The sequence below is a fragment of the Tistrella mobilis genome (genome assembly GCF_039634785.1).
GTDB classification, from domain to species: domain Bacteria; phylum Pseudomonadota; class Alphaproteobacteria; order Tistrellales; family Tistrellaceae; genus Tistrella; species Tistrella mobilis.
Genome location: NZ_JBBIAB010000007.1, coordinates 1 through 55639 on the forward strand (window position 1 = coordinate 1; position 55639 = coordinate 55639).

A 55639-nucleotide genomic window follows, 5' to 3' on the forward strand; every position below is an offset into this window, starting at 1 on the left:
GATAGGGACGATCCAGACCGGCTTCCTCCGCCAGCATCCATCCTGTCTTGCGTTCGGCTCCCGACAGCAGCCCGTCTATGAACGCACCGCCAGACGCACGCGTCTCTGCGCGACCCAGGGCAGGCGCGAGATGTGCCTTTAAGTCATCAAGCGCCGTTTGCCACTTGATCAGCGTTCCTGACCACTCGGAAACCGTCATTGGCCCTGCCTCCCCATGCTGGAAGGCAGAGAATCACGGCTTTCCTAAAAACGCAACTGTAGTACTAGTAGGCGCCGCTATTCGGCGAAAATACCACCCGCACGGTCTGGAACAACAGCTTGAGGTCGAGAAGCGGTGTCCAGCTTTCCAGGTAAGTACGATTGAAGGCGATGCGCGAACCGTACTCGCTGTCGGTCCGGCCGTTGATCTGCCAGAGACCAGTGATGCCCGGGCGCAGCGAGGTATACTCCACAAGGTTGGCCCCCCAGCGGGAGGTCTCGTGCAGCGCCATCGGGCGCGGGCCCACAAGGCTCATATCGCCGCAGAGCACATTCCACAGCTGAGGCAGCTCGTCCAAGCTGGTCTTGCGCAGGATGCGGCCGATGCCGGTGATGCGCGGATCCTTGCGTAGCTTTTCGAACTGCTCCCACTCGGCGCGCGCCTCGGCGTCGCGGGCGAGCAGATCCTTGAGCAGCTTATCAGCATTCGGGACCATCGAGCGAAATTTGTAGCACTTGAACCGGTTGCCGCGATAACCGAGCCGCTCGTGACCGTAGAAGATCGGCCCCTTCGTGGTCGCGACACACAGCCCGAGGATCAGGAAAATCGGCGACAGCAGCAGCAGCAGCGTCGTGGCGCCGACGATATCGAATGCACGCTTAAAGATACGAGCCCCGGTCGTGGTCGCCGGAACCACGCCGCGATCAAGGCTTGCCTCGAACACGTGGCTGGTGTTGACATCCGTCATGATGCTTGCCCGCTTGACGTTATTATGCCCATCCGACCGCCGGACCGTACAACGCCTTCCATCGACGTCGCCCTTGAAGCGAAGACAGTCCGTGATCCCAATCGGGGCGGCCGTTTCCGGGAGCCTCATCCATCGTCGGATGCACCGCCCGGCCCGCACTGCATTGATTGCTTAACTTATACCGCGCATGTCCCTCATAGCCAACCCGGATTCCGCAGCGCACAAATCCCCTGAACGGGGGATCCGCGGAAGCCTGATCGACGGCCAGCGCTATCACGGCGACGGTAGCAGATTGTTAACCATACGCCTAGCAGGCTGTTGAAGAAGTGACGTGTTCGGCTTTGAGTGTGGCCTCGTCGCCATGGTGGTAGGCGAACTCGATTTCGAGGGTGCCGTCGTCCTGGAGTTGGGCGCAGCCGGAGCCGCGCACCTCGTCCATCTCGTCGAAGCCCTCCCAGGTGAAGAACACCAGGGTGCGACTGTACTCAAGGCCGAGGCCTGCCTGCATGGCACCGAAGGCGATCTCGCCGTGTCCGTCGGTCCGGATGACCATCATGGCGGGCTCGACGAGGTCCAGGTAGTCGTGGTCCCAGATGTCGGCCTCGACGATCCGCCAGCGGCCGATCAGCTGGCAGTCCATCGGTGCGCTCACGACGGCGCCTCCGCCAGCAGCCTGGGCAGCGGCACCACGTTGTAGGCTGCCGCCGCGAAGGTGAACGCCAGGTCGACCCGGTCCCGGCCGCGGAACCGGGTCTGGCGGAGCCCTGCTACCGTCTTGATCCAGCCGAACGCCTCTTCGATCCGTTTGCGGATGCGCTGGCTCGTGGCATAGCCGGGATGATGGGTGGTGCGCCGGTCGATCGCCGAGCGACGGTTGCTGGTGTTCTGCGCCAGGTGCGGGCGCACGTTCAGATCACGCAGTTCCATCACGAAGTCGCGGGCGTCATAGCCCTTGTCGGCGCCGAGCGTGACCGCGCGCGAGCACTCTCCCCACGGCTCGATCATCTCCAGCGCCGCCAGCCGCTCGGCGTGGCCGGATACCTTCGTGAGCCTGGTGTCGACGATCAGGCCCGAACGGTTCTCCATCAGGCCGTGGCCGATGTAGCACAGCCGCGCCTCCATCCCCGGCCCCTTGCGGTACAGCAACGCATCGGGATCGGTCGTCGAGGCATGCGTCTCGTTCGAGCGCTTCTGGCCCTTGAAGTCGACTTCGGCATTGCGCCCGCCGCCGGCACCGCCATCATCGTCATCCGACGGTGGCTCAGCACCATCCTTCGCCTTGAAGCTCTTCAGACTGGCCCAGGCCTGGATCAGCGTGCCATCGACCGAGAAGTGGTCGCTGGACAGCAGACGCTTCACCCGTGGCTGCGCCAGCACCGCATCCAGGAACCGCCTGGCGATCTCTCCTGCCAGCAGCCGGTCCCGGTTCTTCGAGAACGTCGAGTGGTCCCATACCGCATCGTCAACCCCGAGGCGGACGAACCAGCGGAACAGCAGATCGTACTCCAGCCGCTCCATCAACTGGCGCTCCGAGCGGATCGAGTAGCACGCCTGCAACAGCATCGCCCGTAGCAGCCGCTCCGGCGCGATCGAGGGGCGGCCCATCCGCGAGTACAGCGCCGCAAAGTCCCCGCCCAGCGCCTCCAGCGTCGCGTTCGCGATCTCCCGGATCACCCGAAGCGGATGGTCCCGCCGGACCCGTGCCTCCAGGTCGATATAGCTGAACAACTCGCCAGACTGCCGATGCCCGCCGCGCATCGATCCACCTCGACCACCGCACCCATCGAGTGAATCACGTCGGCAGCGGACCCTCAACCGACTTCTTCAACAGCCCGATATATAACCTGTACGCGATTATTACGCGAAAAATGAACGACTTACGGCATGGCTGCCATGCATTCTCCCACCTTGATGGCGGATTTCCCGTTGGAGAGGACCGCCCCGGGTGTTAATCATTGGGCCGGTTCGACCATCCGCATTTTCAGGGCCTGGAGCAACGACTTCGCATGCGCATTCTCGTCTTCGGCGGCGGAAGCCTGCTTGCCCGCGCCTTCACCGGGACAGCCACACCCGGCGGATCGGTCCGGATCGCCCGGCATGACGACATCGATGCCCCCGACCTGATGGACGGGATCGACGTCGTGGTGAATTTCGCCCGCCATCCCGATGACATGCGTCTGGCCCACGACCCGGAACGGGACGTCGATCTCCGCTTGGCCCGGCGCGTGGCCGGGACGCAGGCGCGCTATGTGATGCTCAGTTCCCGCAAGGTCTATGCCGCCGACGCACAGCAGAATGCGACCGAAGACGCCCCGCTGTCCGGGCTCGACGTCTATGGTCGCAACAAGGTTGCAGCAGAAGCGGCCCTGCGGGACCTGCTTCCCGGGAATCGGCTCACGGTGTTGCGCATCGGCAACGTCATCGGCCCGGAGCGCATTCCCGGACGCCGCAGCTTCATGGGGTTCATGCTGAACACGCTTGCCGACACGGGTGAAATCGTGTTCGACATGAGCCCGTTCGTCTCGCGCGACTTCGTGACGGTGGAGCATTTCGCGGCCCAGCTCGGCAGGATCGTCGAACTGGGCCTGACCGGCACGTACAATCTGTCCTCGGGAACCGGCATCATGTGTGGCGAGCTTGCCCTTGCCGTGATCCGCGGACATGGCAGGGGGCAACTGCGGATCATCGATCCGCGTCATGCCGACGCCTTCCGCCTGGACGTCTCGCGCCTCGTTCGTGAAACCGGCCTCAGACAGACGGCCGACGAGATCATCAGCTACTGCTACAATCTGGGAAGGGCTCTTGGATAATGCCGAAGATCGTCATCACCGGCGGCGCAGGCTTCATCGGGTCGCATATCACCGACCACATCTGCGAGCAGTTCCCAGATCATGACGTGGTCGTCTTCGACAAGATGACCTATGCGGCAGATTTCCGGAACATCCAGGAGCTGGCGACCAGCGAGCGCATCGAGCTTGTGGTCGGCGACATCTGCGATTTCGATCTGGCCTGCCGGGTGGTCGACGGCGCGGATTACGTGATCCATGCCGCAGCCGAAAGCCATGTCGACAATTCCTTCGGCAACTCGCTGCTCTTCACCATGACCAACGTCTACGGCACCCATGCGATGATGGAAGCCTGCCGGCGGATGGGCGTGAAGCGCATCGTTCACGTCTCCACCGACGAGGTCTATGGCGAGGTGCTGGACGGGGCCGCCGACGAGAGCACCGTGCTGAACCCGACCAACCCCTATTCGGCATCGAAGGCCGGCGCCGAGATGATCATCTCGGGCTATCTGCATTCGTACAAAATGCCGATCGTCACCGTGCGCGGGAACAACATCTACGGCATCCGTCAGTACCCCGAGAAGATCATCCCGCGCTTCTCGCTGCTGCTGGAATGTGGCAAGAAGCTGACGATCCACGGCACGGGCAACAACCGCCGGCACTTCCTGGCCGCGCAGGATTTCGCCGCCGCCATCGCCCTGCTGATGCGCAAGGGCGAGATCGGCGAGATCTACAATATCGGCTCGGAAGACGAGTTCGAGAACATCGTCGTCGCGCGCATGATTGCCGAGACCTTCGGCTACAAGCTGGACGACGTGGTCGATTTCGTGCCGGACCGGCCGTTCAACGACCGGCGCTATGCGATCAACAGCACCAAGATCCGCGAACTCGGCTGGGCGCCCAGGCGCAACCTGCTCGACGATCTGCCCACGGTGGTGCGGTGGTATCGCGACAATGCCCCCCGCTTCCGCCGGCTGATGACCACCTTCGAAAGCCATAGCGCCGATATCGACATCGATCTGCGCGCCATCACCCACGGCGCCTGATCCGGTACCGATCCGGGCCGTATGACGCCCGCCGGCATCCGGCGGGCGTTCTTTCGCCACCTTAATTACATGTATATTTTGTTTAATAATTGTTTATTACATTTCTAACAAAAAGAATCATCTTGATTCCACAGTTGTGCTGCCGCTTCATAGCAGCTGCACGCCAGGTGCCCGTACCGCGGACGGGATCCGGCCGATCTCTCAGATCCCATCCAGGCCGGGATGATCCTCCCGGCTGCACCGGAGCCGAATCCATGTCCCGAGGCCATGACACCCGGCCTGTATCCCGCCTGATGCGGTTTGCCGGCCTGCCGCTGATTGCGGCCCTCATCGCGGCGGCATCGCCGGTCGACGCGGTGCGTGCCGCCGATATCGAGCTGCTCAACGTCTCCTACGACCCCACGCGGGAGCTGTACAAAGAGGTCAACCGGGCCTTTGCCGCAAAATGGCGGGCGGAAACCGGCGACACCCTCACCATCCGCCAGAGCCATGGCGGATCGGGCAAACAGGCGCGCAGCGTGATCGACGGGTTGGAAGCGGATGTCGTGACCCTGGCGCTGGCCTATGACATCGATGCCATCGCCGACAATGGCGGCGCCCTTCGCCAGGACTGGCAGAGGGCCCTGCCCGACAATTCATCCCCCTACACCTCGACCATCGTGCTCCTGGTCCGCAAGGGCAATCCCAAGGGGATCAAGGACTGGGACGATCTGGTAAAGCCCGGCATCAAGGTCATCACCCCCAACCCCAAGACCTCGGGCGGGGCGCGCTGGAACTATCTCGCGGCCTGGGGCTATGCGCTCGATCAGGGCCGGGACGCGGCCGGCGCCCGCGACTTCGTGAAGGCGCTGTTCGCCAATGTGCCGGTGCTGGACAGCGGTGCCCGCGGGGCCACCACCACCTTCGTTCAGCGCGGCATCGGCGACGTTCTGCTGGCCTGGGAGAACGAGGCCCTGCTGGCGGTGAACGAGCTGGGCCCCGATGCCTTCGACATCGTCGTGCCCTCGCTCTCGATCCTGGCGGAACCGCCGGTGGCGGTGGTCGATCGCGTCGTCGACGCCCATGGCACCCGCAAGGTCGCCGAGGCCTATCTCAACTTCCTGTACACGCCCGAAGGACAGGAGCTGGCGGCACGGCATTTCTACCGCCCGCGCGATCCCGAGGTGGCGGCCCGCCATGCCGCCACTTTCCCCGAGGTGAGGCTGTTCACCATCGACGAGGTCTTCGGCGGCTGGCGCAAGGCCCAGGCCGAACATTTCGCCGATGGCGGCATCTTCGACCAGATCGTGGCGAAGAACTAGGCGTCATGCGTGCCGTCGCTGGCCGCAGCGTCCGCGCCGGTGCCGGGCCCCTGCCGGGGTTCGGGCCGGCGCTTGGCCTGACGCTGACCTGGTTGTCGCTGATCGTGCTGATCCCGCTTGCCGCCGTATTCGTCCGCGCCTCGGGTCTGGGGGTGGACGAGATCCTGGCCAAGGCCTTCTCGGACCGTGCCCTCGCCGCCTATCGGCTGAGCTTCGGCGGCGCGCTGATCGCGGCCGCCCTTTCCAGCATCGCCGGGCTGCTGATCGCCTGGGTGCTGGTGCGTTACAGCTTTCCCGGGCGGCGGCTGGCCGATGCGATGGTCGACCTGCCCTTCGCCCTGCCGACGGCGGTTGCCGGCATCGCGCTGACCGCGCTGACGGCGCCCAACGGGCTGATCGGCGCGCCGCTTGCGGCCTTTGGGATCCGGATCGCCTTTACGCCCACAGGCGTGATCCTGGCCATGGTGTTCATCGGCCTGCCCTTCGTGGTCCGCACCGTGCAACCGGTGCTGGAGGATCTGGATCGCGAGGTCGAAGAGGCCGCCGCCTCGCTCGGCGCCGGCCGCCGCCAGATCCTGTGGCGGGTGATCCTGCCTGCCCTGGCACCCGGCCTCTCCGCCGGTTTCGCCCTCGCCTTCGCGCGGGCGGTGGGGGAATACGGCTCGGTCATCTTCATCGCCGGCAACATGCCCGGGGTCAGCGAAATCGCGCCGCTGCTGATCGTGACCAGTCTGGAGCAGTACGACTATGCCGGCGCCTCGGCGATCGCCGCCGTGATGCTGATCGCCTCGTTCATCCTGCTGCTGATCGTCAACGGCCTGGATGCCCGCCGCCGCCGGGCCATGGAGGGATGAGCCGATGACCGATCGCCCCACCCCTCTCCGCCCCGCGCCGCCGCTCCTCTCGCCGCCGCTCCCCTCCGTGCCGCTGACCGAAAGCCGCCCCGTCCGCATCCTGGCGGTGGCGGCAGCCCTCCTGATCCTCGCGGTCTTTCTGGTTCTGCCGCTCTGCAGCGTTTTCGCCCAGGCACTGGCCAAGGGTACGGACGCCTTCCTGGAGGCGATCCGGGAGCCCGATGCCCTGGCGGCGATCCGGCTGACCCTGCTGGTCGCGGCGATCGCCGTGCCCGCCAATCTGATCTTCGGCATCGCCGCGGCCTGGGCGATCACCCGCTTCGACTTCCGCGGCCGCAACCTGCTGATCTCGCTGATCGACCTGCCCTTTTCGGTCTCGCCGGTGATTTCGGGCCTGGTCTGGGTGCTGCTGTTCGGCGCCCATGGCTGGTTCGGGCCCTGGCTTGCGGCGCACGGGATCAAGATCGTGTTCGCAGTGCCGGGGCTGGTGCTGGCGACGATCTTCGTCACCTTCCCCTTCGTCGCCCGCGAACTGATCCCGCTGATGCTGGCCCAGGGGCGCGACGAGGAAGAGGCGGCGCTGACCCTGGGCGCCGGCTGGTTCACCATCATGCGCCGGGTGACCCTGCCCAATGTCCGCAACGGCCTGCTGGCCGGCATCCTGCTGTGCAATGCCCGGGCGATGGGTGAATTCGGCGCGGTCTCGGTGGTCTCGGGCCATATCCGCGGCCTGACCAACACCATGCCCCTGCATATCGAGATCCTCTACAACGAATACGACTATGTGGGCGCCTTCGCCGTGGCGTCGCTGCTGGCCCTGCTGGCGCTGGTCACGCTGGTGGTGAAGACCCTGCTGGAACGCGGCCATCGCCGGACCGGTGCCCACTGACCGCGGGGGCCCTGCCAACCCGATATTCCGTGCCCCCGCCGGCCCGTCCGGCGGGGGTTTTTCACGCCCGCCCGGGCTGTCGTTCCCCGGCGTATCCGCGACAATTTATGTTGCTAGATGATAATTAGCTTAATATCTTTCTCCGATCCGGTGCGCGGATAACCATCTGACGCGACGGCTTAAAAAAATGAGGGAGGAAACAGATGAAACGTCTTGCCGGGCCGTTTCTGGTAGCAGCCTGCACGCTTGCGGCGGCTCTGCCCGCCGCAGCCGAGACCCGTCTGATCCATGCCGAACCCGGGCCGAACCGCGGCGTGCGTGCCGAGGCCACCGAATGGTGGATCGGCGAGGCCGCGCGCCGCAGCGGCGGCGAGCTGGCCTTCGACATCCATTGGGGCGGGGCGCTGTTCGGCGCCAATGCCGCGCTGACCTCGATCTCCAACGGGGTGGCGGATAGCGGGCTGATCGTCGGGTCCTATCTCGAATCCGAATTCCCCGAGCTGTATATGGGCGACCTGCCGCTGTCGGAGCGCGACCCCTGGGTCACCATGCATGCGATGAACGAGATCCTGTCGTCCCATCCCGCCGTTCAGACGGCGCTGGCGGACAAGAACCTGGCCTATCTCGGCATCTATGCGACCTCGCCGCTGCAGATCGGCTGCCGCAACGACGCGCTGACCACGGTCGACGACGTCAAGGGCATGAAGATGCGCTATGGCGGCGTCTACGGGCCGGTCTTCTCGGCGCTGGGCGGCAACATGGTCGAGATGTCGATCTACGACACCTTCCAGGGCATGGAGACCGGGCTGATCGACTGCACGCCCACCTATGCCTATTTCGCGGTCGCGACGAAGCTGGACGAAATGCTCGACAGCCTGACCCCGATCAAGCTCAGCCCGGCGAGCAGCGTCGCCACCTTCATGAACCGCGACGTGTTCGAGGATCTGTCGTCCGAGCATCGCAAGGTGCTGGAGGGGCTGCGCGCCGAGGTGATCGACCACTTCGCCGAGCGGCTGAGCAAGGCCGATGCCGATGCGATCAAAAAAATGACCACCCGCGAAAAGCCGGTGGTCATCCACAATCTCAGCGCCGAAGACGACGCCCGGATCCTGGAGGCCGCCCAGCCGGTGATCACGCAGTGGAAGGCATCCGCCACCGCCAAAGGCTTCGATGCCGAGGCGCTGCTGGCCGAGTACAAGCGGCTGCTCGACAAATGGGCGAAGATCCGCGACACGCAGGGCTATCCCTGGGAGCGCGGCTGAGACCGGCGCCCGGCGCCCCGGGGGAGCATGGCGCTTCCCCGGGCGACGGGCGGCCGGCCCGGCGCGGAGGCCCCACGGATGATGACCCGCATTGAAACCCTGATGAACACGATCGCCACGCTTTCGGTCGTGGCGCTCTGTCTGCTGATCACCGCCAATGTCGCCGGCCGGATCTTCTTCGGCGCCGGCGTGCCCGACGCCATGGTGCTGGTGCGCGAGCTGATGGTGCCGGCAATCCTCTTTCCCCTCGCCTCGGCCACTGCCGCCCGCGCCCATGTCGCGATCGAGGTGGTGGCCCAGTTCTTCCCTCCGGCGCTGGCGCGCTGGATGGCGGTGCTGGCAGCACTCGTCGGGCTGGTGATCGTGCTGCCGCTGCTCTGGGCGGGCTGGCGCGAATTCACCGATGCCTTCGGCAGCGGCGCGCTGTTCACCGGCGATCTGGGCCTGCCGAAATGGCCGGGACGGGCGCTGTTCGTGATCGCGCTCGCCATGTTCGCGCTGCGCCTGGTGCATGTGGCGGCGATCGATCTGGCCGCCGCCCTGCGCGGCCGCGACACGCCCCGCACCGACCCGCAGGGGAGCTGAGCCGATGGAGCTTTGGATCTATGGCATCATCGCCTTCGGCGTGATGCTCTCTCTGCTTGCCCTGCGCGTGCCGATCTCGTTCGCGCTGGGCGGCGTCGCGGTGACCGCGATCTTCCTGCTGTTCGCCTGGCGGACCGGCAGCTTCATGCCTGAACGCGCGATCCGCGCCACCCTGTCGCTGATTTTCGCCAGCACCTACGATCTGGTGCACAGCTACGACCTGTCGATGATCCCGCTGTTCATCGCGCTGGGTCACGTCGCCCACAAGGCGGGGATCACCACCGAAATCTACGAAACCGCCAGGGTCTGGCTGGTGCGCCTGCCGGGCGGTGTCGCCATCGCCTCGGTCGCCGGCTGCGGCGGGTTCTCGGCCATCTCGGGCTCGTCGATCGCCTGCGCTTCGACCATGGGGCGGATCTGCACGCCCGAAATGCTGCGCCTGAACTATGATCCGCGCCTGGCCACCGCCAGCGTGGCGGCGGGCGGCACGCTGGGCTCGCTGATCCCGCCCTCGGTGCTGTTCATCATCTACGGCATCTTCACCGAAACCTCGATCAATCAGCTGTTCCTGGCGGGCATCCTGCCCGGGCTGCTGTCGATGGCGGGCTATGCGGCCGCGATCATGATCTGGGTGCGGCGGGATCCGTCGATCGCCCCGGTACCGGCCGAGACCATCCCGCTTCGCGAGAAGCTGGTGGCCGCCGCCCGGTCCTGGCCGGCGGTGGTGATGTTCGCCATCGTGGTCGGCGGCATCTATGGCGGCATCTTCACCGCCACCGAGGCCGCTGCCCTCACCCTGCTCTTCGCCACCCTGGTCGGGTTGGGGCGCGGCCGGATGCGGCTGGCCGACATCGTGCCCACCATGCGCGAGACCGCGAAGACCACCGCCGCGATCTTCTTCATCGCCGCCTGCGCCAAGACCTTCGTCGCCTTCATCTCGCTGACCGGCCTGTCCAACCAGATGGTCACCGCGGTGGGCGCCGCCGAGTTCGGCCCCTGGGCCTTTCTGGCGGCGGTGGTGGTGATCTATCTGGTGCTCGGCATGTTTCTCGACCCCGTGGGCATCATGGTGCTGACCCTGCCGCTGATGATCCCGATGGTCGAAAGCTACGGCATGGATCTGATCTGGTTCGGCGTGGTGATCGTGAAGCTGCTGGAAATCGGCCTGATCACGCCGCCGGTCGGCCTCAACGTCTTCGTGCTCGCGGCCGTGATCGAGGACAAGGTGCAGATCGGGCGGATCTTCGCCGGCATCACCCGCTTCCTGGCCATGGATCTGGTGGTTCTGGCCCTGCTGATCGCCATCCCCTCGATCTCGCTGATCGTCCCGCTGACCATGCGCTGATCCCCCGCAACGAAGAAGGGCCGCTCCCCATGGCCGGGAGCGGCCCTTCTTTTTTGCGCCCTTCGCGGACCCTCAGGCGCCGGGGAACAGCGGCGGCAGCTTGCGGGTGAAGCGGTCCAGCGCCTCCAGATGATAGGCACTGGTCAGGCAGTCGGCCTGGGCCCGGGCCTCGGCCGCAAGCAGGGCCTCGCCGTCCAGATCGAAGGCCCGGCCCGTCACCTGTTTGGTCCAGCGCACCGCAAGCGGCGAGGCGAGCGCCAGGGCCTCGGCCATGGCGATCGCCCGCTCTTCCAGGGCGTCCGGTGCCGTCACCTCCATGACGATGCCCCAGGCTTCGGCCTCGCGCGCGCCGACCTCGCGGCCGGTCAGGAACATCATCCGGGCGCGCTGCACCCCCGCCATCCGCGGCAGGGTGCAGAACAGGTTGAAATCGGGCACGGCACCCAGCTTGCAGAACGAGGCACAGAACCGCGCCTCTTCCGAGGCGAGCACGATGTCGGCAGTCAGCGCCAGGCCGAACCCCGCCCCATAGGCGACGCCGTTCACCGCCGAGATCACCGGCACCGGCAGATCCCTCAGCCGGCGCAGCCAGCCATGCAGCACCTCGAACCGTCCGGCGATGCTCTCGGGGCTCTCGCCCGCACCGCCGGCCGCCCGATGGCGGGCGAGCATGCCTTTCAGATCACCGCCGGAGCTGAACGCGGCCCCCGTGCCGGTCAGCACCACCGCCCTCAATTCCGGATCGGCCTCCAGCCCGGCCACCGCATCGGCAAGGGCGGTCTTCATGGCATCGGTCAGGGCGTTGCGGGTGGCCTGATCCTGCATGCGCAGGATCGCGACCGCCCCCCTGCGCTCGATCGCGAGCGGCTCGGTCATGCCTCCTCCTTCAGCGCCAGGGCTCGGGCGCGCAACAGGGTCTTGTCGATCTTGTTGGTGGGCGACAGCGGCAGCGGCTCGCGGAAGATGTCGATGCTGCGCGGCGACTTGAAGTCGGCGATCTGGCTGCGGCACCAGGCGATCAGCTCCGCCGCATCGGCCTCGGCGCCCTCGTGCAGGGCCACGGCCGCATGCACCCGTTCGCCCCACAGCTCGTCCGGCAGGCCGAAGACGGCGCATTGGGCCACGGCCGGATGGCGCGACAGGCAGTTCTCGGTCTCGATCGGATAGACGTTCTCGCCGCCCGAGATGATCATCTCCTTGGTGCGGCCGGCAAGGAACAGATAGCCGTCTTCATCCAGATAGCCGGCATCGCCGGTGTGGTAGAAACCGTTCCGGATGGCGCGCGCGGTCTCGTCGGGGCGGTTCCAGTAGCCGGTCATGACCTGGGGGCCGCGGATGATGATCTCGCCCACCTCCCCCACCGGCAGCTGCCGGCCATCGGCATCGACGATGCGCAGATCGCCGTAATGGATCGGCCGGCCCACCGAGCCCAGCTTGTCGAAGAAGCGGCTGCCCGGCACATGATCCTTCCAGGTCAGCACCGACAGCACCGGCGAGGCCTCGGTCATGCCATAGCCCTGGCAGAAGGTGACGCCCGGCACCTTTTCGATCGCGCGTTCCATCAACCTGACCGGCATCGGCGCCGCGCCATAGGTGAAGCAGCGGATCGACGAGAAGTCGAACCGGTCGAATTCGGGGTGGTCCAGGATCATCCGCAGCATGGTCGGCACCAGGGTGACCGTGCTGACCCGGCAGTCCTGGATCAGCTGCATGGTCTCGTCCACCCGGAAGCGCGGCTGGACGACCATGCCGGCGCCGAAGACCAGGGCGGTGAAAACCCGCGAGCCGGTGCCCAGGTGGAAGAGCGGACCTGAGAGCAGCAGCACGTCCTCGGACGAGAACTCGTAGAGCGGCCCGGTCCCGGCGGCATTGGCGAAAAGGTTCAGATGCGACAGCATCACCCCCTTCGGCACGCCGGTGGTGCCCGAGGTGTAATAGAGGATCAGCGTGTCGCCGTCGCAGGAGGCGAGATGGTCGAAGCGATCCTCGGCGACCGGCGGGCCGGCGGCGATCAGCGCATCGTAAGACAGCGTGCCGGGCGGCAGGGCCGGATGGCTGCCGTCCCAGTCGGCGAAGATCAGCCGGTCGAGCGCCGGACAGGCCGCCATCAGCCGGGCGCCGGTTTCGGCCATATGGCGGTCGACGATCAGGATCTTCGGCGTGCAGTCGGCGATCAGCCCCACCAGTTCGGGGAACCCCAGCCGGTGGTTCAGCGGCACCGGAATGGCGCCGATCACCGAGGGCGAGAGATAGGTCTCGACCAGCCAGTGGGAATTCCAGCCCAGAAAGGCGACGCGGTCGCCGGGGCCGACGCCGAAGCCGTGCAGCACCGATGCCATGCGGTGCACACGATCATTCGTCTGGCTCCAGGTGAAATCGCGGCCTTCGAAATGCAGGGCGCGGCGATCGGGGGCTGCGGCCGCGTATTTGCGCAGCAGGTCGGGGATGCGGATCATTCCGACCTCCCCACCAGGGCGCGGCCGATGATCTCGCGCATGATCTCGCCCGTGCCGCCGGCGATGCGGCCGACGCGGGAATCGGCCCAGGCGCGGGCGATCGGATATTCCCACATATAGCCGTAGCCGCCATGCATCTGCATGCAGACGTCGAGGCACTGGAACAGGGTTTCGGAACTGACCATCTTGGCGAGCGCGGCATCGACCGCGTCCAGCTCACCTTTCAGATGCATCTCAAGGCAGCGGTCGACGAAGACCCGCATCACCACCGCCTGGGCCTTGACCTCGGCCAGCTTGAAGCGGGTGTTCTGGAACTGGGCGATCGGCCGGCCGAAGGCCTTGCGGTCGGTGGTGTGGGCGACCGTCCAGTCGAGCGCCGCCTCCAGCGCCGCCGCGGCCCGGACCGCCTGAAGCAGGCGTTCCTGCGGCAACTGCTCCATCAGCTGCACGAAGCCGCGGCCTTCGCGGCCCAGCAGATTGCCGGCCGGCACGCGCACATCCTCGAAGAACAGCTCGGCCGTGTCCTGGGCCTTCCAGCCGACCTTGTCGAGCAGCCGGCCCTTGGTGAAGCCCGGCCGGTCGGCCTCGACCAGAATCAGGCTGACGCCCCTGGCACCGGCCGAAGGGTCGGTCTTGCAGGCCAGCACGATCAGATCGCAATTGCCGCCATTGGTGATGAACACCTTCTGGCCGTTGATCACCCAGTCGTCGCCGTCGCGCACCGCCGTGGTGCGGATGCCCTGAAGGTCGGATCCGGCGGCGGGCTCGGTCATGCCCACGGCGCCGATCGCCTCCCCGCGGGCCATGCGCGGCAGCCAGTGCCGCTTCAGCTCTTCCGAGCCGTAATGAAGGATGTAGGGGGCGACGATGTCGGAATGCAGCGAGAAACCTGGCCCCATCGCCCCCGCCCGCGCCAGTTCCTCCATCACCACCATCGAGAACAGGAAGTCGGCACCGGCACCGCCATAGACCTCGGGCATGGCGGCACAGAGCAGCCCCGCCTCCCCCGCCTTCCTCCAGGCGTCGCGGTCGACGGCACCGGCCTTCTCCCAGGCGGCGTGGTTGGGGGTGATCTCCCGCTCGACGAATCGGCGCACCTGTTCGCGGAAAAGCTCGTGCTCCTCCGTGAAAATCTGTCTGGTGAACATCCCAGACGTCCTCCCTGGCGGTTTTTTCTCCGGCGGTCGTGTCTGCCTGCCGGGCAAGGTCGAGGTTAGGCAGCTTGAAAATCATAATCAAGCATATTATAAACCAGCTAACGGAATGCTGAAAACGGCCGTATTCCGCGGAAAAACCAGACAGTCAGGGAAGAAACGCATGCTCGAAGGTAAATCCGTCGTCGTCACCGGCGCCGGTCGCGGCATCGGCCGCGACATCGCCCTTCTGCTCGCCGCCAAGGGGGCCAGAGTGGTGGTCAACGACCTCGGCGGCTCGGACAAGGGCGATGGGGCCGACGATGCGCCGGCGCGCGAGGTGGTGCGCGAGATCGAGGCCGCAGGCGGCGAAGCGGTCGCCGATTTCGGCGACGTCTCGCAGCTGGAAGACGCCGAGGCGATGATCGAGACCGCGGTCCGCCAGTTCGGCCGGATCGACGGCGTGGTCAACAATGCCGGCATTCTGCGCGACATGATCTTCCACAAGATGACCCCCGAAGCCTGGCAGGCGGTCATCTCGGTGCATCTGAACGGATCGTTCAACACCTCCTATGCCGCCGCCCGCCATTTCCGCGAGCAGGGCTCGGGCCGTTTCGTGCACTTCACCTCGACCTCGGGGCTGATCGGCAATTACGGCCAGGCGAATTACGCCGCCGCCAAGCTCGGCATCGTCGGCCTGTCGCGGTCGATCGCGCTCGACATGGCGCGGTTCGGCGTCACCTCGAACTGCATCGCCCCCTTCGCCTGGAGCCGGCTGATCGGCACCATCCCGGTGACCAACGAGGCCGAGATGGCACGGGTGCAGCGGATCAAGGAAATGACGCCGAACAAGATCGCGCCCCTGGTCGCGGCCCTGCTCTCGGACCAGTCGGCCGACGTCACCGGCCAGATCTTCACCGTGCGCAACAACGAGATCTTCCTGATGAGCCAGCCGCGCCCGGTGCGCTCGGCCCATCGCTCGGAAGGCTGGACGGCCGAGACCGTGCTCTCGCACGCGCTGCCGGCCATGCGCGCCGGTTTCACCCCGCTCGAACGTTCGGGCGACGTCTTCTCGTGGGATCCGGTCTGAGCCCCGGCCCAATCTGAGCTTCCGCCCCTCCCGATCCAACCCGGTCTGCAACATCGGGGGCCGGTCGCTTGCCGCCCCCGCCGCTGCGCCATAGATTGGGGACCGCTCCTCTCAGAAAGCCCTCTGCCGGAATGACACGCATGTCGAAGGCCCGCGCCAAAGCAGACAAGGACAACCCCGTTTTCCAGGACATCGCACGTTTTCGTGCGCTGATCTTCGACCGGCTGCTGAAGCCGCATGATCTGACCATGTCCCAGGGCTGGGTTCTGGTACATCTGCTGCGCGAGAACGGGCTCAGCCAGTCGGAGCTCGCCAACCGGCTGGAGATTGCGACCGTCACCACCGGCAAGCTGATCGACCGGCTGGAAGAACGCGGCTTCGTGGAGCGCCGCCCCCATCCCGAGGATCGCCGGGCGAAGCTGGTCTTCGCCACCGACCTCGCCAAACCGGCGGTCAAGTTCCTGACCCGCTGCATCGGCGAGGTCGACAAGATCGCCTTCGCAGGCATGAGCGACGAGGACGTCGCCTTCATGCGCGACCGCCTGGATCTCGTGCGCGAGAACCTGCTGAAGGCGTGCAACCGGGGCTGAACCGGCCCTCTCGCACGGGTATCACACATGACCGAGACTGATCCGGGCGCGCCCCCTCTTGCGGGGCTGCGCGTGGTCGAGTTCGCCGGTATCGGGCCCGGCCCCTTCGCGGGCATGATGCTCGCCGACATGGGGGCCGAGGTGCTCAGGGTCGAGCGGGCGGGCGACATGCGGCCGGGGGCCGCCACCGACGTGCTCGCCCGCGGGCGCCGCTCCGTCGCCCTCGACCTCAAGACCGATGCCGGCCGCACGGCGGCCCTTGCCCTCATCGACCGTGCGGATGCGGTGATGGAGGGCTACCGCCCCGGGGTGATGGAACGTCTGGGCCTGGGGCCCGATGTCTGCCGGGCCCGCAATCCCCGGCTGGTTTATGGCCGGATGACCGGCTGGGGCCAGACCGGCCCTGCCGCGGCCGCCGCGGGCCACGACCTCAACTACATAGCACTCTCGGGCGCGCTCTGGGCGATGGGCGATGCCGACCGGCCGCCGCCGGTGCCGCTCAACATCGTCGGCGATTTCGGCGGCGGCGGCATGCTGCTGGCCTTCGGCATGGTGACGGCCCTGCTGAAAGCCGCCCGCACCGGCCGGGGCGACGTGGTCGATGCGGCGATCTGCGACGGCACCGCCGCGCTGATGGCGATGACCTTTTCGATGCGCGCCGCCGGCCTCTGGTCGGACCGGCGCGCCGACAACAAGCTGGATGGCGGCGCCCCCTGGTACGGCGTCTATCGCTGCGCCGATGACGGCTGGATCACCATCGGCGCGCTGGAGCCCAAATTCTGGGCCCTGCTGCTGGACCGGCTGGGCCTCGATCCCGCCGGGCTCGGCGATCGCGACCGGCGCGAGGACTGGCCGCGGATGCGCCGCATCCTGGCCGAGACCTTCGCAAGCCGGCCCCGCGCCCATTGGCAGGCGCTGCTTGAGAACACCGATGTCTGCTTCGCGCCGGTGCTCTCGCCCATGGAAGCACCGGACCACCCCCACAACCGTGCCCGCGGCATCTTCGTCACCCGCGACGGCGTGGTCCAGCCCGCGCCGGCCCCGCGCTTCGCCGAGGCCCGCACCCCCCTGCCCGCCCCGCCGCCGGTGCCGGGGGCGGATACCGCAACCGCCCTTGCCGACTGGGGCCTGGATCCGGCCCTGCTGGCACAGCTGGGCCTGCCCGACGCCGGCTGATGCGGCCAGCCCGCCGCCGGCGGCTTGCGCCGGCATGATGAGCTTGCTCAAATTGAGCCTGATAAGACGGATCAACCGTCCGGGAGGAAATGATGATCGATCACGACCGCCTGCTCGCGCGGGCGTTCCCGCCGGTCGAACAGGTCTATGACCATCGCGACAGCATTCTCTATGCCCTGGGTCTGGGTATCGGCAGCGACCCGCTGGACCCGGCGGCGCTGGGCGTCACCTATGAACGCGCCCCGGATTTCGCCGCCCTGCCGACCATGGTCGTGGTTCTGGGCTCGTCCGGGTTCTGGGCGATGGAGCCCGATACCGGCATCACCTGGCAGCAGCTGCTGCATGGCGAACAGGCGATCACCCTGCATGCGCCGCTGCCGCCGGCCGGCCGGCTGACCGGCCGCACCCGGATCACCGGCATCGTCGACAAGGGGCCGGGGCGGGGCGCGCTGATCTATTCCGAGCGCAGCCTGACCGATACCGCCACGGGCCGGCTGATCGCCACCATCGAGGTCACGAGCTTCGCCCGTGCCGATGGCGGCTTCGGCGGCCCGGCCGGACCGGTCAAGACCCCCCAACCCACGCCGGAGCGGGCACCCGATGGCGTGCACGAACACGCCACCCTGCCGCAATCGGCCCTGATCTACCGGCTGTCGGGCGATCCCAACCCGCTGCATGCCGACCCGGCCGTGGCACAGGGGGCCGGGTTCGACCGGCCGATCCTGCACGGGCTGTGCAGCTATGGCGTCGCCGGCTGGTCGATCCTGCAGGCGACCGGCGGCGGCGATCCGGCCCGGCTGACCGCGCTGTCGGCCCGGTTCTCGTCCCCGGTTTTCCCGGGCGAGACGCTCCGCACCGAGATCTGGCGCGAAGGACCAGGAGATTACGCCTTCCGCACCCGCGTGCCCGCCCGCGACATCACCGTACTCAGCCACGGCCGCGCCCGCCTTACCGAATCTGTCCCTCTTGCCCCATCTGGCCGCCCGACCGAAGGATCCACGCGATGAGCCTCGCCGACCGCCCTCTGCCAAAGCCCATGCCCGAAACCCGGCATTATTGGGAAGGCGCCCGCGAAGGCCGGCTGGTCCTTCAGTCCTGCCAGGCCTGCACCACCGCCTATTTCCCCCCGCGGCCCTTCTGCCCGCACTGCGGATCCCGCGAGGTGAAGACCTTCGACGCCAGCGGCCGCGGCCGGCTGTACAGCTTCATCATCAACCACCTGCCGGCCCCCGGCTATGACGGGCCGTTCATCGTGGCGGCGGTGGAGCTGGAGGAAGGGCCGCGGATGATGGCCAACATCGTCGACTGCCCGGCCGATCCGGCCGCGCTCACCATCGACATGCCGCTCGAGGTGACCTTCGAACGGCGTACCGACGAGATCACCGTGCCCCAGTTCCGGCCCGTTCGGGGAGACGCCCGATGACCCGCGCCCGCATCGCCATCGTCGGTGCCGCCGAGACCACCCGCCTCGGCAAGATCCCCGAACTCAGCCAGACCGGGCTGCATGCCGATGCCGCGCTCAACGCGCTGGCCGATTGCGGCCTCACCCTCCGCGATGTCGACGGCATCGCCACCGCCGGCCATGACGCGGCCGAAATCGCCCAGTATCTGGGCATCACCCCCACCTGGCTCGACGGTACCTCGGTCGGCGGCTGCAGCTTCATCGCCCATGTCCGCCATGCCGCGGCCGCGATCGAAGCGGGGCTGTGCCGCACCGTGCTGATCACCCATGGTGAAAGCGGTCGCAGCGGCCATCGCGGCCACCGGCCGATCTTTCCGGCCATGCAGCAGCAGGAATTCGAAACCCCCTATGGCGTCACCCTGCCGCCGACCCGCTTCACCCTGCCGGTTGCGCGCAAGATGGCGAAGGACGGGCTGACGGAAGAACAGCTGGCGGCGGTGGCGGTGGCCCAGCGGGACTGGGCGTCGAAACACCCCCGCGCCGGCTTCCGCGATCCGATCGGCATCGACGACGTGCTCGGCAGCCGGATGATCGCCTGGCCCTTCCGCCTGCTGATGTGCTGCCTGGTTTCTGACGGCGGCGGTGCGCTGGTGCTGACATCGGCCGAGCGGGCGAAGGATTTTCCGACGAAGCCGGTCTATCTGCGCGGGACAGGCGGTGAAAGTGCCGAGGGGCCGATGGTCTCGCAGATGGAAGATTTCACCTCATCGCGCGCCTTCCGCACCTCGGGCGGGCTGGCATTCGAAAGCGCCGGCATCACCCATGCCGATGTCGACCATCTGATGATCTACGACGCCTTCGCCCATCTGCCGATCTACGGTCTGGAAGATCTGGGCTTCGTCGGCCGCGGCGAGGGCGGCGCCTTTATAGCCGAGGGCCATACCCGCCCGGGCGGCAGGCTGCCGATGAACACCAATGGCGGCGGGTTGAGCTACGCCCATTCGGGCATGTACGGCATGTTCGCCCTGCAGGAAGGCGTGCGCCAGGTCCGCGGCACCTCGCCCGCCCAGGCCGGCGAGGTGAAGGTCTCGGTCGTCCACGGCGTGGGCGGCATGTTCTCGGCCGCGGCAACCGCCGTGCTGACCTCGGAGGCGCAGTGGTGAGCGGGGATTTCGACGGCCGCACGGTGGTGGTCTCAGGGGGAACCAGCGGCATCAATCTGGGCATCGCCCGTCATTTCGCCGCGGAAGGGGCGCGGGTCTTCGTGTTCTCGCGCAGCGCCGACAAGGTCCGCACGGCGGTGGCGGAACTCACCGGCGCCGGCGCCGAGGCCCAGGGCATCGCTGCCGATGTCCGCAATGCGGCGGCGGTCGAGGCGGCGCTCTCCGCCGCGGCCGACCGCTTCGGGCCGATCGACGTGCTGGTCTCGGGCGCTGCGGGCAATTTCGTCGCCCGCGCCGCCGATATCAGCTCCAACGGCTTCCGGGCGGTGCTGGAGATCGACCTGCTGGGCACCCATCACGTGATGCGGGCGGCCTGGCCGCATCTGAGGAAGCCGGGGGCCGTGGTCATCAACGTCTCGGCCGCACAGGCGAGCGTTGCCATGATCGGCCAGGCCCATGTCTGCGCCGCCAAGGCCGGGGTCGACATGATCACCCGGACACTGGCGCTGGAATGGGGCCCGGCGGGGGTGCGGGTGAATTCGGTGGTCCCGGGGCCGATCGCCGATACCGAGGGCGTGCGCCGGCTGATGCCCGACGCGGAAAGCGCACGCGCCAAGATGGACGCCATCCCGCTTCGGCGCATGGGCACCACACGGGATGTCGCCGAGCTTTGCGGCTTCCTCGCCTCAGACCGCGCCTCGTGGATCACCGGCGCGGTGATCCCGGTGGATGGCGGGGCGATCCTGAACCCGATGCCCGGCCGGCTTGCCGACGTCGTCGGGGTCTGATCTGATCTGAACTCAACTGACAAGACCAGGGAAACGCCATCATGCCTCAGCCACAGTTGATTCCGCCCGAGATTCCGGGCGAAGCCTTCATCGGCTTTGCCCGTCGTCTGGCAACCAATGCCGCCCGCTTCCCGGGCGCACCGGCGGTGATCGACGAAAACCGCCGCCTCGACTGGGGCAGTTTCGCAGAACTGGTCGCCCGCATTGCCGGCGGGCTGAGGATGCACGGCATCGGCCGTGGCGACATGGTGGCAACTCTCGCCTCGAACTCGGTTGAACATATCGCGGTCTATTGCGCGATCATCCACGCCGGCGCCTGCGTGGTGCCGCTGCCCTGGAGCGCCACCGAGGCGGCGCTGCAACTGATGCTCAAGGATTGCGGCGCCCGCATCCTGTTCGCCTCGGCCGCCCATGCCGACACGGCCCGCAAGCTTGGTGCCGAAGAGCTGGTGATGGTCGAGACGCTGGAAAACTGGATCAGCTGGGCCCGCCCCATCCCGCCGGTCGACGTGCAGCCCACCGCTCTGATCAACATGATCTATTCCTCGGGCACGACCGGCGCGCCCAAGGGCATCGTGCACGACCAGCGCTTCCGGGCGCGCCAGGCCGGGCGGGTCGCGCAGTATGGCGTGAGGCCGGGCGCGCGGTCGCTGATCTCGACGCCGCTCTATTCCAACACCACGCTGTTCCTGGCCCTGCCGACCCTCGCGAGCGGGGCCACTCTGATCTCGATGAGCAGGTTCGATACGACGCGCTTCCTGGAGGTCGCCCAGGTCGAACATGTGACCCATGCCGTGCTGGTGCCGGTGCAATACACGCGGCTGATGGACACGCCCGGCTTCGATGCGGCCAATCTTTCTGCTTTCATCTGCAAATTCTCCACCTCGGCGCCGCTGCCGGCCGCGATGAAGGCGCAGGTGATGGCACGCTGGCCCGGCAATCTGATCGAGCTCTATGGCATGACCGAAGGCGGGGTGTCGGTGATGCTCGACTGCGCGGCCCATCCCGACAAGCTCGACACCGTCGGCCGTCCCTCCCCCGGTGCCGATATCCGGATCATCGACGAGGACGGCAACGAGCTGCCGCCGGGGGCCTTCGGCGAGATCGTCGGCCGCTCCGGCGCGATGATGCAGCGCTATCACAACCAGCCAGAGAAAACCGCCGAGATCATCTGGCGGAGCCCGGAGGGGCTGGATTTCATACGCTCGGGCGATATGGGCCGTTTCGACGCCGACGGCTTCCTGCAGCTGCTGGACCGCAAGAAGGACATGATCATCTCGGGCGGTTTCAACATCTATGCGACCGACCTGGAAGCGGCGCTGCGCAGCCACCCGGCCGTGGCCGATGTGGCGGTGATCGGCGTGCCGAGCGATGCCTGGGGGGAAACCCCGCTCGGCCTGGTGGTGCTGCGGCCGGGCCACGATGCCACGCCCCAGGCGCTATGCGACCACGCGAATGCGCAGCTGGGCAAGACCCAGCGGCTGTCGGCGGTGGAACTGCGCGACAGCCTGCCGCGCAGCGAGATCGGCAAGGTGCTGAAGCGGGAACTGCGCGCGCCCTATTGGGCGAAGGCGACTGCCTGAACGCAGAACGCCCCGGCCCGCATTTGCAGGCCGGGGCGTTCTGCGTTCAAGGGTACCGCCATCAGCGGGCGATGGCGAAGCGCCGCTCGATATAGTCCATCACCGACTGCACCGCCTCTTCGATCGACAGACGGCCGGTATCCACCACCAGTTCGGGCGCCGCCGGCGGCTCGTAAGGGGCATCGATGCCGGTGAAGTCGCGGATCTCGCCGCGCCGCGCCTTGGCATAGAGCCCCTTCGGGTCGCGGCCCTCGCAGACATCCAGATCGGCGCGGACATGGACCTCGTGGAAGCCCGCCCCGGCAGCGGCCCGGGCCCGCTCGCGATCGGCCCTGTAGGGCGAGATGAAGGCGGTCAGCACCAGGAAGCCGGCTTCGGCGAACAGGGCCGCGACCTCGCCCACCCGGCGGATGTTTTCGGTGCGGTCCTCGGGGCTGAAGCCCAGATTGGCGTTCAGGCCGTGGCGGACATTGTCGCCGTCGAGCACGAAGACCTGATAGCCCTTGGCGAAGAGCCGCTGTTCCAGCTCGATCGCCAGCGTCGACTTGCCGGCCCCCGACAGGCCGGTCAGCCAGAGCACCCCGCCGGTATGGCCGTTGCGCCGCGCCCGCGCCTCGGCGGTCACCCGATGCTCGACCGCGGTGATGTTGGTCGATTTGCGGGTGACGGCGCTGCGCTGGTCGGGATAGCCGTCCATCGAGATGATGCCGCCGCCGACGGTGTCGTAATCCTCGATCAGCACGAAGCGGCCGGTATTGGGCAGGTCGCGGAATTCATCCAGCGCCAGCAGGCCGCGCGACCGCAGCACCACTTCGGCGACCGCGTTGCGCTCCACCAGCTGCGGCCCATCCCCCTGATCCGCCCCGGCCAGGCTGCCGGCATCGATCACCTTCTCGATCCGGTCGACGGTCACCCGCACCTGGCGGGTGGCGAGCTTCATAAGGTAACCGGCGCCCACCGTCAGCGGGGTATGGCCCAGCCAGAACAGCCGCGCGCGGAACACGTCGGTCTCGACCGGCGGCATCTCGACATGGCTGATCACGTCGCCGCGTTCGATGAAGATCTGCTCGTCGAAGGTGATGCCGACGCTGCGGCCGGTCCCGGCCACCACCGGCGGCACGCCCTTGCCCCAATGCTCGATCGTCTGCACCCGCACGGTCTTGTTGGCGGGGGACACCATGATCGTGTCGCCGACCGCCAGCCGGCCGCTTTCGATCCGGCCGACGATGATCCGGCGCTCGTCGAATTTATAGACGTCCTGCACCGGCAGGCGCAGCGGCCGGTCGTCCAGCGCCGGGGCCGGCACGAAACCGTCCAGCGCCTCCAGCACGGTCGGCCCGCTGTACCAGGGCATGGTGCCGGCGGCACGCTCGACGATGTTGCCGCCCTCGCGCGCCGCCACCGGCACGAAATGGGTGGCCGTCACCCCGATCCCGGCCAGGTAGTCGGTATATTCGGCGACCACCGCGTCGTAACGGGCCTGGTCGTAGCCGACCAGATCCATCTTGTTGACGACCACCGCGATCTGGCGCAGGCCCAGCAGGTGCAGCAGATAGCCGTGGCGGCGCGACTGCTCGCGCACGCCCTCGGCCGCATCGATCACCAGCACCGCGGCCTCGGCCGCGGCGGCGCCGGTGATCATGTTCTTCAGGAATTCCTTGTGCCCCGGCGCATCGATGATGACGTAGTCGCGGCGCGCGGATTTGAACCAGATCTGGGCCGAATCGATGGTGATGCCCTGGTCGCGCTCGGCCTTGAGCGCATCCATGACGAAAGACCATTCGAAGGGCATGCCCCGGCGCTCGCTCATCGCGCGGATGGCATCGACCCGGCCTTCGGGTAGCGAGCCGCTGTCGTTGAGCAGGCGGCCGACCAGGGTCGACTTGCCATGGTCGACATGGCCGACGATCACGATGCGCATCAGCCGGCGCTCGACCTCGGCGCGCAGATCGTCGTCTTGTGCTAGGACGGGCTGGAGGGTATCGGCAGTCATGGGCTGGGCTCCGTCCCGATCACATATAGCCTTCGGCGCGCAGGCGCTCGAAGGCATCTTCGGATTCCTTGTCCTGGGCACGGCCGGCGCGCTCGGAGGTGCGGGTGGTCTCAAGCTCCGCCACGATCTCGGCCACGGTCGATGCCGTGCTGCGGATCGGCAGGGTGCAGGGCGCGCAGCCGAGCGAGCGGTAGCGCAGCCCTTCCTGATTGGCGAAATAGAGGTTCACAACCGGGATCTCCTCGCGCTGGATGTAGCGCCAGATGTCGACCTCGGTCCAGTGCAGCAGCGGGTGGATGCGCACCGAGGTGCCGGCCGGGAATTCGGTCTTGAACTGGTCCCAGAACTCCGGCGGCTGATCCTTGACGTTCCAGGCATTGTCCTGACCGCGCGGGCTGAACACACGCTCCTTCGCGCGCGTGCCCTCTTCGTCGCGGCGGATGCCGGCGATGACGCCGGTGAAGCCGTGGGTGTCGAGCAGCGACTTCAGCCCCTCGGTCTTCAGCGCCGAGCAGCAGACCACGCGGCCGCGGGTGTGGTTCATACCCGCATCCAGCGCCGCCCGGTTCTGGCCGACGATCAGGTTCAGCCCCCATTCCCGCGCCATCCGGTCGCGGAATTCGATCATCTCGGGGATCTTGTACGAGGTGTCGACGTGGAGCACGGGGAAAGGCACATGGCCGAAGAAGGCCTTGCGGGCCAGCCAGACCATGACATTGCTGTCCTTGCCGATCGACCACAGCATGGCGAGCTTGTCGATGCGGTTGAACGCCTCGCGCAGGATGTAGATGCTCTGCGCCTCAAGACGGTCGAGATGATCCATGGAATCCTTCGCTCCTCATGCCCAGGCTGGCGTCGGCGAACGAGGCTGGCGGACAGGCGGGCGGGGTTCGGGTGCGGGCGGTGGATGTGGTTTCCGGCCCCACAGAAATCATGTTCCCGACAGATTGTCCAGGCCCTAATCGGATATTGATTTATTTAACCAGTAATATTTGTGTTTTTGATGCCGGGGGCGGATGCTGCATCGCGGGCGCGGATGCTGTAGCTTTGGCGCGCTTTCCATGCGATGCGACCAGAGGGCCCGCCTGACATGAGCCGTTCTGCCATGAGCCACATCCGTTCGATCCTGCTCCTGCTGCCGGCCCTGCTGCTCGCCGCCTGCACGGACAAGGGGGAGCTGCCGGCCCCCTTCGACACGTTGGATGCGGTGTTCTTCCCGCAATCGGCACCATCTGCCGACGAGATCGATGTCGACAAGCTGCCGGTGGCGGCGATCCTGGTGGAATTCGGCCGCGGATCGGCCCGTGTGGCGCTGGCGGACACCCGCGACGGCACGCTGATCTGGCGCGCCCGCGACCGGGCCGAGATCCATACCCGCAACGGCATCCTGGTGCGTACGGTCGGCCTGCCCGACGATGTGCGGGTGATCCGCTTTGACGGCCTGCCGGCCGGCGCCCGCACGCCGGTGCCCGCCGCCGCCGGTGCCGGTACCTATGTCCGGATCTTCGACATGCCCGACCGGCGCCTTTACGGCGCACGGGCCGATTGCAGCCTGGCGGAGGTCGGCCAGGAGCCGGTGAAGGTGGGCAAGTACGAATTCGGCACCGTGGTCTATGACGAAAGCTGCACGGTCGAGGCACTCGGCTGGCAATACACCAACCGTTACTGGTACGAGCCCGACAGCAAGCGGATCTGGCGGAGCACCCAGCGCCTGTCCCGCGAGCTGGGCGACATGGAGATCACCCTGCTGCGGCCGGCGCGGATCCCGTAACACCGCACGGGCATCTCTAACACAACAAGAAAGGGCGGCCCCTTGCGGGACCGCCCTTTCCGTCGTCGCGCCGAGAGGCAATCAGCGGGTGCTGGTCGCCGTCGAGGTCGAGGTCGACGAGCCGCTGTCGTCGTCGTCCGAAGCAATCACGGCGATCGCCACGGCGGCGGCAGCGCCACCACCGATGGCCAGGCCGGTCAGCTCGTCGTCGAACAGGTAGCCCGCTTCGTCGTCGTTGTTGTTCGCCGGCGGCGGAGTCTGCGCCAGCGCGATGCCTGCCGAACCCGCCAGAGCGAGCGCGACCGCAAGAGCGCGGATCGAGGTCTTGATCATGATATGATCTCCGATATTCCCCATGGGGTAGGTGCTAGCGTTAACAGTTATACGGCACGCGCGTGCCGCCGGGCAACCCGATACCGTGTCGCAATACCCATGCTGCATTGCACAGGGGGCGCGAGTCCACCCCCGGGGCGGGGCCGCAGGTGTGAGTTTTCCGCGGCACGGGCCGATTGATTGCAGAGATGCAACAGGTTATGCAGAAACGCCGACCGGCGCAGGGCCGGTATGACAGAAGGCGCAGCAGTGCAGGAGAAATGCCATGATCGTCGTGACCGGCGGCGCCGGCTTCATCGGCTCCAACATTCTGGCCGGGCTTGAAGCCCGGGGCCATGACGACCTGGTGGTGGTCGATACCCTGGGCACCGACGAGAAGTGGCGCAACATCGCCAAGCGTGCGCTTGCCGATGTGGTGGCCCCTGAGCGGATCTTCGATTTCCTGAACGCACGGGCAGGCGAGATCGAGGCCGTGGTCCATATGGGCGCCATTTCCTCGACCGAAGAACGCGATGCCGACGTGATCGTCGCCAACAATATCCGCCTGACGCTCGATCTGGTCGACTGGTGCGCGCGCCATGGCGTGCGGCTGATCTATGCCTCATCGGCCGCCACCTATGGCGACGGCGCGCTCGGCTTCGACGACGACGGCGAGACGGGCGCACTGGCCGGCCTGCAGCCGCTGAACGCCTATGGCTGGTCGAAGCACATGGTCGACCGGCGGATCACCGCGCTCCGCGCACGGGGTGCCGCCCTGCCGCCGCAATGGGCCGGTCTCAAATTCTTCAACGTCTACGGCCCGAACGAATACCACAAGGGCGGCCAGCGCAGCGTCGCCCATCAGGTGTTCTGCCGGATCCGCGACGGCGGCCATGCCCGGCTGTTCCGCAGCCACCGTCCCGACTATCCCCATGGCGGGCAGCTGCGGGACTTCGTCTGGGTGGGCGACTGCGTGGCCGTGGTCGAATGGCTGCTGGAGACACCCGAAGCCAGCGGCCTGTTCAATGTCGGCTCGGGCAAGGCCCGCAGCTTCGCCGACCTTGCCCGCGCGGTCTATGCAGCGATGAACCTGACCCCCGAAATCGAGTTCGTCGACATGCCCGAGCATCTGCGCGAGAAGTATCAGTACTTCACCGAGGCGAAGATCGGCCGCCTGCGCGCCGCCGGCTTCACCCGGCCGGCGACCGAGCTTGAGGACGGCATCGCATCCTATGTCCGCGACTATCTGCTGAGCGCCGATCCCTATGTCTGACCGGGGGGCTCAGACGGCCGTGGTCGAGAACTCGGCCGGCGAGGTGATCTCGAGCATTTCGAGGTCGTCGGAGCCGGCCTCCAGTTCATGGGCGATGCCGGGCGGCTGATAGACGCAGTCGCCGGCGGCCAGCGTCACCTGGCCGGTGCCTTCGTACCAGAACCGCACCCAGCCCTTCAGCACGTAGACCATCTGGAAGTCCAGCCCGTGGGCATGGCGGCCGGTGCCGCCGGTGACGGCTTCCGAGGCCCGGATGACATGGGCGTGGAAGCGGCCCCGGGTGGCGGTGCCGATCGCAAGGTCGCGATAGGTGAAGAAGGCCCTGAGTCCGTCCCCCTCGAAATGCCCCTCGGCGGCGCGGGCGATGGTGACCCGCGGGCCCGCCTCCGATGCATCTGCCGGCGCATCTGCGGGTGTGGTCGTGGCGGTGGCGACGGTCATGACGGTTCTGTCCTCCCTGGCGGCCGCTTCGTCCGGCGGCATGTTCCCTTGTCCAGGATCATCGGCTGCCGGGGAGGCGGCGTCAAACGAGCGTTCGAGCGATGGCCGCGTCTTGTCACCTGCGGCCCCGCCCCCTATCGTGGCCGCAGCCGGCAGATGGCCGGCCGATCAGCCAGGACCGGGCTCATGGATCTCGACGCCGCCTTCGATGCCGACGCCTTCTTCGATGCAGAACTGGAGGAACATGCACAGGTTGCCGCCCGCACCCGCGCGGCCCTGAAGCAGCCCTTCATCCGCTGGGTAGAGATGGCGCTGGCCACGATCCGCGGCAGCGGCAAGATCATGTTCTTCGGCAATGGCGGCTCGGCCTCGGACGCACAGCATCTGGCGACCGAGCTGGCGGTGCGCTACCGCCGCGACCGGGCGCCGATCGCCGGCCTTGCGCTGACCACGGATACCTCGGCACTTACCGCCATCGGCAACGATATGGGCTTCGATCAGCTCTTCGCCCGCCAGATCCTGGCACTGGGCCGGCCGGGCGACATGGCGGTCGGCATCACCACTTCGGGCCGCAGCCCCAATGTGCTGATCGGGCTGGATGCCGCCCGCACTGCCGGCATCACCACCGTCGCCCTCACCGGCCGCGACGGCGGCGACACGCTGAGCCGCGCCGATCTGGCCCTGGTGGTGCCGAGCGAGACCACCGCCCGCATCCAGGAGATGCACATCATGCTGGGCCAGATGCTCTGCGGCGCGCTCGAAATCGGCCTCGGCCTGGTGACCGAAGAACCGCGCGCCTGACCGGCACTTTGCCCCACCTTTCAGACCGGACCCCGACCCGATGACGATCCGCCCCGCCCGTGCCGACTTCCTCGATCTCGACCGTGGCTTCGCTGCGGTCAATGTGGCGGTGATCGGCGATGTGATGCTCGACCGGTTCGTCTATGGCAAGGTGGAGCGGATCTCGCCCGAGGCGCCGATCCCGGTGCTGCGGGTCGACCGCCGCACCACCATGATCGGCGGCGCCGGCAATGCCGCCCGCAATGTCGCCTCGCTCGGTGCCACCGCCCGGCTGGTTGCGGTGGTCGGGCCCGATGCGGCCGCCGACGAGCTGCGCGGCCTGTTCGATGCCGAAGCCCGGATCAGCGGCGATCTGGCCGTCGATCCCGAGGGCGGCACCATCGTCAAGACCCGCTATGTGGCGCAAAGCCAGCAGTTGCTGCGCTCGGACGAAGACGGCACCGGCCGCCTGTCGCCGGCCGCCCGCGCCGGGCTTCTGGCGGCGGTCGACGCGGCGATTGCCGATGCCGGCATCGTGCTGCTGTCGGATTACGGCAAGGGCGTGCTGGCCCCCGACATCCTGACCGCGATCATGGCGCGCTGTGCCGCCGCCGGGCGGCCGGTCGTGGTCGACCCCAAGGCGCGGGATCTCAGCCGCTATCGGGGCGCCATGGTGCTGACCCCGAATGCGGTCGAACTCGCCGCCGCAGCGGGTGAACCGGTCGACCCGGCCGATGATCATGCCGTGACCCGTGCTGCCCTGGGGCTGGTGCGCGCCAACGGCTTTCCCTATCTGGTCGCCACCCGCGGCGCCCATGGCGTCAGCGTCGTGGGCGCCGACGGGTCGGCGGTGCATCTGCCGGCCCGGGCGCGCGAGGTGTTCGACGTCTCCGGCGCCGGCGATACGCTGGTGGCGGCCCTGGCCTGCGGCCTTGCGGCCGGCGGATCGATCGTCGATGCGGTCCAGTACGCCAATGCCGCCGCCGGCGTGGTGGTCGGCAAGCTCGGCACCGCCACGGTCACCCCCACCGAGGTGCGGGCCGCCGTGGCGGGCGATGCCGAGGCGAAATCGGTCGCAGCCGGCGGTGCCGCCCGCCATGCGCCGGTCTTCACCGATGCCGCCGCGGCAGCCCGGCTTACCGCCGCCTGGCAGGCCGAAGGCCTGAAGGTCGGCGTCACCAATGGCTGTTTCGACCTGCTGCATCGCGGCCATCTGGACGTCATCGCCCGGGCGCGGGCCGCCTGCGACCGGCTGGTGGTGGCGGTCAATGCCGATGTCTCGGTCCGGCGGCTGAAGGGCCCGACCCGGCCGATCCAGGACCAGGAGACCCGGGCCGCGGTGCTGGCGGCGCTGGCCGATGTCGATCTGGTGCTGATCTTCGCCGAAGAAACCCCGGCCGAGCTGATCAGGGCGATCGGCCCCGACCTGCTGGTCAAGGGCGGCGACTACACGCCCGAAACCGTGGTCGGCGCCGATGTGGTGACCGCCCGCGGCGGCCGGGTGATGATCGTGCCGATCCTGCCCGGCCATTCGACCACGGCCACCGTCGCCCGCATCGCCGCCGGCGGCGACTGACGCGTCAGCCGATCCCCATCAGCGCAAGCGTCGCCCCGGCCAGCGGATGGCCGTCTTCGCCCAGGGCCTCCACCGCGCTCATGTGATGGCGGCCGGGCAGATCGACGGTGGTGATGCGCGCGCCCGCAGCCGACCAGCGGCGGGCGAAATCCCGGCTCTGGCGATGGAATTCGGCGGATTCATCTCCGCCCACCGCCAGAACCAGCCGGGTATCCGGGCCCGGCACGGCAAAATGCGGGCTGGCGGCACGTGCCGTGGCGGGGGTCAGGCCCAGCCGGGCATTGATGGTGGTGCCGATCAGCGGCTCCAGGTCGAACACGCCGCTGATCGCGACGCCGCCGGCGATCGGGCTGCCCTCGATCTCGGGGGCATATGCCTGCCAGGGCGTGGCGGCCAGCTGGCCCACGATCTGGCCGCCAGCCGAATGGCCGGTCACCACGATCCGGCTGCGGTCGATGCCCAGCACCGGCGCCAGACGCCAGAGCAGCAGCACCGCCTCACGCGCTTCCGCGGTGATGCCGGCCACCGTGGTCGCCGGGCAGAGGGTGTAGTCCACCACCGCCACCGCCGCACCGCGCGCGACATAGGGCCGGGCCAGATGGGTGAAATCATCCCGCCCCATGGCCTGCCAGTAGCCGCCATGGAAGAACACCATCAGCGGCACCGGTCCGGCGCCGGTGCGTGACGGCGGCAGGATCAGGTCCAGCAGCTGATCCGCCCGCCGGCCATAGACCAGCCCGCGCCGCAACAGGCCCACCCGTTCGAAATCCTGCCGGGCCGCCGCGGCCTCCGCCGCCCAGCGGGCGAAAATCCGGGCATGATCGGGCACGGCGGCCCGGGCATTGTATTCGCGTTCGGCATCGATGGCGGGGCGGGGTTCAAAATCGGTCATGGCTGCGGGAACATTCCAGGCGGTTCAACGGTATCGATCTACGATAACGTCCCGCGCGGCCGCTGGCTGCGGCGAAGTGACAGGGGGGCACTTTCCGCGAGAACCCTTGCCCGTTCCGCCATCCGCGCCCATGTGACGCAGGGCCGCTTCATCAATGACGGAGCCTTCATGTTCGAGTGGATCGTGTCGACGGTATCGTCCGCCGGCTATATCGGTGTCTTTCTGCTGATGGCGGCGGAGAACATCTTCCCCCCGATCCCCTCGGAGCTGATCATGCCGCTGGCAGGTTTCGTGGCGGCGCGCGGCGAGCTGGACGTTCTGGGCGTGATCGCCGCCGGCACGGCGGGATCGGTGGCGGGCACCCTGCCCTGGTACTGGCTGGGCCGCGCCTTCGGCCTGGTCCGCATCCGCCGCCTGGCCGACCGCTGGGGCCGCTGGGCGACGGTATCGCCCGACGAGGTCGACAAGGCCAATGGCTGGTTCGAGCGTCATGGCGACAGCGCGGTGTTTTTCGGCCGGCTGATCCCCGCCATCCGCACCCTGATCTCGGTCCCGGCCGGCATCGCCCGCATGCCACTGCCCCGCTATCTGGCCTGGTCCACCGCCGGCTCCGCCATCTGGACCGCCCTGCTGGCCGGCGCAGGCTATGCACTGCAAAGCCAGTACGAACTGGTCGCCGCCTATATGGACCCGGCCTCGAAGGTCATCGTCGCGGCACTGGTGCTGGTCTATGTCTATCGCGTGGTGACACGCCGGGGATGACCAGCCGCGGGCGCCCCTGGCCACAGGCGCATGCCCGATCTATCCTGCCCCTCCACCAGAACAGGCGCGGGTCTGCCGCAGGGCGTCCACGCAGCCGCATGAGGAGGATGCCCGGATGGATGGGATCGAGGGGCGCTTCGTCGCCAACGGACCGGTCAGGCTGCATGTGATCGAGGCGGGCCAGGGCGAGCCGGTGATCTTCGTGCATGAATTCGCCGGGGACCGGCGGAGCTGGGAGCCCCAGATGCGGCGCTTCGCCCGCAGCCACCGCGTCATCGCCTATGACGCCCGCGGCTATCCGCCCTCGGACGTGCCCGAAGAGCCCGACGCCTATGGCCAGGAGATGGCCGTCGACGACATCCGGGCGGTGATGGATGGCCTCAGCATCGATCGGGCCCATCTGGTGGGATGCAGCATGGGCGGGTTCGCGGTGCTGCATTTCGGCCTGACCCATCCCGCGCGCGCCCTGTCGATCACCGCGATCGGGGCGGGCTATGGCGCCGAACCCGAGCTGCGCGAAAGCTTTGCCGCCAATTGCGAGGCCACGGCCGACCGGATTCTGGCCGACGGGCTGGAAGCCGCGGGGCGAAGCTACATGAATTCCCCCGGCCGCCGGCCCTTTGCGACCAAGGATCCGCGCGGCGCGGACGAAGCCTTCCGGGTGTTCCTGGACCATTCGCCGCTGGGCGCGGCACTGACGCTGCGCCGCTACCAGGCCCGCCGGCCGTCGCTTTTCGCCCTGGAAGACCGGTTCCGGACCATGACGGTGCCGGTGCTGCTGATCGTGGGCGATACCGACACCCCGGCGATCCGCGCCAATCTGTTCCTGAAGGAAACCCTGCCCTCGGCCGGGCTGACCGTGCTGCCGATGACCGGCCATGCCGCCAATCTGGAAGAGCCGGAGCTGGTCAACCGCCTGCTCGCCGATTTCTTCGCCGCCACCGGACATGGCCGATGGCCGGTCCGCGATGCGGAACAGGCGGCGGATGACGGCGATGTGCTCGGCATGGGCGGCGGCCGCTGAACCGCCGGGGCCGGCCCGGGACATTTCGTCCTTCCAATTAGAGACCATTTGGTCAAAATTCGAGCGATCCGGCACAGCCGCTGCCCATGCCGCAGGCAGTTACCGCCGGTCATGCCCCGGGCCGCCGGATTCCCACGCGGCGGCCTGCGGTTTTGGCGGTACTGGCCCGGTCCTTGCGTTATCATGCAAGTTCCGCGACACCCTTCGGAGATCGCTCGTCCATGTTGCTCGCAAAGCTCAAGGCCGCGGCCGTTGCCGCTTCGGTCGCCCTGGCGGCCCTGACCGCCGCCGAGGCATCGGCCGCCGACAAGATCAAGGTCGCCAGCGTCTACACCGTGCCGATCGAGCAGCAGTGGGTGAGCCGCATCCACATCGCCCTCGATGCCGCGGCCAAGCGCGGCGACATCGACTATGAATGGTCGGAGTCGGTCTCGAATGCCGACTATGAGCGCGTGATGCGTGAATATGCCGAAAAGGGCGTCGACATGGTGGTCGGCGAGGCCTTCGCCGTGGAACAGGCCGCCCGCCGTGTTGCCCGCGACTATCCCGAGACCGCCTTCCTGATGGGCTCGTCCTTCAAGCCGCAGGCGCCGAACTTCTCGGTCTTCGACAACTACATCCAGGAGCCGGCCTATCTGACCGGCATGATCGCGGGCGGCATGACCAAGTCGAACGTGATCGGCGTGGTCGGCGGCTTCCCGATCCCCGAGGTCAACCGGCTGATGAACGCCTTCATGGCCGGCGCGCTGGAGGTCAATCCGGACGTCAAGTTCATGGTCAGCTTCATCGGCTCGTGGTTCGATCCGCCGAAGGCCAAGGAAGCCGCCTTCGCGATGATCGAGCGCAAGGCCGACGTGCTCTATGCCGAACGCTTCGGCGTGTCGGACGCCGCCAAGGAGCGCGGCGTGCTGGCGATCGGCAACGTGATCGACACCCAGGCCCAGTATCCCGACACCGTCGTCGCCTCGGCGCTCTGGCACATGGAACCCACCATCGACGCGGCGATCGCGGCGGTGAAGGCCAAGAGCTTCAAGGCCGAGGATTACGGCCACTATTCGAACATGAAGCCGGGCGGCGCCTCGCTTGCCCCCTATGGCACCTTCGAGGACAAGATCCCGGCGGAGCTGAAGGCGAAGGTCGAGGCGAAGAAGGCGGCGATCCTGGACGGCAGCTTCACCATCGAGGTGAACGACGCCGAGCCGAAGCCCACGATGTGAGCCGCGACGCCCAGGCATGAACCACCTTGAGAGGGGCGGGCGACCGCCCCTCTCGCCATCCGGGATCCAGCGGCGGCGGCCAGACTCGCCGCGGGCCAGAAACGCGAAGGGCCTTATGACCAGACCTGCCGAACCGCCTCTGACGGCGCCGCCCGGGGCGGAGCGGGCGCCGGAAACCGTGCTCCGGCTCTCGGGCATCACCAAGCGGTTCGGCGCGCTGACCGCCAATGACGCGATCGACCTGGATCTGCGCCGCGGCGAGATTCTGGCCCTGCTGGGCGAGAACGGCGCCGGCAAGACCACGCTGATGAGCATCCTGTTCGGCCATTACGTGGCCGACGAGGGCCGGATCGAGGTCTTCGGCCACCCCCTGCCCGCAGGCTCGCCCAAGGCTGCGATCGCGGCCGGGCTTGGCATGGTCCACCAGCATTTCACCCTGGCCGAAAACCTGTCGGTGCTCGACAACGTCACCATCGGCACCGAACCGCTGTGGAAGCCCGGGCGCGACCGCGCCGGTGCCCGTCGCCGGATCGCCGGGCTTGGGCAGCGCTTCGGCCTGACCGTCGATCCCGATGCCCGGGTGGGTGCGCTGTCGGTGGGCGAGCGGCAGAAGGTCGAGATCCTGAAGGCGCTCTATCGCGATGCCCGGATCCTGATCCTGGACGAGCCCACCGCCGTGTTGACCCCGCAGGAAAGCGAGCGCCTGTTCGTCACGCTGCGCGCCATGGTCGCCGAGGGGCTCTCGATCATCTTCATCAGCCATAAACTGCCCGAGGTGATGGCGGTCAGCGACCGGGTCGCGGTGCTGCGCGCCGGCCGGATGATCGATCAGCGCCCGGCCGCCGGCCTCGACCGGGCCACACTGGCCGAGCTGATGGTCGGCCGCAAGGTCGCAGGCCCCCGCCATACCGCGGCAACCCCGGGCGCCCCGGCCCTGGTCTTCGACCGGGTCTCCGCCACCGGCGCCGGCGGCAAGCCGAAACTGCACGAGGTGTCGCTGACCGTGCATGCGGGCGAGATCGTCGGCATCGCCGGCGTCTCGGGCAACGGCCAGTCGCTGCTGGCCGATCTGGCGGCCGGCACGGCCCGCGTCGAGGCCGGCCGGCTGACCATCCTGGACCACGAAACCCGCCGACCCGATCCGGCGGCGATGGTCCGGCTGGGCGTCGGCCGGATCCCGGAAGACCGCCATGCCGAGGGGCTGGTCGGCGACATGAATGTCTGGGAAAACGTGATCGCCGAGCGGCGCAACCGCCCGGCCTTCTCGCGCTGGGGCTTTCTGCGCCGCAGCAAAGCCCGCGCCCATGCCGCCGATCTGGTGCGCGATTTCGAGGTGCGCTGCCCCTCGGTCGATGCGACGGTGCGCCAGCTGTCGGGCGGCAACATGCAGAAGCTGATCCTGGGCCGGGCGCTTGCCCTGCATCCGGGGCTGATCCTGGCCAACCAGCCGACCCGCGGCCTGGATATCGGCGCGGTCGCCTATGTCCATCAGCGTCTGCTCGAAGCCCGCGACGGCGGCGCCGCGATCCTGCTGATTTCCGAGGATCTGGACGAGATCCTGGCCCTTTCGGACCGGGTGGCGGTGATCCATGCCGGCCATCTGACCCCCGCCCGCCCCAGGGCAGAGGTCACCGTCTCGGGCCTTGGCCTGCTGATGGCCGGCGCCGGTGATCCCGATGCCGGCACGTCCCACCCGACCACGCCAGAGGCCGCCCATGCGTCTTGAACGCCGCGCCGAAACCCCGGCCGTTCTGTCGGTGGCGGTGCCGGTTCTGGCACTGCTCGCCGCCTTCGTCATCGGCGCCCTGCTGATCGTGATCTCGGGCGCCTCGGTGCCCGCCGCCTATGCGGCGATGGTCGAAGGCGCCTTCGGCAGCCGGTTCGCGCTGACCGAAACCCTGACCCGCGCCGCGCCGCTGATGCTGACCGGGCTTGCCGCCGCGGTCGCCTTCCGCGCCCGGCTGTGGAATATCGGCGCCGAGGGCCAGCTCTATGGCGGCGCGCTGGCGGCCGTCTGGATCGGCACGGCGCCGCTCGGCATTCCCGACGCCCTGCTGCTGCCGGCGGTGATCGTGGCCGGCGCCGTCGCAGGCGGCCTGCTGCTGCTGGGCCCCGCGGTGCTCAAGACCCGTTTCGGCGTCGACGAGGTGGTGACGACCCTGCTGCTCAACTTCATCGTGCTGCTCTTCGTCTCGATGATGATCGAAGGGCCGATGAAGGATCCGATGGCCATGGGCTGGCCGCAGAGCGAGACCCTGCCGATGGCGGCGGAACTGCCCCGGCTGATCCCGCGCACCCGCCTGCATGCCGGGCTGATCATGGCGCTGGTCGCGGCCGGGCTGATCTATGTGATGATGACCCGCACCGTGCTGGGCTTCGAGATGCGGGCAGTGGGCGCCAGCCCGCGGGCGGCGCGCTTCGCCGGCATGGGGGTCGGCCGGGTGATGCTGCTGGTGGCGCTGATCTCGGGTGGTCTCGCCGGTCTCGCCGGCGTGAGCGAGGTGGCCGGCCGCACCGGCTATCTCACCCTCGACATGTCGCCGGGCTATGGCACCGGCGGCGTGGTGGTCGCCATGCTTGCCCAGCTGCACCCGCTGGGCGTGGTGCTGGGGGCGCTGATGGTGGCCAGCATCTTCGTGGGCGCCGATGCGATGAGCCGCGCGGTGGGGGTGCCCACCTATATCGCCGATGTGCTGGTCGCCGTGTCGCTGCTCTGCATGCTGACCGCCATGCTCTTCGCCCGCTATCGCCTGCGTCGCGGCTGATCCGGAGGTCCCGATCCCATGGAATTCATCGACCTTCTGATCTCGGCCGGTCTCTGGGCCACGGTGCTGCGCATCGCGACACCGCTGATCTTCGGCACGCTGGGAGAGTTGATCTGCGAGCGGGCCGGCGTGCTCAATCTGGGCATCGAAGGCATCATGACCATGGGCGCCATGGTCGGCTGGATGGCGGTTTTCCAGGGTGCCGATCTCTGGACCGGCCTCGCGGTCGCGGCTGCGGCCGGCCTGCTGGTCGGCCTGCTTCATGGCCTGCTGACCGTGCCGCTCGGCCTGTCGCAGCATGTCACCGGCCTTGGCATCACCATGCTTGCGACCAGCCTGTCCTATTTCGCCTATCGCCTGCTGCTGCCCGAGACCACCACCCCGCCCTCGATCACCCCCTTCGCGCCGCTGGGCGAGGGCTGGTGGCAGGCGGTGCCCTGGCTGGGCGAGGTGATCGGCCAGCAGACCGCGCCCACCCTGCTGGCCCTGGCCCTGGTCGGGCTGGTCGCCTGGGTGCTCTATCGCACCCCCGCCGGCCTTGCGGTGCGGATGGTGGGCGAGAACCCGGCCGCAGCCGATGCCCAGGGCATTTCGGTGACCGGCGTGCGGCTGGCGGCGGTGATGGTGGGCTCGGCGCTGATGGCGATGGGCGGCGCCTTCCTGACGCTGTCCGCCTTCAACGCCTTCTTCTTCAACATGATGGGCGGACGCGGCTGGATCTGCATCGCGCTGGTGGTCTTCGCCTCGTGGCGGCCGGGCAAGGCCCTGCTCGGCGCGCTGCTCTTCGCCTTTTTCGATGCCGTGCAGACCCGCCTGCAGCAGATGACCGGCGGCGCCCTGCCCTATCAGCTGTTCCTGATGCTGCCCTATCTGCTCAGCATCCTGGCGCTGGTGGTGATGTCGCGCCGCGCCGCCTATCCCCAGGCACTGATGGTGCCCTTCCGCAAGGGAGAACGTTGAGCCATGTCCCTCGACCTGCTGATCCTGAATGCCCGCCTGCCCGAGGGCGGCACGCCCGTCGACATCGCGGTCCGGGACGGGCGGATCGTCGAGGTGGCGCCCGGCATCGCCGCCCGCGGCACCCCGGCTGCTGAAACCATCGACGCTGCCGGCAACCTGGTCTCGCCGCCCTTCGTCGATGCCCATTTCCACATGGATTCGACCCTCTCCTACGGCATGCCGCGGATCAACCGCTCGGGCACGCTGCTTGAGGGCATCGCCCTCTGGAACGAGCTGAAGCCCGAACTGACCCACGAAGCTCTGGTGGAGCGGGCGCTCCTCTATTGCGACTGGGCGGTCGCCCGCGGCCTGCTCGCCATCCGCAGCCATGTCGATGTCTGCGATCCGCGCCTGCTGGCGGTCGATGCGCTGCTGGAGGTGAAGGCGAAGGTCGCCCCCTATATCGACCTGCAGCTGGTCGCCTTCCCCCAGGACGGGCTCTATCGCCGGCCGGGGTCGGAAGACCTGCTGATCGAGGCGCTGAACCGGGGTGTGGACGTGGTCGGCGGCATCCCGCATTTCGAGCGCACCATGGCCGATGGTGCGGCAAGCGTCCGCCGGCTGTGCGAGATCGCGGCCGAGCGCGGCCTCAGGGTCGACATGCATTGCGACGAAAGCGACGACCCGCTCTCGCGCCATGTCGAAACGCTCGCCTATGAAACCCAGCGGCTGGGGCTGCACGGCCGGGTGACCGGCTCGCACCTCACCTCCATGCATTCCATGGACAATTACTACGTCTCGAAGCTGATCGCGCTGATGGCCGAGGCGGATCTGGGGGCGATCGCCAACCCGCTGATCAACATCACCCTCCAGGGCCGCCACGATACCTATCCCAAGCGCCGGGGCATGACCCGGGTGCCGGAATTGATGGCGGCTGGGCTGACCGTCGCCTTCGGCCAGGACTGCGCCATGGACCCCTGGTATCCGCTGGGCTCGGGCGACATGCTCAACGTCGCCGCCATGGGGCTGCATGTCGCCCAGATGACCGGGCTCGACCAGATGCGGAGCTGCTTCGACGCCGTCACCACCAACCCGGCCCGGCTGCTGGGTCTGGAGGGTTATGGCCTGGCCGCCGGCTGCCGCGCCGACATGGTGATCCTGGATGCGGGAGACCCGGTGGAGGCGCTGCGCCTCAGCGCCACCCGCCTCTCTGTGATCCGGGCCGGCCGCGTCATCGCCCGCACGGCCCCCGCCGAAACCACGCTGATGCTGGGCGACGAGACCCGGACCACGCGGTGCCGGCTGGGGCGGGGCTGATACGCAACCGCTTGCAGGCCCGCGCCCCGGTTCCCATACTCATGGAACCCGCCTCCGGGAGTACCGTGGATGGTCCGGATCAGTACACGCGAATTCATGAACCAGCCGGAAAATGCCCGACGCCAGGCGCGCGAGGCTCCCGTCGAGATCATCGAAGAGGGGCGTCGGGCGTTCATCCTGATGTCGGCTGAACATTACGACTGGCTGAAGACCGCTTCGCGCCGCGCACATCGCACGGCCGAGGCTCCGGAGTTTGTCATTGAGGCGGTCGAACGGGCTGAGATGGACCCGGATCTGGCTCATCTTGACGATCTGCTGAAATAGCCAGCATATGGCCTTGCCTTTGCCCAAACCCGGACTGGTCGTGCGCTACGACTACCTCTGGAGCAGAGAAGCCGAGGCAGGCCGCCAGGCGGGAAAGGACCGCCCGGCCTGTATTGTCGCGACCGTAGAGCAGGATGGCCCCGCCCCCTGGGTTCTGCTTCTGCCCATTACACACAGCCCACCTCTCGACGACACGATCGCGATCGAGATCCCGGCAAAGGTTAAACAGTCTATCGGGCTGGACGACCTGCCGAGCTGGGTCGTGATCTCCGAGTACAATATCGATACCTGGCCAGCGGGGCTGTCGGCCCTTCCAGGGCACCCCGGCACCTTTGCTTACGGCTTCCTGCCCCCCGGCCTCTTTCAGATCATCCAACGCCGGTTCGTGGAGCATGCCCGCAGCCGACGCAGCCATATCGTGAAGCGCTGACCCCGTCTCAGGTCGCCGCGCTGCGGTTCTGCGCCGCGCGGGCGCGGGCGATGCTCTCGAAGGTCTCGAGCAGGTCGGGGTCGCGGCGCATCAGCCGGCGGAAATCATCGGCATCCAGGAAGAGCAGCTGGCAATAGCCGAGGGCGGCGATCTCGGCGCTGCGCGGGCGGTTGTCGAGCAGGGCCATCTCGCCGAAGAAGTCGCCGCGGCCCAGGCGGATGCGGCGATCTTCGATCCGGACCTCGACGGCACCCGACGAGATGAAATAGACGCCGTCGCCCTTGTCCCCCTGCCGGAAGATCACCGTGCGCGGCAGCACGAAGACCGGTCGCAACAGCTGACGCACCCGGGCCCGCACCTCGTCGCCGAGATCGGCGAAGAGCGGCAGGCGGCGCATCAGTTCGTCGGTGTCGAGGCCCAGATCCAGCCGGGGCAGGTCGTCCCGGCGCGACTGCGCCCGGGTGACGCCCCGATAAAGGTCTTCGTAAAGCTCGGCATCGAGCAGGCCTTCCTGGGCGAGCGTGTCATAGCGGGCAAGCTCGTGCCGTTCGGCCATACGGGCCAGGAAACGCCGCTCCAACGCCTCGGCGTAATCGGGATATTGCAGGCGCATGGCATCCAGCGCCCCTGCCACCTGACGGGCGCGGCCGTCGAGCATGTCGGCGATCAGCTCGGCGATGCGCCGACCCAGCATCGGTCGGATCCGCTGGTCGACATAGGGTCGCAATTCCTGGATCGCCAGACGGAAGGCGAGCAGCATCTCGAAACGGTTGGCGAGCCGGCGGGCGAGCGGCCGGTCCATGCGCAGCCGGCGGTGCAGCCAGTAGGCAAAGCGGAAGCCGCGTTCGAAATCGAGTGCGGTGCGCACCACGCGCATATAGCCGAGGCGGCCCTCGTTGCGCCCGCCTTCGAGCAGGGCCTCGGTCAGCCGCAGCAGCCGGTCGACGGTGGCGGTGGACAAGGTCCGCCGGTCGTGCAGGTCCAGGATCAGGCCGCGCTCGCGCACCGCCAGCGCCACGAGCCCCACGCCCAGGCGCTCGCGATCGGCGATTTCGGCCTCGACATCGGTGTCGCTGGTCACCTGATCGGCGCGGCGGGCATAGGACTGGGCGATCTCGCGCACCACGCTGGGGCTGACGTCATAGCGCCGGCCGGCCTCTTCGACCGCGCCGCGGACATCGGTCAGCGACAGGGCCAGCACCTGACGGCGCAGCACCTCGCCCACCGGCGACAACCGGTCGAGCCCCAGCCACGAGATCAGCGGCCGGAGCGTGGTGCCGTTCACGAACAGGGTGAAGAGCACATAGCCGGTGGCGGTCACCGCCACGAAACGCTTGAGGCCGTCGGAGAGGCCCGGCGCCTCGACGACGCCGAGGGCCAGAACCAGGGTCAGTGCGCCGCGCAGCCCGCCCCAGAGGATCACCGCCCGATAGCGATGGGTCACCCGGGTGGACAGCTTCAGCATGCTGAGCACCGGCAGCAGCAGCCAGAGGGTGATCGCCCGGCCGATCAGCGCAAAAAGCGCCAGCGCCAGGATGGTCAGCACGTCGTAGAGATCGACATCCGCCATCAGCCGCGGAACCACCAGGGCGGCGAGCACGAAGATCATCGACCCGGCCCAGAAGGCGATCTGATCCCAGACCGCCAGCAGATGGCGCCAGTTTTCGGGCGAGATATGCGCCCGGCCCTGGGCCGAGACGACCAGCCCCGCCACCACGGCCGCCACCACACCCGACACACCGATGCCGTATTCGCCGGTGACGAAGATGATATAGGCCGCCGCTACGGTCAGCGTCGCCTCCGCCGGCTTGATGTCGTCCAGCAGCGGCAGCAGCATCACGACCAGCCGCCCCGTCAGGGCGCCGAACAGAGCGCCGCCGATCAGGCCGATGCCCAGATCGCTCAAGGCCTGCCAGGCCATGTCGGCATTGGGCTCTTCGATACCCGTGGCGCGCGCGGTAACCAGCGCGCCCATCAGCACGGTGAACAGGGCGATGGCGGTGGCGTCGTTGAGAATGCTCTCCCCTTCGACCAGCCGGGTCAGGCGACCGGGGGCGCCGATATCGCGGAAGATCGCGACCACCGCCGCCGGATCGGTGGTGGCCACGATCGCGCCGAGCAGCAGGCAGCCCAGGATCGGCACGCCGAACACCGCCGAGAGCCCGAGGCCGATCGAGGCCGTTGTCAGCACCACCGCCACCACGGCGAGCAGCAGGATGGGGGCGATGTCTTCCACCAGCCGCCGCACATCGATGGTGAGCGCCGTCTGGAACAGCAGCAACGGCAGGAAAATGGTGATGACCGTCTGGCTCTCGATCCTGAGATAGACGACGGCGCGGGCGGCCTCGTTGAAGACGTCGGTGAAAGAGGTGAAGAGCAGAAAGGCCGCCAGCGCCCCGATGGCCACGCCCACGGCCGCCAGCAGCACGTTCGAGGCCACGCCGAGACGGCGGGCCAGCGGTTGTATCCCTGCAATGACGACCAGCAGAACGGCGAGCGTCAGTACCAGTCCCGTAATCCCGCCCGTCGTCACCCGTCGCTCTCCCCCGTCAGCCGTCCGAACGCCGCCGGATCATAGCAGAAACCGGCCGGAACCGCGGTAACCAGTCTGTGACGGGCACGACAGGCGGCCTGGCCGGGCCACGCTCAGGCGCCGGGATGGCTGCCGATGCCATAGGCCATGATGCCGCCCAGCGTCAGCCAGGTGGAGGCATCGACCAGACTGCCCGGATCGGGCGGAGCGACGCCGCCCGCAACCAGATCCAGATCCTCGTCGTCGAATTCGAGATCATCGGCCCCCGCCGGGCGCCCGGCCACTGCCGGGACCCGTTCCGGCAGAATGATATCGATCAGCCCGGGTTCGGCATCGATCACGTCGACGACCAGCCCGGCCGCCATCTCGACCCCCTGGGCCCTGAGGGTCGCGACCGGCGCCACCCGCAGATCGGCCCGGAAGACCGGATCCGTCGCCGCCCGCCACATCGCGGCCTCAAGCGGGCCAAGCCCACCCGGCACGGGCGCATCGGTGAAGGGCGGCAGGGTCAGCAGCAGACGCCCGCGCCGCGGCCTGTGGACCCTGAGCTGCGCGCCTTCGGGCAGCAGGATCCCCATGGTGGCGAGCGCCGCGGCCGGGTCCGACCGGAACAGCTCGTGATAGCCGTCATCGGTCGCTGCACGCGCCAGGGCGGCGCGCAGCACCTCCGGATCGGGCAGGACGAATGGCTGAACGGTCATGTGGCACCCCGGCGCGGGTGGTGGTGGCGAATACATTGGCAGGCGAAGAATAAGGCTCTGGCCGGAAGAGAAGCCCCCGTCCGGACATGTGACCATGACAGCGCATGGCCGGGTGCGACCAGCGATCCCGCATCGCCGATCAATCGCGGTTAATCGCCGGGCGCGGTGATCCGGTCTTCAGCGCTTGCAGGGGCGCGAGAAGACCTGCATCGTCGTCTGCACGACAGATGATCCCTATGCGTCCCGAGGTGACCCGCATGCCAAGTCCGCGCCGCTATCCCGAGGCCGCTCTCTCCCGCTATCTCTCCAGCGGGATTCATGCGGTGCACGGCTGGCTCGACGACTTCAGCGCCGAAGCGATCGCAAAGCTCGGCGAGGCCCAGACCGATCACGGCCTGTCCGGGGCCGTGGCCGAAATCGGCGTGCATCACGGCAAGCTCTTCCTGCTGCTGCAGCTGGTCACCCGGACCGACGAGAAGGGCCTGGCGATCGATCTGTTCGAACAGCAGGAACTGAACATCGACCGGTCCGGCCAGGGCGATCGCGGGCGGTTCATCGAAAATCTGCGCAAGCACTGCGGCGGCGAGGATGGGGTCGTCATCCGGGCCGCCAGCTCCACCGACGTGACCGCCGGCGAGATCCGGGCCACCGTCGGCCCCGTGCGCCTGTTCAGCGTCGATGGCGGCCATACCGAAGCCCTGACCGCCAATGACCTGAAGCTTGCCGCCGACTCTCTGGTCGAGGGCGGCATCGTGGTCCTCGACGACCACTTCAACCCCTATTGGCCCGATGTGGCCGCCGGGCTCGGCCGCCATATCTTCGTCGACCAGTCACCGCTGAGGCCGTTCGCGATCACCCCCGGCAAGGTGTTCCTGTGCCATCCGGACTGGTCCGCAACCTGGCGCGACGCCCTGGTCAAGGCCTTCCCCACCGCGCACGAGAAGCAGAGCGAGATGTACGGCGCCCCGGTCGAGATTCTGGGCATCGGGCGGTTTTCGCTGCGGGCAGAGGCCGACCGCCATCTCTGGCAGGTCAAGGCCTTCGTGAAGGCACGGCCGGCGCTTGCGTCGTTTGCCCGCAAGCTGACCGGCCGTAATTGACGACGGGCAGCCGTGGCTGCCGTCACCGCATGGTCGACGGCAGCCAGAGCGCGATGTCGGGCCAGATCATGACCAGGACCAGGCCGATCACCATCAGGAACACATAAGGGGCGACGCCGCGGATCACCTCGCCCATCGGCGCCTTCGCGACCGCCTTGATGGTGAACAGGTTCATGCCCACCGGCGGCGTGATCAGCGCCAGCTCCAGGTTGATGGTCAGCAGGATGCCGTACCAGATCGGGTTGATGCCCAGATGGGCCATCACCGGCAGCACCACCGGCGTGGTGATCAGGATGATCGAGATCGTCTCGAGGAACATGCCGAGCAGCGCGATCAGCACCATCATCGCGATGAGGAAGCCGGCAACGCCCACATCCCAATGGACCACCAGTTCGACGATCTGCTGCGGCACGCGCATCTTGGTCAGCACATGGCCGAAGACGCCCGCCGCCGCCAGGATCATGAACAGCATGGCCGAGGTGCGGACCGAATCCATCGCCGACGCCCAGAGATCGCGCAGGCCGAAATTGCGATAGATGGCGGCCGAGACCACCAGGGCCGCCAGCGCACCGGCCGCCGCCGCCTCGGTGGCGGTGAAGACGCCCGCATACATGCCGCCCAGCACGAAGACAGGCAGCGACAGGGCCCAGCCGGATTTGCGCAGCGCCCGGCCCATTTCGGCCAGCGAGGCCCGCGGCTGACGAAGCGTGCCGCGATCATTGACCGCGCACCAGACGGCGAAGAGCACCGCGATCATCAGCCCGGGCAGAATGCCCGCCATGAACAGGCCGCCGATCGAGGTGTCGCTGATCACGCCATAGAGCACCATCGGCCCCGAGGGCGGGATCAGAATGCCGAGCGTACCGCCGGCCGCCACCACGCCATAGGCGACCCGCGGCTTATAGCCGTAATGGATCATCTGCGGGATGGCCACGGCCCCCACGGTCAACGCAGTGGCGATGCTGGAGCCCGAAATGGCCGCGAAGATGGTGCAGGCGAAGACCGTGGCGATGCCGATGCCGCCGGGCAGATGCCGCAGCAGGGTATGGGCGGTGCCGTAGAGATCGTCCACCACCCGGCCGCGGATCATGATATGGGCCATCAGGGTGAAAAGCGGGATCGCGACCAGCAGATAGCTGTCCAGCTGGCCGAACACCACCTCGCCGAGCGCACCAAGATCGCCCTGGGTCGCGAGCAGCAGCCCGCCGGCAAACAGGCCGAGCCCGGTGAAGACCGGCAGGCCGGTCAGCAGCACCAGCACCACGCCGGCCAGGATGAGCAGGAAGGTCATGGACGCGGCCCCCCCTCTCCCGGTGCCGCGGATGCGCCCGCCTCGTCGATCGGGGACAGCCCGGCCGCCATGCGGGCAAGGCCACCGAGGGCGCCCAGCACCAGCAGGATGCCGCCGATCCCGACGAAAGCCTGGGGATATTCCATCGGCATGGCGAGATAGCCGGTCGAGACGATGCCGATCATCCGGGTGAAGGAAACCATTTCCCAGGCCTCGATGATCAGGATCACGCCGACGATGCCGACGGCGACCAGCCCCGCCGCGGCGACCGCGGCTCCGGCCCGGGGCCCCAGGCGCTGGGTCAGCACGTCGACCGAGATGTGCTCGCCGCGGCGCAATGCATCCAGCGCCCCCAGCATCACGATCGCAACCAGGCCATAGCCGACCAGTTCATCGGTCCAGACCACCGGCTGGCCGGCGAAATAGCGCTGCACGATCGACCAGCAGATCAGCACGAAGGCCGTCAGCAGCATCACCGCCGCGATCCCGGCGGCCAGAAGCGAGATCAGGCGCACCACCCGGTCGAAACCGAGCAGCAGGCGGGCGAGACCGCCCGCGACCACCGGGGATGGTGGCGGCGGGCGGTGACCGGTCGGTTCATGCGACATCGGCCGGGAGCGTCCCCTTGTCGTCCCCGCTCAGAGCGCGTTGACGAGGTCAACGAGCTTCGCCGCATCGGGGCTGGACGCCTTGAAGGCCTCCATGACCGGCGGCTGCATCACCGCTTCGAAAGCGGCCGCCTCTTCCGGGGTCTGGACATGGATGGTCATGCCCTTCTCCTGAAGCTGGCGGATCGCATCTTCAGCGGTCTTCTCGGTCAGCGGGATCGACGCCGCCTCAGCCGACTGCGCGGCGTCGTCGACCACCTTGCGCAGCTCCGGCGCCAGGCCGTCATACCAGGACGGGTTGACGTAGAGATGGAAATAGACGCTGAAGAAGGGCGAAACCGTGCCGTATTTCTGCACCTCGTAGAACCGGCGGCTATAGGCGGCCGACACGTCGGTCAGGCCGGCATCGATCACGCCGGTCTGCAACGCCTGATAGACTTCCGAGCCCGGCATGGCGGCCGGTGCCGCACCGGCGGCGATCAGCCCTTCGTCGACCAGCTTGTTCAGGCCGCGGATTTTGATGCCCTTGAAGTCGTCGACCGCGACCAGCGGCTTGGCGGCCGAGGTAAAGATCGACTGGCGGGTGGTGTAGAACCAGGCGATGTTGTGCACGCCCTTTTCGAGCAGCTTCTGATCAAGCAGCTCTTCGGCGGGCGAGCCCGGGAACTTCTTGATCCGCTCCAGCTTCGTGAAGAAATAAGGCAGCGTGACGACGTTCATCTCGGGGATGGTGTTGCCCCACTGGAAATTCGTCGACACCGCCGCCTCGACCTGGCCGCGGGCCACGGCCGGGTGGTTCTGATTGGCCTTGTAGGCCTGCTCGGCCCCGAAGATCTGGACGTCGATGGCGCCGTTGCTCTTCGCTTCGACATCGGCCGCGAACTGGTCGATCAGCTGCGCGATGTGATGTGCGGGCGGCAGCTGGTGGCTGATCCGCATCACCACCGGATCGGCGGCATCGGCGCCCTGGCCGGCGACCAGTGCCACGGCGAAGGCCGCCGCAGAAAGAAGCCCCGCGAGATGCTTGCGCAGCGGCCGCTTTGCGGCAGGCCACCGGGTGTCGGCAGGCGTGGTCATGACGTTTCGTCTCCCCTTGGATCGTCTCGTTGATCGTCTGAAATGAGGGCCGGTCACGGGTCCGGCCTCATGCGGGCCGGTTACCGCCGCCCCGTCGTCAATCCGCCTCGGTCCCATCGAGGACGGCAAAACCGCGTACCGCGAAGCCGCGGCGCTGTGTCTTCAGGGCATCGAGCAGCCGGTCGCGACCATGGCGGACATGGGACTGGATGGCGGCGGCCGCCGCCTCTCCGTCCCCGGCCTTCACCAGTTCGACGATCCGCTCATGTTCGATGAAGGCACGCTCCCGCCCGCCGGTCGACCAGATCTCCAGCCAGCGGCCGCGCGCGATGCGGGTCATCACATCGTCGATCGCGCGCACGAAAAAGGCGTTGCCGGCAAGCCGCGCCAGTTCGACATGGAAAGCGATGCCGATGTCGAACCACTCGTCGCTGGAGGTGTCCCGGACCTCGGGCAGGATCAGTGGTTCGATGCCCGACAGGTCGAGCGCATCGGCGCGCGCCGCGGCAAGCCGCACGACGGTGGTCTCGATGGTTTCGCGGAAGACATAGGCCTGCTCGATTTCGCCGATATCGATCGGCGTCACCACATAGCCGCGGCCCTGTCGCTGCACCAGCCCCTCGCCCTCCAGCCGGACCAGAGCCGAGCGCACCGGCGTGCGCGACGCCGCCAGTCGTCCTTCCAGCCAGCGTTCCGAAATCGCCTCGCCCGGCCGCAATTCCACGCCCAGGATCGCATCGCGCAGCGACTGGTAGACGGATTGGGTCTGGGTCAGGCTGGGGCTGCGGTCGCGTGTCGCGGTCATCGGGGTCCGGGTTCGCTGGGGGCGTTGCTCAGAGAGTGGTATACCATCTGCCGGTCGCGCAAGGGAATTCGCCGGAGGACCGGTGATCCCTTGCCCGCGCAGAGGAGCAGAACGAGATGCGGATCATCGATCACGAGGTCTTGCGTGCCGCGGCAGCGGCGCTGATCGAGGCGGGCGGCAGCACGCCCGAAGAGGCCACCATCGTCGCCGGCCATCTGGTCGAGGCAAACCTCGCCGGCCATGACAGCCATGGTGTGGGCATGATCCCGCGCTATTTGCAGAACGCCGCCGCCGGCGTTCTCCGCCCGGGCCGCACGGGGCGGGTCGTGGCCGATGCCGGCGCCATGATCGTGATCGACGGCGAGCAGGGATATGGCCAGGTGATCGCGAAAGCCGCCACCGAGACGGCGATCACCCGCGCCCGCGAGACCGGGGCTGCGGTGCTGGCACTGCGCAACTGCCACCATATGGGCCGGATCGGCAGCTATGGCGAACAGGTGGCCAAGGCCGGCCAGGTGGGGCTGATGTTCGTCAACGTCACCGGCTCGCCGTCGCTGGTGGCACCGCATGCGGGCTTCGACCCGCGCTTTTCCACCAACCCGATCTGCCTGTCCTTCCCCGGCGCCGATGGTGCGCCGCCGGTGATCTTCGACGCCGCCACCAGCGGCGTGGCGCTCGGCAAATGCCGGGTGGCGATGAACAAGGGCGAGCCGATGGCGGAGGGGCTGCTGATCGATGCCGAGGGCCGGCCGACCACCGATCCCGGGGTGATGTTCGCCGAGCCCCAGGGTGCGCTGCTGCCCATGGCCGGCCACAAGGGCTATGGGCTGGCCCTGTTCTGCGAACTTCTGGCCGGCGCCCTTGCCGGTGCCGGCACCTCCCAGCCCGGCAATCCGCGCTCCGACGCCATCCTGAACAGCATGTTCGCGATCGTGATCGAACCCGGCCGGCTGGTCGACACCGCCTGGCTCGCGGCCGAGACCCGCGCCCTGCTCGACCACATGCGATCCTCCCGCTCCGCCCCCGGACAACCGGTGCTGATCCCGGGCGAACCAGAAATCGCCGCCCGCGCCGCCCGGCGGGCCGGGGGCATCCCGATCGACGACACAACCTTCGGCCAGCTGCGCGCGGCCGGGCTGGCGGCGGGGATCGCCGCAGCACAATTGAACACGCTAGGGTTGACCGCTTGACGCCGAAGCGACGTCCGGAGGTGCTGCAACATGTCGCCGCATCCCTTGGTATGCAAAATACAAAAGAGAGCCGTAGGCTGGTTGTGTTGAAGCACTCCCAGCACCAAAGGATCCATCCTATGGCTCTTGCAGGAACCATCCTCGGCACCATCGCCGATCTGCGCGCGTTCACCGGCGCCGCAGATGCCGCCTCCGTCCTAGGCTATTACGCGGCCGGCGACAGCGGCGGCGGCGATTTCGTGTGGAATGCAACCCTGAACACAGCAGACAATGGTGGCACGATCATCAAGCCCACGGCATCCTCCGGAGCCGGCCGCTGGGTCCGCCTGCTGCCCCAGGCCGATACCGTGGATGTCCGCATGTTCGGCGCAAAAGGCGACGGCGTGACGGACGATCATGCGGCAATCACCGCCGCAATCGCGGTGTTGCCCACCGGCGGTACACTGATCTTTCCCAACGGGACGTATGCGATCTCCTCGACCGTCGTCGTCGACGCGGCCGGTACCGCGCGGCACTCGCTCAACTTCAAAGGCATCGGCAACGACCTCACCCAGCCGCTGATCGCCTGCGATACCGCGTCGACCACGCTGTTCGACGTGTCGATTCCCCGGACGTCCTGGCAGGGCCTGCGCTTCCAGGGCGACGGCGCCACCTATGGCGTCGGTGCGACCACGACGGCGATCTCCTTTGCCAGCGCCGGCCAGAAGGATGTCGATGCCCTCATCACCGGCTGCGGCTTTGGCTATCACGCGATCTGCATACGCTCCGCCGGCACCAATATTCAGATCTGGGAGAACACCTTCTCGAACAGCATCGTCGGCATCGATGTCATGCCGCCAACGGGCTCGTCCAATCCCGATGAGTGTCGCGGCAACCGTATCGAGCGCAACCGGTTCCACAGCCTCGGCGGCAACTCGACCGATACATCTGTCGCAGACTCGGTCTGCGTGCGGATCGATACCCCGGATGCCTATGCGAACACGATCTCGGCGAACTATGCCGACGACAGCAAAGCGTTCTTCAAGGGCCAGATCGACAGGTCGTCCCTTGATGACAACCGCTATTTGCGCGCCTGGGGCCGGTTCGCCGACATCACTTACAGCGGGTCGGGCTGGTCGATCAGCAACAACATGATCGACGGCCAGAACACAATCGCCGCCGCCCCCTCTACCGCCGTGCAGAGCGAAGGCATTCTGACCACCAAGGGCGTGTCTGCCGGCCGCATCTGCGGCAATACCATCCACGTCGTTCGCAGGAACGGAATCCAGTGCCTTGGTTCGTTCAATCTGGTCTCTGGCAACGTGATCTTCCGGGCGAACGCAGCCAGCACGTATGACGGATCGATCTATGACGGGTTGCGCGTGGCCGGAATTGCAAACACCGTGACCGGCAATTCGGTCCACAATGGTGGCCTCGCCGGTTCGACCGGCAATGTCGGCATCGAAATCGACAGCGATGCCGCACAGACCGTGATGGGCGTCAATCAGGTCAGCGGATATGTGACTCCCGTGGCGGATGGCGATGCCACCACCCGTGGTTTCGCTATCAGCTTCACCAACGGAGCACGGCGGATGATCTGGGACACGGCCATACCGACCACTGGCACCTGGCGGCAGGGGGATGTGGTCTGGAACATTGCGCCGACCACCGGAGCTGCTGCGGGCTGGACGTGCACCGCAAGTGGTTCGCCCGGCAGCTGGACGACAATCGCCACCCTCTGATCAGCATCCCGAAAACGACGAAACCCCCTGGTTTCCCAGGGGGTTTCGATGGTGGACGCGACAAGGATTGAACTTGTGACCCCCACGATGTCAACGTGGTGCTCTACCGCTGAGCTACGCGTCCATGTCCGCACCGCATCGGGCTTGTCTGCACCCGGCGTCGGTGTGGGCGTTCATATAACGCAGCCCGAAAGGCCGTGCAAGCCCGGAAATGCACGCCCGTGACGGTTCCGTGTCGCCGCCCCTGGAATGCGCTGCCGCCGCAAGGTGTTGCCCATGCGACGCGGACATGACCGCCCTGTGCCCTGGGGGCCGGTCGCGGGGACCGAATGGCATGACATGGGGGGCGGAATGCCGTATTCATGTGGGCCTGGATCGATGCGGCACCCGGATGGGACCGGGCAGCGGGCATCGGCGGCAGATCGGGGGACAAGACCGACCGATGGCCGATTTGGGCTTCGATACGGAAGACCGCCTGGAGATGGCGGGGGCAGCGACGACCGGGACCGGGTTCGACGACTGGGTCGATCCGGCGGTCGAGGTGCTGCGCCCGGCCGAGCTCCGGCTGCCCTTCGTCTTCGCCTCGCCCCATTCCGGGAACTGCTATCCCGACGGCTTCCGGGCGTCGTCGGCGCTCGATCCGCTGACGCTGCGCAATTCCGAAGACGCGTTCGTCGACCGGCTGTGGGCCGCCGCCCCGGCGCTGGGGGCGCCGCTGATCCGCGCGCGCTTCCCCAGGGCCTATGTCGACGTCAACCGCGAGCCCTATGAGATCGACCCGCAGATGTTCGCCGATGCGGTACCGTCTTTCGTCAACGCCACGTCCCGGCGGGTGATGGGCGGTCTCGGCACCATCGCGCGCGTCGTGACCAACGGCCTGGAGATCTATGGCCGCAAGCTGTTCTGGGCCGAGGCGGAGCTGCGCATCGCCCGCTACTACTTCCCCTATCATGCGGCACTGAAAGCGACGATCGACGAGGTGCGCAGCCGGTTCGGCGGCGTGTTGCTGGTCGATTGCCACTCCATGCCTTCGGTGGGCGGGCCGATGGATCACGATCCGGGCGACCGGCGGGTGGATTTCGTGCTGGGCGACCGTTTCGGTGCCGCCTGCGCCCCCCGGGTGATCGATGCCGCCCAGCAGGTGCTGGAGGGGATGGGCTATAACGTCGCCCGCAACCGGCCCTATGCCGGCGGCCATGTGACCGAACATTACGGCCGCCCGGTGACCGGCGTGCATGCCCTGCAGATCGAGATCAACCGCGCCCTCTATATGGATGAAAGCGTGGTGGAGCCGCTGCCGGAACTGGCGCGGGTCGCCGCCGACCTCACCCTGCTGATCGAGACATTGGGTCGCGACAGCGCCCTGCTCGCCGCCCTCGGCGTGGAACGACGAGGCTGACCGCCGCGGTTCGCCGGCCTCTGCCGCCGTCCCGGCACCCCGGCATCCCTTGCGGATGCCCGCTCATGGGTCCGACCGTCGCCCGCGGTCGGCTCCGCTGCCAGCCTCGACGCATTTCGAAGGGCGCCCCGATCAGATGGCCGTGCTCACCATGCCCAAACCCGATCGTCATCCGCTTCCCCAACCCGGGGTCGTCGTCCGCGACGCCACCGAGGCCGACATGGCCCAGGTGCATGCGATCTACAGCTATTACGTCTCCAACACCACGGTCAGCTTCGAACTGGCGGCACCGGATCTGAACGAGATGCGGGCCCGGCGGCTGGCGGCGCTGGATCGCGGCCTGCCCTTTCTGGTCGCGGTCGAAGCGGGCGAGGTGAAGGCCTTCGCCTATGCCTCGCCCTTCCGGATGCGTGCCGCCTATCGTTTCACGGTCGAGAACTCGGTCTATGTCGGCCGGGGCCAGACCGGGCGGGGGCTGGGGCGGGCGGTGCTGGCCGAACTGGTCCGGCGCTGCACGGCGGCGGGTTTCCGGCAGATGGTGGCGGTGATCGGCCATCCGGGCAATCCGGCCTCTCTGGCCCTGCACCAGGGGCTGGGCTTCACCCATGCGGGTGAATTCAAGGCGATCGGCTACAAGTTCGGCCGCTGGATCGACGCGATCATGCTTCAGCGCAGCCTGGGCGAAGGCTCTTCCACCGCACCGGAAGATTGAGCCCGGACTCTCAACCCGAAATTCGTTTCACTTGAAACTTTACCGGCTTGAAAAAGCCGCGGGACGCACGCAGACTCGTCCTCAAACGCCCCCTTCAACGGTGCGACGAGGACTTGACGACCATGACCCAGGGTTATCGCGACCACGCGGCAGAGATCCGGGACGACTTCACCAGGGATCAGCATTGGGAGAAGCTGACCCAGGAGGAGCACGCGATCTGGCGCTTTCTGTTCGAACGCCAGGCCCGGATTCTGCGCGACCGGGCCGTTCCGGCCTTCATCGACGGGCTTTCGGGCCTGGGCATCGCGGCGGACGGCGTGCCGGAATTCGAGCGCCTCTCCGACGTTCTGGAAAAGACCACCGGCTGGCGGATCGTCTGCGTGCCGGGGCTGGTACCGGACGACGTGTTTTTCCGCCACCTGTCGGAACGCCGCTTCCCCTCCACCAGCTTCATCCGCACCCGCGAGCAACTGGACTATCTGCAGGAACCCGACGTCTTCCACGACATCTACGGCCATGTGCCGCTGCTGATGAACCCGGTTTTTGCCGATTACATGCAGGCCTATGGCCAGGCCGGGCTCAGGGCCGATGCCCGTCACTGCCTGCACAATCTGGCCCGGCTCTACTGGTACACGGTGGAGTTCGGCCTGATCGCCACGGATGACGGCCTGCGCATCTACGGATCGGGCATCGCCTCGTCGAAGGGGGAATCGATCTATGCGCTGGAGGATCGGCGCCCCAACCGGCTGGGCTTCGACCTGCGGCGGGTGATGCGCACCCGCTATCGCATCGATGATTTTCAGGAGACCTATTTCGTCATCCGGTCCTTCGAAGAGCTGTTCGAAGAGACCGCGCAGGACTTCCAGCCGATCTATGACGAAATGGCCAGCGCCGGCGACTATGCCCCTGGCGACGTCCTGCCCGAGGACCGGTTGTACCAGCCCAACCCACCGGGCGCCGAAGCCGCCTGACCACCGGACCATCGGCCGCTTTTCACCCCGCCATCCCCTGGATGGCGGGGTTTTGCATAGGCATATTTCGCATATGCAGCACAAGCCCGGACACCTGGCCCCAGCGGGAAGTCCGGACAAAAAAAGGCCGTACCAGCAATCTGATACGGCCCAAGTCTAGGGAGGAAACGCCCAAGAAGATGGGCAGCATCACCAGACGCACAGCGTCTTATGACGCACTGCAATATATACGCTGCGACGCAGCAGCGGTCAAGCGGGAATTGTAATCGGTTTCACACGCGCAAAACGGGCCTTCGCATTTGCGAAATCACAGGCCCGCCAGCGCTTCGCGACGCACCATCAGGACAAAAAAAAGGCCGTACCAGCAATCGGTACGGCCCAAAGTCTAGGGAGGAAACGCCCAAAAACTGGGCTGCAACAGCGGCGCCGCCAAGCGCCCGTTACAGGTATGAAGATACGCTGCGGCGCACAAACGGTCAAGGGGCTTGTCGGGCGGAATGGACAAAAAAAGCTAAGGAGGTCCAGGAATTCCGCGGGGTTATGCCGGTGCCGCATGCCCTGCATGCCAACCGGGCATCTGTGCAGGTGCAGCACGAACATCTTCCGGCCTGATGCGCGTCAGACGCCCGGGCGCAAAAAAAAGGCCGCGCCAGCAGACTGACACGGCCCTAAGTCTAGGGAGGAAACGCCCAAGGATCTGGGCAGCGGCCGCGAACGCCTGAGCGTTCACCTGCCGCGCTGCAACATATAGAGGTTGCCCGCGAATGAGGCAAGAGAATTTCGTGCCTCGATATTGAGCAGCAGCTCTGCGACCACCTTTCCCGACGGTTGGCACGGGATTTGAAAGAGTGGAGCAGAACCGGCAGCCCCGCTGCAGCCCCCTCCAACGCCATCCGGATCCGCCGATCATGTCCGAGCCCCCCCGCCCGACCAGCCCAGAACGCCCCCGCCATGCCGCGCGCCGCGGCGCGATGCTGACCGCCATCCTTATGGCCGGACTGGCGGTTTTCCTGGGCTCCGCCCCCGCCCGGGCGGGTGACGACCCCGACGGAAAGGCCCGGGACTGGATGCTCTGCGACCAGGCCATCTCGGCCGCGGAACGTCGCCACGGCCTGCCCGACGGGCTTCTGGCGGCCATCGCCCTGGCGGAATCGGGCCGCTGGAGCAAGGAGCGCTCGGCAAGAACTGCCTGGCCCTGGACCATCTATGCCGAGGGCCGCGGCCGCTACCTGCCGAGCAAGGCGGCTGCCCTGGCGGAAATCCGCGGCCTGCGCGCCAAAGGGGTCCGGAACATCGACATCGGCTGCATGCAGGTGAAC

Annotated in this window: 53 protein-coding genes, 1 tRNA gene and 1 pseudogene (1 of these 55 cut by a window edge); 36 read left to right on the plus strand and 19 right to left on the minus strand. The window is 67.6% G+C overall.

What is annotated here, in order from left to right:
• The 4 genes and pseudogenes from WI697_RS11560 to WI697_RS11575 all read right to left on the minus strand — a co-directional run.
• Positions 1-199, minus strand: a pseudogene (locus tag WI697_RS11560) (IS701 family transposase); the annotation flags it as partial.
• A gap of 64 nt (positions 200-263) precedes the next feature.
• Complete coding sequence (locus tag WI697_RS11565; protein WP_345958566.1) at positions 264-947, minus strand: sugar transferase; 684 nt, start codon at positions 945-947, stop codon at positions 264-266.
• 307 nt (positions 948-1254) lie between these two features.
• Positions 1255-1599 (minus strand): hypothetical protein, encoded by a 345-nt coding sequence (locus tag WI697_RS11570; RefSeq protein WP_345958567.1) that lies wholly within the window; start codon positions 1597-1599, stop codon positions 1255-1257.
• Positions 1596-2705, minus strand: a complete 1110-nt coding sequence (locus tag WI697_RS11575) for an IS5 family transposase (RefSeq protein ID WP_345958568.1) — start codon at positions 2703-2705, stop codon at positions 1596-1598. The genes WI697_RS11570 and WI697_RS11575 overlap by 4 nt, the downstream gene beginning before the upstream one ends.
• Positions 2706-2902: 197 nt before the next feature.
• On the opposite strand from WI697_RS11575, the gene WI697_RS11580 reads away from it, so the two are divergent.
• The 8 genes from WI697_RS11580 to WI697_RS11615 all read left to right on the plus strand — a co-directional run bounded on the left by WI697_RS11580 (position 2903) and on the right by WI697_RS11615 (position 11015).
• On the plus strand, positions 2903-3757 hold the full coding sequence (locus tag WI697_RS11580) for an NAD-dependent epimerase/dehydratase family protein (RefSeq protein ID WP_296708113.1): 855 nt from the start codon (positions 2903-2905) through the stop codon (positions 3755-3757).
• On the plus strand, positions 3757-4779 hold the full coding sequence (locus tag WI697_RS11585) for a dTDP-glucose 4,6-dehydratase (RefSeq protein ID WP_062769425.1): 1023 nt from the start codon (positions 3757-3759) through the stop codon (positions 4777-4779). Before WI697_RS11580 ends, WI697_RS11585 begins: the two co-directional genes overlap by 1 nt.
• A 254-nt stretch (positions 4780-5033) precedes the next feature.
• Complete coding sequence (locus tag WI697_RS11590) at positions 5034-6080, plus strand: sulfate ABC transporter substrate-binding protein (RefSeq protein ID WP_385997593.1); 1047 nt, start codon at positions 5034-5036, stop codon at positions 6078-6080.
• 5 nt (positions 6081-6085) lie between these two features.
• Entirely contained in the window at positions 6086-6934 is an 849-nt protein-coding gene (cysT, locus tag WI697_RS11595; RefSeq protein ID WP_345958569.1) for a sulfate ABC transporter permease subunit CysT, read from the plus strand.
• A gap of 4 nt (positions 6935-6938) precedes the next feature.
• Positions 6939-7823 carry a sulfate ABC transporter permease subunit CysW gene (gene cysW, locus WI697_RS11600; protein WP_345958570.1) on the plus strand — a complete coding sequence of 295 codons (885 nt, stop codon included), beginning with the start codon at positions 6939-6941 and terminating at the stop codon, positions 7821-7823.
• A gap of 203 nt (positions 7824-8026) precedes the next feature.
• The gene (locus tag WI697_RS11605) at positions 8027-9085 is read left to right on the plus strand and encodes a C4-dicarboxylate TRAP transporter substrate-binding protein (RefSeq protein ID WP_345958571.1); all 1059 of its coding nucleotides are present in this window, start codon (positions 8027-8029) and stop codon (positions 9083-9085) included.
• Between the two features lie 78 nt (positions 9086-9163).
• Positions 9164-9670: a TRAP transporter small permease gene (locus tag WI697_RS11610; protein ID WP_345958572.1), complete on the plus strand. Its 507-nt coding sequence runs from the start codon at positions 9164-9166 to the stop codon at positions 9668-9670.
• A gap of 4 nt (positions 9671-9674) precedes the next feature.
• The gene (locus WI697_RS11615) at positions 9675-11015 is read left to right on the plus strand and encodes a TRAP transporter large permease (protein WP_345958573.1); all 1341 of its coding nucleotides are present in this window, start codon (positions 9675-9677) and stop codon (positions 11013-11015) included.
• A gap of 72 nt (positions 11016-11087) precedes the next feature.
• On the opposite strand, the gene WI697_RS11620 is transcribed toward WI697_RS11615, so the two are convergent.
• From WI697_RS11620 to WI697_RS11630, 3 genes are read right to left on the minus strand one after another with little or no spacing between them, the layout of a single operon-like run.
• Positions 11088-11891, minus strand: a complete 804-nt coding sequence (locus tag WI697_RS11620; protein ID WP_345958574.1) for an enoyl-CoA hydratase/isomerase family protein — start codon at positions 11889-11891, stop codon at positions 11088-11090.
• Entirely contained in the window at positions 11888-13471 is a 1584-nt protein-coding gene (locus WI697_RS11625) for a class I adenylate-forming enzyme family protein (protein ID WP_345958575.1), read from the minus strand. Before WI697_RS11625 ends, WI697_RS11620 begins: the two co-directional genes overlap by 4 nt.
• Complete coding sequence (locus tag WI697_RS11630; protein ID WP_345958576.1) at positions 13468-14619, minus strand: acyl-CoA dehydrogenase family protein; 1152 nt, start codon at positions 14617-14619, stop codon at positions 13468-13470. The genes WI697_RS11625 and WI697_RS11630 overlap by 4 nt, the downstream gene beginning before the upstream one ends.
• A 169-nt stretch (positions 14620-14788) precedes the next feature.
• Here WI697_RS11630 and WI697_RS11635 point away from each other — a divergent pair, with 169 nt between their 5' ends.
• From WI697_RS11635 to WI697_RS11670, 8 genes are all read left to right on the plus strand, one after another.
• Positions 14789-15694 carry an SDR family NAD(P)-dependent oxidoreductase gene (locus tag WI697_RS11635; protein ID WP_197465290.1) on the plus strand — a complete coding sequence of 302 codons (906 nt, stop codon included), beginning with the start codon at positions 14789-14791 and terminating at the stop codon, positions 15692-15694.
• Positions 15695-15834: 140 nt separating this feature from the next.
• The gene (locus tag WI697_RS11640) at positions 15835-16284 is read left to right on the plus strand and encodes a MarR family winged helix-turn-helix transcriptional regulator (RefSeq protein ID WP_014744214.1); all 450 of its coding nucleotides are present in this window, start codon (positions 15835-15837) and stop codon (positions 16282-16284) included.
• A gap of 27 nt (positions 16285-16311) precedes the next feature.
• Positions 16312-17460, plus strand: coding sequence for a CaiB/BaiF CoA transferase family protein (locus WI697_RS11645; RefSeq protein ID WP_345958577.1), 1149 nt, complete (start codon positions 16312-16314; stop codon positions 17458-17460).
• 89 nt (positions 17461-17549) lie between these two features.
• Entirely contained in the window at positions 17550-18467 is a 918-nt protein-coding gene (locus tag WI697_RS11650; protein ID WP_345958578.1) for a MaoC/PaaZ C-terminal domain-containing protein, read from the plus strand.
• The gene (locus WI697_RS11655) at positions 18464-18883 is read left to right on the plus strand and encodes a Zn-ribbon domain-containing OB-fold protein (RefSeq protein ID WP_062769390.1); all 420 of its coding nucleotides are present in this window, start codon (positions 18464-18466) and stop codon (positions 18881-18883) included. The genes WI697_RS11650 and WI697_RS11655 overlap by 4 nt, the downstream gene beginning before the upstream one ends.
• The gene (locus WI697_RS11660; protein ID WP_345958579.1) at positions 18880-20025 is read left to right on the plus strand and encodes a thiolase C-terminal domain-containing protein; all 1146 of its coding nucleotides are present in this window, start codon (positions 18880-18882) and stop codon (positions 20023-20025) included. The genes WI697_RS11655 and WI697_RS11660 overlap by 4 nt, the downstream gene beginning before the upstream one ends.
• Positions 20022-20813, plus strand: coding sequence for an SDR family oxidoreductase (locus tag WI697_RS11665; RefSeq protein WP_345958580.1), 792 nt, complete (start codon positions 20022-20024; stop codon positions 20811-20813). The genes WI697_RS11660 and WI697_RS11665 overlap by 4 nt, the downstream gene beginning before the upstream one ends.
• Before the next feature lie 41 nt (positions 20814-20854).
• A complete protein-coding gene (locus WI697_RS11670; protein ID WP_345958581.1) occupies positions 20855-22396 on the plus strand; it encodes a class I adenylate-forming enzyme family protein in 1542 nt (513 codons plus the stop codon).
• A gap of 61 nt (positions 22397-22457) precedes the next feature.
• Here WI697_RS11670 and cysC read toward each other — a convergent pair whose 3' ends face one another.
• Both cysC and cysD read right to left on the minus strand, forming a co-directional pair.
• The gene (gene cysC / locus WI697_RS11675) at positions 22458-24317 is read right to left on the minus strand and encodes an adenylyl-sulfate kinase (RefSeq protein ID WP_062769498.1); all 1860 of its coding nucleotides are present in this window, start codon (positions 24315-24317) and stop codon (positions 22458-22460) included.
• A gap of 91 nt (positions 24318-24408) precedes the next feature.
• Entirely contained in the window at positions 24409-25212 is an 804-nt protein-coding gene (gene cysD / locus WI697_RS11680) for a sulfate adenylyltransferase subunit CysD (RefSeq protein WP_062769381.1), read from the minus strand.
• A 282-nt stretch (positions 25213-25494) separates the two neighbouring features.
• Between cysD and WI697_RS11685 the strand changes: the two genes are divergently transcribed.
• Positions 25495-26160, plus strand: a complete 666-nt coding sequence (locus WI697_RS11685) for a YjbF family lipoprotein (RefSeq protein WP_345958582.1) — start codon at positions 25495-25497, stop codon at positions 26158-26160.
• A gap of 81 nt (positions 26161-26241) precedes the next feature.
• On the opposite strand, the gene WI697_RS11690 is transcribed toward WI697_RS11685, so the two are convergent.
• Positions 26242-26493 carry a hypothetical protein gene (locus WI697_RS11690; protein WP_345958583.1) on the minus strand — a complete coding sequence of 84 codons (252 nt, stop codon included), beginning with the start codon at positions 26491-26493 and terminating at the stop codon, positions 26242-26244.
• A 265-nt stretch (positions 26494-26758) separates the two neighbouring features.
• Here WI697_RS11690 and rfaD point away from each other — a divergent pair, with 265 nt between their 5' ends.
• A complete protein-coding gene (gene rfaD / locus WI697_RS11695; RefSeq protein ID WP_062769373.1) occupies positions 26759-27745 on the plus strand; it encodes an ADP-glyceromanno-heptose 6-epimerase in 987 nt (328 codons plus the stop codon).
• A gap of 9 nt (positions 27746-27754) precedes the next feature.
• On the opposite strand, the gene WI697_RS11700 is transcribed toward rfaD, so the two are convergent.
• Positions 27755-28186 (minus strand): cupin domain-containing protein, encoded by a 432-nt coding sequence (locus tag WI697_RS11700; RefSeq protein ID WP_296708064.1) that lies wholly within the window; start codon positions 28184-28186, stop codon positions 27755-27757.
• A 186-nt stretch (positions 28187-28372) separates the two neighbouring features.
• On the opposite strand from WI697_RS11700, the gene WI697_RS11705 reads away from it, so the two are divergent.
• The gene (locus WI697_RS11705) at positions 28373-28987 is read left to right on the plus strand and encodes an SIS domain-containing protein (RefSeq protein ID WP_345958584.1); all 615 of its coding nucleotides are present in this window, start codon (positions 28373-28375) and stop codon (positions 28985-28987) included.
• 40 nt (positions 28988-29027) lie between these two features.
• Positions 29028-30542 carry a D-glycero-beta-D-manno-heptose-7-phosphate kinase gene (rfaE1, locus tag WI697_RS11710; RefSeq protein ID WP_345958585.1) on the plus strand — a complete coding sequence of 505 codons (1515 nt, stop codon included), beginning with the start codon at positions 29028-29030 and terminating at the stop codon, positions 30540-30542.
• Positions 30543-30546: 4 nt separating this feature from the next.
• Here rfaE1 and WI697_RS11715 read toward each other — a convergent pair whose 3' ends face one another.
• The gene (locus WI697_RS11715) at positions 30547-31434 is read right to left on the minus strand and encodes an alpha/beta hydrolase (protein WP_345958586.1); all 888 of its coding nucleotides are present in this window, start codon (positions 31432-31434) and stop codon (positions 30547-30549) included.
• 168 nt (positions 31435-31602) lie between these two features.
• Here WI697_RS11715 and WI697_RS11720 point away from each other — a divergent pair, with 168 nt between their 5' ends.
• The 9 genes from WI697_RS11720 (at position 31603) to WI697_RS11760 (ending at position 40212) form a co-directional block, all read left to right on the plus strand.
• Entirely contained in the window at positions 31603-32196 is a 594-nt protein-coding gene (locus tag WI697_RS11720; RefSeq protein ID WP_345958587.1) for a DedA family protein, read from the plus strand.
• A gap of 115 nt (positions 32197-32311) precedes the next feature.
• Complete coding sequence (locus WI697_RS11725) at positions 32312-33220, plus strand: alpha/beta fold hydrolase (protein ID WP_345958588.1); 909 nt, start codon at positions 32312-32314, stop codon at positions 33218-33220.
• A 221-nt stretch (positions 33221-33441) separates the two neighbouring features.
• Positions 33442-34437: a BMP family protein gene (locus WI697_RS11730; RefSeq protein WP_345958589.1), complete on the plus strand. Its 996-nt coding sequence runs from the start codon at positions 33442-33444 to the stop codon at positions 34435-34437.
• 115 nt (positions 34438-34552) lie between these two features.
• Positions 34553-36163: an ABC transporter ATP-binding protein gene (locus WI697_RS11735; protein WP_345958590.1), complete on the plus strand. Its 1611-nt coding sequence runs from the start codon at positions 34553-34555 to the stop codon at positions 36161-36163.
• Positions 36153-37202, plus strand: a complete 1050-nt coding sequence (locus WI697_RS11740) for an ABC transporter permease (protein ID WP_345958591.1) — start codon at positions 36153-36155, stop codon at positions 37200-37202. Before WI697_RS11735 ends, WI697_RS11740 begins: the two co-directional genes overlap by 11 nt.
• Positions 37203-37220: 18 nt before the next feature.
• Positions 37221-38162, plus strand: a complete 942-nt coding sequence (locus WI697_RS11745) for an ABC transporter permease (RefSeq protein ID WP_062769349.1) — start codon at positions 37221-37223, stop codon at positions 38160-38162.
• Between the two features lie 3 nt (positions 38163-38165).
• Entirely contained in the window at positions 38166-39458 is a 1293-nt protein-coding gene (locus WI697_RS11750; protein ID WP_345958592.1) for an amidohydrolase family protein, read from the plus strand.
• Positions 39459-39527: 69 nt separating this feature from the next.
• The gene (locus WI697_RS11755) at positions 39528-39782 is read left to right on the plus strand and encodes a type II toxin-antitoxin system prevent-host-death family antitoxin (protein ID WP_345958593.1); all 255 of its coding nucleotides are present in this window, start codon (positions 39528-39530) and stop codon (positions 39780-39782) included.
• A 7-nt stretch (positions 39783-39789) separates the two neighbouring features.
• Positions 39790-40212 carry a hypothetical protein gene (locus tag WI697_RS11760; protein ID WP_345958594.1) on the plus strand — a complete coding sequence of 141 codons (423 nt, stop codon included), beginning with the start codon at positions 39790-39792 and terminating at the stop codon, positions 40210-40212.
• Positions 40213-40219: 7 nt separating this feature from the next.
• On the opposite strand, the gene WI697_RS11765 is transcribed toward WI697_RS11760, so the two are convergent.
• Both WI697_RS11765 and WI697_RS11770 read right to left on the minus strand, forming a co-directional pair.
• Entirely contained in the window at positions 40220-42745 is a 2526-nt protein-coding gene (locus WI697_RS11765) for a cation:proton antiporter (protein ID WP_345958595.1), read from the minus strand.
• Between the two features lie 113 nt (positions 42746-42858).
• The gene (locus WI697_RS11770) at positions 42859-43446 is read right to left on the minus strand and encodes a hypothetical protein (RefSeq protein WP_345958596.1); all 588 of its coding nucleotides are present in this window, start codon (positions 43444-43446) and stop codon (positions 42859-42861) included.
• 257 nt (positions 43447-43703) lie between these two features.
• On the opposite strand from WI697_RS11770, the gene WI697_RS11775 reads away from it, so the two are divergent.
• A complete protein-coding gene (locus WI697_RS11775; RefSeq protein ID WP_197465289.1) occupies positions 43704-44546 on the plus strand; it encodes a class I SAM-dependent methyltransferase in 843 nt (280 codons plus the stop codon).
• Between the two features lie 22 nt (positions 44547-44568).
• Here the strand turns inward: WI697_RS11775 and WI697_RS11780 are convergent, their stop codons facing one another.
• From WI697_RS11780 to WI697_RS11795, 4 genes are all read right to left on the minus strand, one after another.
• On the minus strand, positions 44569-45837 hold the full coding sequence (locus WI697_RS11780; RefSeq protein WP_296708032.1) for a TRAP transporter large permease: 1269 nt from the start codon (positions 45835-45837) through the stop codon (positions 44569-44571).
• The gene (locus tag WI697_RS11785) at positions 45834-46445 is read right to left on the minus strand and encodes a TRAP transporter small permease (RefSeq protein ID WP_345958597.1); all 612 of its coding nucleotides are present in this window, start codon (positions 46443-46445) and stop codon (positions 45834-45836) included. Before WI697_RS11785 ends, WI697_RS11780 begins: the two co-directional genes overlap by 4 nt.
• Positions 46446-46475: 30 nt before the next feature.
• Positions 46476-47522 (minus strand): TRAP transporter substrate-binding protein DctP, encoded by a 1047-nt coding sequence (gene dctP / locus WI697_RS11790; protein ID WP_345958598.1) that lies wholly within the window; start codon positions 47520-47522, stop codon positions 46476-46478.
• A 97-nt stretch (positions 47523-47619) separates the two neighbouring features.
• Positions 47620-48327 carry a GntR family transcriptional regulator gene (locus WI697_RS11795; protein ID WP_014744182.1) on the minus strand — a complete coding sequence of 236 codons (708 nt, stop codon included), beginning with the start codon at positions 48325-48327 and terminating at the stop codon, positions 47620-47622.
• Between the two features lie 116 nt (positions 48328-48443).
• On the opposite strand from WI697_RS11795, the gene WI697_RS11800 reads away from it, so the two are divergent.
• Together WI697_RS11800 and WI697_RS11805 are read left to right on the plus strand one after the other, a co-directional pair.
• Complete coding sequence (locus WI697_RS11800) at positions 48444-49517, plus strand: malate/lactate/ureidoglycolate dehydrogenase (RefSeq protein WP_345958599.1); 1074 nt, start codon at positions 48444-48446, stop codon at positions 49515-49517.
• Positions 49518-49636: 119 nt separating this feature from the next.
• A complete protein-coding gene (locus tag WI697_RS11805) occupies positions 49637-51238 on the plus strand; it encodes a glycosyl hydrolase family 28-related protein (protein ID WP_345958600.1) in 1602 nt (533 codons plus the stop codon).
• Positions 51239-51287: 49 nt separating this feature from the next.
• Here the strand turns inward: WI697_RS11805 and WI697_RS11810 are convergent.
• Positions 51288-51362 (minus strand) — tRNA-Val (locus tag WI697_RS11810).
• 318 nt (positions 51363-51680) lie between these two features.
• Here WI697_RS11810 and WI697_RS11815 point away from each other — a divergent pair.
• From WI697_RS11815 to WI697_RS11830, 4 genes are all read left to right on the plus strand, one after another.
• Positions 51681-52637 (plus strand): N-formylglutamate amidohydrolase, encoded by a 957-nt coding sequence (locus WI697_RS11815; RefSeq protein ID WP_345958601.1) that lies wholly within the window; start codon positions 51681-51683, stop codon positions 52635-52637.
• Between the two features lie 136 nt (positions 52638-52773).
• A complete protein-coding gene (locus WI697_RS11820) occupies positions 52774-53349 on the plus strand; it encodes a GNAT family N-acetyltransferase (protein ID WP_014744177.1) in 576 nt (191 codons plus the stop codon).
• Positions 53350-53471: 122 nt separating this feature from the next.
• Positions 53472-54320, plus strand: coding sequence for a phenylalanine 4-monooxygenase (gene phhA / locus WI697_RS11825; protein ID WP_298642738.1), 849 nt, complete (start codon positions 53472-53474; stop codon positions 54318-54320).
• Between the two features lie 908 nt (positions 54321-55228).
• A protein-coding gene (locus WI697_RS11830) for a transglycosylase SLT domain-containing protein (RefSeq protein WP_345958602.1) crosses the window boundary here: on the plus strand, positions 55229-55639 show its start. Its footprint extends 525 nt past the window's final position; only the first 411 of its 936 coding nucleotides appear in the window; its start codon is at positions 55229-55231; its stop codon lies beyond the right edge, outside the window.

Excerpts from the sequence above, each read along its gene's own strand:
- WI697_RS11630 (WP_345958576.1), bottom strand. The coding sequence starts at position 14,619 with ATGTTCACCAGACAGATTTTCACGGAGGAGCACGAGCTTTTCCGCGAA.
- WI697_RS11760 (WP_345958594.1), top strand. The coding sequence starts at position 39,790 with ATGGCCTTGCCTTTGCCCAAACCCGGACTGGTCGTGCGCTACGACTAC.
- rfaD (WP_062769373.1), top strand. The coding sequence starts at position 26,759 with ATGATCGTCGTGACCGGCGGCGCCGGCTTCATCGGCTCCAACATTCTG.
- WI697_RS11785 (WP_345958597.1), bottom strand. The coding sequence starts at position 46,445 with ATGTCGCATGAACCGACCGGTCACCGCCCGCCGCCACCATCCCCGGTG.
- WI697_RS11755 (WP_345958593.1), top strand. The coding sequence starts at position 39,528 with ATGGTCCGGATCAGTACACGCGAATTCATGAACCAGCCGGAAAATGCC.
- WI697_RS11565 (WP_345958566.1), bottom strand. The coding sequence starts at position 947 with ATGACGGATGTCAACACCAGCCACGTGTTCGAGGCAAGCCTTGATCGC.
- cysT (WP_345958569.1), top strand. The coding sequence starts at position 6,086 with ATGCGTGCCGTCGCTGGCCGCAGCGTCCGCGCCGGTGCCGGGCCCCTG.
- WI697_RS11670 (WP_345958581.1), top strand. The coding sequence starts at position 20,855 with ATGCCTCAGCCACAGTTGATTCCGCCCGAGATTCCGGGCGAAGCCTTC.
- WI697_RS11690 (WP_345958583.1), bottom strand. The coding sequence starts at position 26,493 with ATGATCAAGACCTCGATCCGCGCTCTTGCGGTCGCGCTCGCTCTGGCG.
- WI697_RS11725 (WP_345958588.1), top strand. The coding sequence starts at position 32,312 with ATGGATGGGATCGAGGGGCGCTTCGTCGCCAACGGACCGGTCAGGCTG.
- WI697_RS11815 (WP_345958601.1), top strand. The coding sequence starts at position 51,681 with ATGGCCGATTTGGGCTTCGATACGGAAGACCGCCTGGAGATGGCGGGG.
- phhA (WP_298642738.1), top strand. The coding sequence starts at position 53,472 with ATGACCCAGGGTTATCGCGACCACGCGGCAGAGATCCGGGACGACTTC.
- WI697_RS11735 (WP_345958590.1), top strand. The coding sequence starts at position 34,553 with ATGACCAGACCTGCCGAACCGCCTCTGACGGCGCCGCCCGGGGCGGAG.
- WI697_RS11800 (WP_345958599.1), top strand. The coding sequence starts at position 48,444 with ATGCGGATCATCGATCACGAGGTCTTGCGTGCCGCGGCAGCGGCGCTG.
- WI697_RS11610 (WP_345958572.1), top strand. The coding sequence starts at position 9,164 with ATGATGACCCGCATTGAAACCCTGATGAACACGATCGCCACGCTTTCG.
- WI697_RS11705 (WP_345958584.1), top strand. The coding sequence starts at position 28,373 with ATGGATCTCGACGCCGCCTTCGATGCCGACGCCTTCTTCGATGCAGAA.
- cysW (WP_345958570.1), top strand. The coding sequence starts at position 6,939 with ATGACCGATCGCCCCACCCCTCTCCGCCCCGCGCCGCCGCTCCTCTCG.
- WI697_RS11745 (WP_062769349.1), top strand. The coding sequence starts at position 37,221 with ATGGAATTCATCGACCTTCTGATCTCGGCCGGTCTCTGGGCCACGGTG.
- WI697_RS11740 (WP_345958591.1), top strand. The coding sequence starts at position 36,153 with ATGCGTCTTGAACGCCGCGCCGAAACCCCGGCCGTTCTGTCGGTGGCG.
- rfaE1 (WP_345958585.1), top strand. The coding sequence starts at position 29,028 with ATGACGATCCGCCCCGCCCGTGCCGACTTCCTCGATCTCGACCGTGGC.
- WI697_RS11640 (WP_014744214.1), top strand. The coding sequence starts at position 15,835 with ATGTCGAAGGCCCGCGCCAAAGCAGACAAGGACAACCCCGTTTTCCAG.
- WI697_RS11615 (WP_345958573.1), top strand. The coding sequence starts at position 9,675 with ATGGAGCTTTGGATCTATGGCATCATCGCCTTCGGCGTGATGCTCTCT.
- dctP (WP_345958598.1), bottom strand. The coding sequence starts at position 47,522 with ATGACCACGCCTGCCGACACCCGGTGGCCTGCCGCAAAGCGGCCGCTG.
- WI697_RS11820 (WP_014744177.1), top strand. The coding sequence starts at position 52,774 with ATGGCCGTGCTCACCATGCCCAAACCCGATCGTCATCCGCTTCCCCAA.
- WI697_RS11805 (WP_345958600.1), top strand. The coding sequence starts at position 49,637 with ATGGCTCTTGCAGGAACCATCCTCGGCACCATCGCCGATCTGCGCGCG.
- WI697_RS11635 (WP_197465290.1), top strand. The coding sequence starts at position 14,789 with ATGCTCGAAGGTAAATCCGTCGTCGTCACCGGCGCCGGTCGCGGCATC.
- WI697_RS11590 (WP_385997593.1), top strand. The coding sequence starts at position 5,034 with ATGTCCCGAGGCCATGACACCCGGCCTGTATCCCGCCTGATGCGGTTT.
- WI697_RS11780 (WP_296708032.1), bottom strand. The coding sequence starts at position 45,837 with ATGACCTTCCTGCTCATCCTGGCCGGCGTGGTGCTGGTGCTGCTGACC.
- cysC (WP_062769498.1), bottom strand. The coding sequence starts at position 24,317 with ATGCGCATCGTGATCGTCGGCCATGTCGACCATGGCAAGTCGACCCTG.
- WI697_RS11750 (WP_345958592.1), top strand. The coding sequence starts at position 38,166 with ATGTCCCTCGACCTGCTGATCCTGAATGCCCGCCTGCCCGAGGGCGGC.
- WI697_RS11720 (WP_345958587.1), top strand. The coding sequence starts at position 31,603 with ATGTTCGAGTGGATCGTGTCGACGGTATCGTCCGCCGGCTATATCGGT.
- WI697_RS11575 (WP_345958568.1), bottom strand. The coding sequence starts at position 2,705 with ATGCGCGGCGGGCATCGGCAGTCTGGCGAGTTGTTCAGCTATATCGAC.
- cysD (WP_062769381.1), bottom strand. The coding sequence starts at position 25,212 with ATGGATCATCTCGACCGTCTTGAGGCGCAGAGCATCTACATCCTGCGC.
- WI697_RS11715 (WP_345958586.1), bottom strand. The coding sequence starts at position 31,434 with ATGACCGATTTTGAACCCCGCCCCGCCATCGATGCCGAACGCGAATAC.
- WI697_RS11585 (WP_062769425.1), top strand. The coding sequence starts at position 3,757 with ATGCCGAAGATCGTCATCACCGGCGGCGCAGGCTTCATCGGGTCGCAT.
- WI697_RS11775 (WP_197465289.1), top strand. The coding sequence starts at position 43,704 with ATGCCAAGTCCGCGCCGCTATCCCGAGGCCGCTCTCTCCCGCTATCTC.
- WI697_RS11770 (WP_345958596.1), bottom strand. The coding sequence starts at position 43,446 with ATGACCGTTCAGCCATTCGTCCTGCCCGATCCGGAGGTGCTGCGCGCC.
- WI697_RS11620 (WP_345958574.1), bottom strand. The coding sequence starts at position 11,891 with ATGACCGAGCCGCTCGCGATCGAGCGCAGGGGGGCGGTCGCGATCCTG.
- WI697_RS11700 (WP_296708064.1), bottom strand. The coding sequence starts at position 28,186 with ATGACCGTCGCCACCGCCACGACCACACCCGCAGATGCGCCGGCAGAT.
- WI697_RS11660 (WP_345958579.1), top strand. The coding sequence starts at position 18,880 with ATGACCCGCGCCCGCATCGCCATCGTCGGTGCCGCCGAGACCACCCGC.
- WI697_RS11605 (WP_345958571.1), top strand. The coding sequence starts at position 8,027 with ATGAAACGTCTTGCCGGGCCGTTTCTGGTAGCAGCCTGCACGCTTGCG.
- WI697_RS11645 (WP_345958577.1), top strand. The coding sequence starts at position 16,312 with ATGACCGAGACTGATCCGGGCGCGCCCCCTCTTGCGGGGCTGCGCGTG.
- WI697_RS11625 (WP_345958575.1), bottom strand. The coding sequence starts at position 13,471 with ATGATCCGCATCCCCGACCTGCTGCGCAAATACGCGGCCGCAGCCCCC.
- WI697_RS11730 (WP_345958589.1), top strand. The coding sequence starts at position 33,442 with ATGTTGCTCGCAAAGCTCAAGGCCGCGGCCGTTGCCGCTTCGGTCGCC.
- WI697_RS11685 (WP_345958582.1), top strand. The coding sequence starts at position 25,495 with ATGAGCCACATCCGTTCGATCCTGCTCCTGCTGCCGGCCCTGCTGCTC.
- WI697_RS11650 (WP_345958578.1), top strand. The coding sequence starts at position 17,550 with ATGATGATCGATCACGACCGCCTGCTCGCGCGGGCGTTCCCGCCGGTC.
- WI697_RS11795 (WP_014744182.1), bottom strand. The coding sequence starts at position 48,327 with ATGACCGCGACACGCGACCGCAGCCCCAGCCTGACCCAGACCCAATCC.
- WI697_RS11655 (WP_062769390.1), top strand. The coding sequence starts at position 18,464 with ATGAGCCTCGCCGACCGCCCTCTGCCAAAGCCCATGCCCGAAACCCGG.